Origin of the sequence: Streptomyces sp. NPDC050549 (genome assembly GCF_040655035.1) — a bacterium.
In the GTDB taxonomy this organism is placed as follows: domain Bacteria; phylum Actinomycetota; class Actinomycetes; order Streptomycetales; family Streptomycetaceae; genus Streptomyces.
In genome coordinates this window covers 457,920-513,263 of the sequence record NZ_JBFAJD010000001.1, presented here as the reverse complement: position 1 = coordinate 513,263, position 55,344 = coordinate 457,920, and the positions used below count along the sequence as shown (strand labels likewise).

Annotated in this window: 56 protein-coding genes and 1 pseudogene (2 of these 57 running past the window's edge); 29 read left to right on the top strand and 28 right to left on the bottom strand. The window is 69.5% G+C overall.

Annotated elements, in window-relative coordinates; translation table 11 throughout:
• From dnaG to AB0I51_RS02330, 4 genes are all read right to left on the bottom strand, one after another.
• Positions 1-837: the 5' end (the start) of a DNA primase gene (dnaG, locus tag AB0I51_RS02345; protein WP_362970528.1), read on the bottom strand. 1,068 nt of this gene lie to the left of the window's left edge; the window shows 837 of its 1,905 coding nt (coding positions 1-837); the start codon lies at positions 835-837; the stop codon falls past the left edge of the window.
• A 47-nt stretch (positions 838-884) separates the two neighbouring features.
• On the bottom strand, positions 885-2,150 hold the full coding sequence (locus AB0I51_RS02340) for an FAD-dependent oxidoreductase (protein ID WP_362970526.1): 1,266 nt from the start codon (positions 2,148-2,150) through the stop codon (positions 885-887).
• Positions 2,151-2,243: 93 nt separating this feature from the next.
• On the bottom strand, positions 2,244-3,563 hold the full coding sequence (locus tag AB0I51_RS02335) for a deoxyguanosinetriphosphate triphosphohydrolase (RefSeq protein WP_362970524.1): 1,320 nt from the start codon (positions 3,561-3,563) through the stop codon (positions 2,244-2,246).
• A gap of 147 nt (positions 3,564-3,710) precedes the next feature.
• Positions 3,711-4,577: a sirohydrochlorin chelatase gene (locus AB0I51_RS02330; protein WP_362970522.1), complete on the bottom strand. Its 867-nt coding sequence runs from the start codon at positions 4,575-4,577 to the stop codon at positions 3,711-3,713.
• Positions 4,578-4,788: 211 nt separating this feature from the next.
• Between AB0I51_RS02330 and AB0I51_RS02325 the strand changes: the two genes are divergently transcribed.
• On the top strand, positions 4,789-5,478 hold the full coding sequence (locus AB0I51_RS02325) for an ElyC/SanA/YdcF family protein (RefSeq protein WP_362970520.1): 690 nt from the start codon (positions 4,789-4,791) through the stop codon (positions 5,476-5,478).
• Between the two features lie 18 nt (positions 5,479-5,496).
• On the opposite strand, the gene AB0I51_RS02320 is transcribed toward AB0I51_RS02325, so the two are convergent.
• Positions 5,497-5,916 (bottom strand): gamma-glutamylcyclotransferase family protein, encoded by a 420-nt coding sequence (locus AB0I51_RS02320; protein WP_362970518.1) that lies wholly within the window; start codon positions 5,914-5,916, stop codon positions 5,497-5,499.
• Positions 5,917-6,027: 111 nt separating this feature from the next.
• On the opposite strand from AB0I51_RS02320, the gene AB0I51_RS02315 reads away from it, so the two are divergent.
• From AB0I51_RS02315 to AB0I51_RS02305, 3 genes are all read left to right on the top strand, one after another.
• Positions 6,028-7,671 (top strand): M4 family metallopeptidase, encoded by a 1,644-nt coding sequence (locus AB0I51_RS02315; RefSeq protein ID WP_362970516.1) that lies wholly within the window; start codon positions 6,028-6,030, stop codon positions 7,669-7,671.
• A gap of 91 nt (positions 7,672-7,762) precedes the next feature.
• Positions 7,763-8,239 carry a carboxymuconolactone decarboxylase family protein gene (locus AB0I51_RS02310; RefSeq protein ID WP_362970514.1) on the top strand — a complete coding sequence of 159 codons (477 nt, stop codon included), beginning with the start codon at positions 7,763-7,765 and terminating at the stop codon, positions 8,237-8,239.
• 47 nt (positions 8,240-8,286) lie between these two features.
• Entirely contained in the window at positions 8,287-9,222 is a 936-nt protein-coding gene (locus tag AB0I51_RS02305) for an RNA polymerase sigma-70 factor (protein WP_362970512.1), read from the top strand.
• Positions 9,223-9,291: 69 nt separating this feature from the next.
• Here AB0I51_RS02305 and AB0I51_RS02300 read toward each other — a convergent pair.
• Positions 9,292-9,926: pseudogene (locus AB0I51_RS02300) on the bottom strand (NAD(P)H-dependent oxidoreductase).
• Positions 9,927-10,190: 264 nt separating this feature from the next.
• Between AB0I51_RS02300 and AB0I51_RS02295 the strand changes: the two are divergent.
• Positions 10,191-10,709, top strand: a complete 519-nt coding sequence (locus AB0I51_RS02295) for a hypothetical protein (RefSeq protein WP_362970510.1) — start codon at positions 10,191-10,193, stop codon at positions 10,707-10,709.
• Between the two features lie 118 nt (positions 10,710-10,827).
• Positions 10,828-11,454: a class F sortase gene (locus AB0I51_RS02290; RefSeq protein ID WP_362970508.1), complete on the top strand. Its 627-nt coding sequence runs from the start codon at positions 10,828-10,830 to the stop codon at positions 11,452-11,454.
• A gap of 13 nt (positions 11,455-11,467) precedes the next feature.
• On the opposite strand, the gene AB0I51_RS02285 is transcribed toward AB0I51_RS02290, so the two are convergent.
• The 6 genes from AB0I51_RS02285 to AB0I51_RS02260 form a co-directional block, all read right to left on the bottom strand.
• Entirely contained in the window at positions 11,468-12,001 is a 534-nt protein-coding gene (locus tag AB0I51_RS02285) for a hypothetical protein (protein WP_362970506.1), read from the bottom strand.
• On the bottom strand, positions 11,959-12,519 hold the full coding sequence (locus AB0I51_RS02280; protein ID WP_362971123.1) for a SigE family RNA polymerase sigma factor: 561 nt from the start codon (positions 12,517-12,519) through the stop codon (positions 11,959-11,961). Before AB0I51_RS02280 ends, AB0I51_RS02285 begins: the two co-directional genes overlap by 43 nt.
• Before the next feature lie 131 nt (positions 12,520-12,650).
• Positions 12,651-13,427, bottom strand: a complete 777-nt coding sequence (locus AB0I51_RS02275) for a TSUP family transporter (protein WP_362970504.1) — start codon at positions 13,425-13,427, stop codon at positions 12,651-12,653.
• A 60-nt stretch (positions 13,428-13,487) separates the two neighbouring features.
• On the bottom strand, positions 13,488-14,135 hold the full coding sequence (locus tag AB0I51_RS02270) for a response regulator transcription factor (protein WP_362970502.1): 648 nt from the start codon (positions 14,133-14,135) through the stop codon (positions 13,488-13,490).
• A 10-nt stretch (positions 14,136-14,145) separates the two neighbouring features.
• A complete protein-coding gene (locus tag AB0I51_RS02265) occupies positions 14,146-15,441 on the bottom strand; it encodes a sensor domain-containing protein (RefSeq protein ID WP_362970500.1) in 1,296 nt (431 codons plus the stop codon).
• 9 nt (positions 15,442-15,450) lie between these two features.
• Positions 15,451-15,954, bottom strand: coding sequence for a hypothetical protein (locus AB0I51_RS02260; protein ID WP_362970498.1), 504 nt, complete (start codon positions 15,952-15,954; stop codon positions 15,451-15,453).
• Between the two features lie 258 nt (positions 15,955-16,212).
• On the opposite strand from AB0I51_RS02260, the gene nirB reads away from it, so the two are divergent.
• A complete protein-coding gene (gene nirB, locus AB0I51_RS02255) occupies positions 16,213-18,828 on the top strand; it encodes a nitrite reductase large subunit NirB (RefSeq protein ID WP_362970496.1) in 2,616 nt (871 codons plus the stop codon).
• Complete coding sequence (gene nirD / locus AB0I51_RS02250) at positions 18,825-19,175, top strand: nitrite reductase small subunit NirD (protein WP_362970494.1); 351 nt, start codon at positions 18,825-18,827, stop codon at positions 19,173-19,175. Before nirB ends, nirD begins: the two co-directional genes overlap by 4 nt.
• Before the next feature lie 25 nt (positions 19,176-19,200).
• Here the strand turns inward: nirD and AB0I51_RS02245 are convergent, their stop codons facing one another.
• Positions 19,201-19,419, bottom strand: coding sequence for a hypothetical protein (locus tag AB0I51_RS02245; protein ID WP_362970492.1), 219 nt, complete (start codon positions 19,417-19,419; stop codon positions 19,201-19,203).
• A 108-nt stretch (positions 19,420-19,527) separates the two neighbouring features.
• On the opposite strand from AB0I51_RS02245, the gene AB0I51_RS02240 reads away from it, so the two are divergent.
• Both AB0I51_RS02240 and AB0I51_RS02235 read left to right on the top strand, forming a co-directional pair.
• Positions 19,528-20,112, top strand: coding sequence for a TetR/AcrR family transcriptional regulator (locus AB0I51_RS02240; protein ID WP_362970490.1), 585 nt, complete (start codon positions 19,528-19,530; stop codon positions 20,110-20,112).
• Between the two features lie 89 nt (positions 20,113-20,201).
• Positions 20,202-21,020, top strand: a complete 819-nt coding sequence (locus AB0I51_RS02235) for a glucose 1-dehydrogenase (protein ID WP_362970488.1) — start codon at positions 20,202-20,204, stop codon at positions 21,018-21,020.
• A gap of 10 nt (positions 21,021-21,030) precedes the next feature.
• Here AB0I51_RS02235 and AB0I51_RS02230 read toward each other — a convergent pair whose 3' ends face one another.
• Positions 21,031-21,957 carry an oxidoreductase gene (locus tag AB0I51_RS02230; protein WP_362970486.1) on the bottom strand — a complete coding sequence of 309 codons (927 nt, stop codon included), beginning with the start codon at positions 21,955-21,957 and terminating at the stop codon, positions 21,031-21,033.
• Positions 21,958-22,140: 183 nt separating this feature from the next.
• Between AB0I51_RS02230 and AB0I51_RS02225 the strand changes: the two genes are divergently transcribed.
• Genes AB0I51_RS02225 through AB0I51_RS02215 form a run of 3 tightly spaced genes read left to right on the top strand, consistent with a single transcriptional unit; the run spans position 22,141 to position 23,512 of the window.
• Complete coding sequence (locus tag AB0I51_RS02225) at positions 22,141-22,623, top strand: excalibur calcium-binding domain-containing protein (protein WP_362970484.1); 483 nt, start codon at positions 22,141-22,143, stop codon at positions 22,621-22,623.
• Between the two features lie 50 nt (positions 22,624-22,673).
• Positions 22,674-22,883, top strand: a complete 210-nt coding sequence (locus AB0I51_RS02220) for a hypothetical protein (protein ID WP_362970482.1) — start codon at positions 22,674-22,676, stop codon at positions 22,881-22,883.
• 59 nt (positions 22,884-22,942) lie between these two features.
• On the top strand, positions 22,943-23,512 hold the full coding sequence (locus AB0I51_RS02215; RefSeq protein ID WP_362970480.1) for an NUDIX hydrolase: 570 nt from the start codon (positions 22,943-22,945) through the stop codon (positions 23,510-23,512).
• Between the two features lie 16 nt (positions 23,513-23,528).
• Here the strand turns inward: AB0I51_RS02215 and AB0I51_RS02210 are convergent, their stop codons facing one another.
• From AB0I51_RS02210 to AB0I51_RS02200, 3 genes are read right to left on the bottom strand one after another with little or no spacing between them, the layout of a single operon-like run.
• Positions 23,529-23,729 (bottom strand): hypothetical protein, encoded by a 201-nt coding sequence (locus AB0I51_RS02210; protein WP_362970478.1) that lies wholly within the window; start codon positions 23,727-23,729, stop codon positions 23,529-23,531.
• The gene (locus AB0I51_RS02205) at positions 23,726-23,914 is read right to left on the bottom strand and encodes a hypothetical protein (protein WP_362970476.1); all 189 of its coding nucleotides are present in this window, start codon (positions 23,912-23,914) and stop codon (positions 23,726-23,728) included. Before AB0I51_RS02205 ends, AB0I51_RS02210 begins: the two co-directional genes overlap by 4 nt.
• A complete protein-coding gene (locus tag AB0I51_RS02200; RefSeq protein ID WP_362970474.1) occupies positions 23,911-24,300 on the bottom strand; it encodes a DUF6415 family natural product biosynthesis protein in 390 nt (129 codons plus the stop codon). Before AB0I51_RS02200 ends, AB0I51_RS02205 begins: the two co-directional genes overlap by 4 nt.
• A gap of 226 nt (positions 24,301-24,526) precedes the next feature.
• Here AB0I51_RS02200 and AB0I51_RS02195 point away from each other — a divergent pair, with 226 nt between their 5' ends.
• The 3 genes from AB0I51_RS02195 to AB0I51_RS02185 are packed head-to-tail and all read left to right on the top strand — an operon-like array spanning position 24,527 to position 26,162.
• Positions 24,527-24,787, top strand: a complete 261-nt coding sequence (locus AB0I51_RS02195; RefSeq protein ID WP_362970472.1) for a hypothetical protein — start codon at positions 24,527-24,529, stop codon at positions 24,785-24,787.
• Positions 24,759-25,286, top strand: coding sequence for a DUF6879 family protein (locus tag AB0I51_RS02190; RefSeq protein WP_362970470.1), 528 nt, complete (start codon positions 24,759-24,761; stop codon positions 25,284-25,286). Before AB0I51_RS02195 ends, AB0I51_RS02190 begins: the two co-directional genes overlap by 29 nt.
• Before the next feature lie 24 nt (positions 25,287-25,310).
• The gene (locus tag AB0I51_RS02185; protein WP_362970468.1) at positions 25,311-26,162 is read left to right on the top strand and encodes a helix-turn-helix transcriptional regulator; all 852 of its coding nucleotides are present in this window, start codon (positions 25,311-25,313) and stop codon (positions 26,160-26,162) included.
• A 365-nt stretch (positions 26,163-26,527) separates the two neighbouring features.
• On the opposite strand, the gene def is transcribed toward AB0I51_RS02185, so the two are convergent.
• The 4 genes from def to AB0I51_RS02165 form a co-directional block, all read right to left on the bottom strand.
• On the bottom strand, positions 26,528-27,049 hold the full coding sequence (gene def, locus AB0I51_RS02180) for a peptide deformylase (protein WP_362970466.1): 522 nt from the start codon (positions 27,047-27,049) through the stop codon (positions 26,528-26,530).
• A complete protein-coding gene (locus AB0I51_RS02175; protein WP_362970464.1) occupies positions 27,039-27,902 on the bottom strand; it encodes a hypothetical protein in 864 nt (287 codons plus the stop codon). Before AB0I51_RS02175 ends, def begins: the two co-directional genes overlap by 11 nt.
• Positions 27,903-28,762: 860 nt before the next feature.
• On the bottom strand, positions 28,763-31,483 hold the full coding sequence (gene ppdK, locus AB0I51_RS02170; protein ID WP_362970462.1) for a pyruvate, phosphate dikinase: 2,721 nt from the start codon (positions 31,481-31,483) through the stop codon (positions 28,763-28,765).
• A 405-nt stretch (positions 31,484-31,888) separates the two neighbouring features.
• Positions 31,889-33,091: an ROK family protein gene (locus AB0I51_RS02165; RefSeq protein WP_362970460.1), complete on the bottom strand. Its 1,203-nt coding sequence runs from the start codon at positions 33,089-33,091 to the stop codon at positions 31,889-31,891.
• Between the two features lie 120 nt (positions 33,092-33,211).
• On the opposite strand from AB0I51_RS02165, the gene AB0I51_RS02160 reads away from it, so the two are divergent.
• From AB0I51_RS02160 to AB0I51_RS02150, 3 genes are all read left to right on the top strand, one after another.
• Complete coding sequence (locus AB0I51_RS02160; protein ID WP_362970458.1) at positions 33,212-34,684, top strand: hypothetical protein; 1,473 nt, start codon at positions 33,212-33,214, stop codon at positions 34,682-34,684.
• Positions 34,681-36,618 (top strand): glycogen debranching N-terminal domain-containing protein, encoded by a 1,938-nt coding sequence (locus AB0I51_RS02155; RefSeq protein WP_362970456.1) that lies wholly within the window; start codon positions 34,681-34,683, stop codon positions 36,616-36,618. Before AB0I51_RS02160 ends, AB0I51_RS02155 begins: the two co-directional genes overlap by 4 nt.
• Positions 36,619-37,630: 1,012 nt before the next feature.
• Positions 37,631-39,199, top strand: coding sequence for a sulfatase-like hydrolase/transferase (locus AB0I51_RS02150; protein ID WP_362971121.1), 1,569 nt, complete (start codon positions 37,631-37,633; stop codon positions 39,197-39,199).
• On the opposite strand, the gene dusB is transcribed toward AB0I51_RS02150, so the two are convergent.
• Positions 39,196-40,350, bottom strand: coding sequence for a tRNA dihydrouridine synthase DusB (gene dusB, locus AB0I51_RS02145; RefSeq protein WP_362970454.1), 1,155 nt, complete (start codon positions 40,348-40,350; stop codon positions 39,196-39,198). The two genes, AB0I51_RS02150 and dusB, sit on opposite strands and share 4 nt — an antisense overlap.
• Positions 40,351-40,432: 82 nt before the next feature.
• Between dusB and AB0I51_RS02140 the strand changes: the two genes are divergently transcribed.
• Both AB0I51_RS02140 and AB0I51_RS02135 read left to right on the top strand, forming a co-directional pair.
• Positions 40,433-41,878: an MFS transporter gene (locus AB0I51_RS02140; RefSeq protein ID WP_362970452.1), complete on the top strand. Its 1,446-nt coding sequence runs from the start codon at positions 40,433-40,435 to the stop codon at positions 41,876-41,878.
• A 174-nt stretch (positions 41,879-42,052) separates the two neighbouring features.
• Positions 42,053-42,634 carry a hypothetical protein gene (locus AB0I51_RS02135; RefSeq protein ID WP_362970450.1) on the top strand — a complete coding sequence of 194 codons (582 nt, stop codon included), beginning with the start codon at positions 42,053-42,055 and terminating at the stop codon, positions 42,632-42,634.
• A gap of 21 nt (positions 42,635-42,655) precedes the next feature.
• Here the strand turns inward: AB0I51_RS02135 and AB0I51_RS02130 are convergent, their stop codons facing one another.
• Positions 42,656-43,552 (bottom strand): helix-turn-helix transcriptional regulator, encoded by an 897-nt coding sequence (locus AB0I51_RS02130; RefSeq protein WP_362970448.1) that lies wholly within the window; start codon positions 43,550-43,552, stop codon positions 42,656-42,658.
• Positions 43,553-43,653: 101 nt separating this feature from the next.
• Between AB0I51_RS02130 and AB0I51_RS02125 the strand changes: the two genes are divergently transcribed.
• From AB0I51_RS02125 to AB0I51_RS02115, 3 genes are all read left to right on the top strand, one after another.
• Complete coding sequence (locus AB0I51_RS02125) at positions 43,654-45,081, top strand: MFS transporter (RefSeq protein ID WP_362970446.1); 1,428 nt, start codon at positions 43,654-43,656, stop codon at positions 45,079-45,081.
• A gap of 122 nt (positions 45,082-45,203) precedes the next feature.
• Complete coding sequence (locus AB0I51_RS02120; protein WP_362970444.1) at positions 45,204-45,410, top strand: hypothetical protein; 207 nt, start codon at positions 45,204-45,206, stop codon at positions 45,408-45,410.
• Between the two features lie 99 nt (positions 45,411-45,509).
• Positions 45,510-46,643: a serine hydrolase domain-containing protein gene (locus AB0I51_RS02115; protein WP_362970442.1), complete on the top strand. Its 1,134-nt coding sequence runs from the start codon at positions 45,510-45,512 to the stop codon at positions 46,641-46,643.
• Between the two features lie 21 nt (positions 46,644-46,664).
• Here AB0I51_RS02115 and AB0I51_RS02110 read toward each other — a convergent pair whose 3' ends face one another.
• Complete coding sequence (locus AB0I51_RS02110) at positions 46,665-47,249, bottom strand: TetR family transcriptional regulator (protein ID WP_362970440.1); 585 nt, start codon at positions 47,247-47,249, stop codon at positions 46,665-46,667.
• A gap of 26 nt (positions 47,250-47,275) precedes the next feature.
• Positions 47,276-48,286, bottom strand: a complete 1,011-nt coding sequence (locus AB0I51_RS02105; protein ID WP_362970438.1) for an aldo/keto reductase — start codon at positions 48,284-48,286, stop codon at positions 47,276-47,278.
• A 152-nt stretch (positions 48,287-48,438) separates the two neighbouring features.
• Between AB0I51_RS02105 and AB0I51_RS02100 the strand changes: the two genes are divergently transcribed.
• A complete protein-coding gene (locus AB0I51_RS02100) occupies positions 48,439-49,485 on the top strand; it encodes a chitinase (protein ID WP_362970436.1) in 1,047 nt (348 codons plus the stop codon).
• Between the two features lie 3 nt (positions 49,486-49,488).
• Here the strand turns inward: AB0I51_RS02100 and AB0I51_RS02095 are convergent, their stop codons facing one another.
• Positions 49,489-50,100 (bottom strand): LysE family translocator, encoded by a 612-nt coding sequence (locus AB0I51_RS02095; RefSeq protein WP_362970434.1) that lies wholly within the window; start codon positions 50,098-50,100, stop codon positions 49,489-49,491.
• A 180-nt stretch (positions 50,101-50,280) separates the two neighbouring features.
• Complete coding sequence (locus AB0I51_RS02090; protein ID WP_362970432.1) at positions 50,281-51,663, bottom strand: glycine--tRNA ligase; 1,383 nt, start codon at positions 51,661-51,663, stop codon at positions 50,281-50,283.
• Between the two features lie 185 nt (positions 51,664-51,848).
• Here AB0I51_RS02090 and AB0I51_RS02085 point away from each other — a divergent pair, with 185 nt between their 5' ends.
• From AB0I51_RS02085 to AB0I51_RS02070, 4 genes are read left to right on the top strand one after another with little or no spacing between them, the layout of a single operon-like run.
• Positions 51,849-52,805 carry a metal ABC transporter substrate-binding protein gene (locus tag AB0I51_RS02085; RefSeq protein ID WP_362970430.1) on the top strand — a complete coding sequence of 319 codons (957 nt, stop codon included), beginning with the start codon at positions 51,849-51,851 and terminating at the stop codon, positions 52,803-52,805.
• Between the two features lie 32 nt (positions 52,806-52,837).
• Complete coding sequence (locus AB0I51_RS02080) at positions 52,838-53,605, top strand: metal ABC transporter ATP-binding protein (RefSeq protein WP_362970428.1); 768 nt, start codon at positions 52,838-52,840, stop codon at positions 53,603-53,605.
• Positions 53,606-53,621: 16 nt separating this feature from the next.
• A complete protein-coding gene (locus AB0I51_RS02075; RefSeq protein ID WP_362970426.1) occupies positions 53,622-54,524 on the top strand; it encodes a metal ABC transporter permease in 903 nt (300 codons plus the stop codon).
• A gap of 59 nt (positions 54,525-54,583) precedes the next feature.
• Positions 54,584-55,006: a transcriptional repressor gene (locus AB0I51_RS02070; RefSeq protein WP_362970424.1), complete on the top strand. Its 423-nt coding sequence runs from the start codon at positions 54,584-54,586 to the stop codon at positions 55,004-55,006.
• Here AB0I51_RS02070 and AB0I51_RS02065 read toward each other — a convergent pair.
• On the bottom strand, positions 55,003-55,344 hold the 3' portion of the coding sequence (locus AB0I51_RS02065; protein WP_362970422.1) for a YcxB family protein. 192 nt of this gene lie beyond the right edge of the window; the window shows 342 of its 534 coding nt (coding positions 193-534); the start codon falls outside the window, past its right edge; the stop codon is at positions 55,003-55,005. The two genes, AB0I51_RS02070 and AB0I51_RS02065, sit on opposite strands and share 4 nt — an antisense overlap.

Sequence of the window (55,344 nt, the reverse complement as noted above, 5' to 3'; positions counted from 1 at the left end):
GGCGAGATGGCAGGCCATGACGTCCGTGTAGCCCTCGACGACGACCGCGCGGCTGGACTTGGCGATGTCCTTCTTCGCGAGGTCGATGCCGTAGAGGACCTGGGACTTCCGGTAGATCGCGGTGTCGGGCGTGTTGAGGTACTTCGGGCCGTTGTCCGACTCGTAGAGCTTGCGGGCGCCGAAGCCGACGACCTCGCCGCCGATGTCGCGGATCGGCCACATCAGGCGGCCCCGGAAGCGGTCGATGGGGCCGCGGCGGCCCTCCTGGGAGAGGCCGGAGAGGAGGAGCTCCTTGTCGGTGAAGCCCTTGCCGCGGAGGTAGCGGGTGAGGTGGTCCCAGCCCTGGGGGCTGTAGCCGACGGAGAAGTGCTCGGCGGCGGACTGGTCGAAGCCGCGCTCCGCGAGGAACTTGCGGCCGGTGTCCGCCTCGGGGCCGACGGCCAGCTGCTCGACGTAGAAGTCGGCGGCGGCCTTGTGGGCCTCGACCAGGCGGATGCGCTCGCCGCGCTGGTGGGAGGGGTTGTACCCGCCCTCCTCGTACCGCAGCGTGATGCCGGCCTGGGCGGCCAGGCGCTCGACCGACTCCGAGAAGGTGAGGTGGTCGACCTTCATCACGAACGTGATGGTGTCGCCGCCCTCCTGGCAGCCGAAGCAGTGGAAGAGACCCTTGCTCGGGCTGACCTGGAAGGACGGCGACTTCTCGTCGTGGAACGGGCAGAGACCCTTGAGGTTGCCGCCGCCCGCGTTCCGCAGCTGGAGGTACTCGGACACCACGGCGTCGATCGGGACCGCGTCCCGAACCGCCTTCACGTCCTCGTCGTTGATCCGTCCTGCCACGCGTGAATTCTACGGGGCCGGACTGACACCAGTGACGACGAGGACGTCTAGGACCCCAGGCTGTCCAGCGGAACGTGTGGGTCCGCCAGTGCCTCGGTGTTCACCTGTGTCCTGGAGCGGATGAGCTGCTGGATGGGCTCTGTGACGTCCCACACATTCACGTTCATCCCGGCCAGCACGCGTCCCTCCTTCAGCCAGAAGGCGATGAACTCGCGCTTGCCCGCGTCTCCCCGGATCACCACTTCGTCGTAGGAGCCCGGGGGCGCCCAGCCGGAGTACTCCATACCCAAGTCGTACTGGTCGGAGAAGAAATAGGGCACGCGGTCGTAGGTGACGTCCTTGCCGAGCATCGCGCGGGCCGCCGCCGGGCCGCCGTTGAGGGCGTTGGCCCAGTGCTCCACCCGCAGCCGGGTGTCGAAGAGGGCGTGGTGGAAGGCGGCCACGTCACCGGCGGCGTAGATGTCGGGGTCGGAGGTGCGCAGCCGTTCGTCCACCGCGATGCCGCCGCCGTGCGCTCGGTCGGCCAGCTCCAGGCCGGCCGCCTCGGCGAGCGCGGTGCGGGGGGCGGCGCCGATGGCCGCGAGGACGTCGTGCGCGGGGTGCTCCTCGCCGTCGTCGGTGCGGGCCGCGAGGACCATGCCGTCCTGGCCGACGATCTCGGTGAGCCGGGCGCCGAAGTGGAAACGCACGCCGTGGTCGGCGTGCAGATCGGCGAAGAGCTGGCCGAGTTCGGGGCCGAGGACTCCGTGCAGCGGGGTCTGCGAGGGTTCTACGACGGTCACCTCGGCGCCGTACTCGCGGGCCGCCGCCGCGACCTCCAGGCCGATCCAGCCGCCGCCTGCGATCACCAGATGGCCGTTGTCCCGGCCCAGGGTGGCGAGGACGCCCTTGAGGCGCTCGGCGTGCGAGAGGCGGCGCAGATGGTGGACGCCCGCGAGGTCCGTGCCCGGGATGTCGAGGCGGCGGGGCTCGGCCCCGGTGGCGATGAGCAGTTTGTCGTAGCGGACAAGGGTGCCGTCGTCTCCGAAGTGGACCGTCTTCGCGCTGCGGTCGATGTTGTCGACGGTCTGGCCGAGGTGCAGCTCGATGTCGTTGCGCGCGTACCAGGCGGGTTCGTGGACGAAGACGCTGTCGCGCTCCTCCTTGCCGAGGAGGTAGCCCTTGGACAGCGGCGGGCGCTCGTACGGGTGGTCGCGTTCGTCGCAGATCAGTATCACGCGGCCGGTGAAGCCCTCCGCTCGGAGCGCCTCGGCCGCCTTGGCGCCGGCCAGGCCTCCTCCGACGATGACGAATGTCTGATCCGCGTCGACCACTTGATGCCTCCTCGTAAGGGTGCCGCCATATGCGAGCGTCCCGCACGCAGCGTGATGCGGGAAGGGGGTGTGGCCCGATCAGGCCACGGAGGGTCACATTCGGGCTTGTTTCGCGTCACTGTGCCCCAGCGATGTGAGGTGCGCGTGAAGAGACCGCGCCGAGGCGTCGGTCAATGACGCGATCTGATCGACGATCACCCGCTTGCGGGCGCGGTCGTCGGGCGCCTCGTCGAACTGGGCGCGGAACTGCGGCTCCAGACCGTCCGGGGCGCGGGCCGTGAGCACGTGGGCCAGTTCGGCGACCACGATGCGCTCGTCGGCGCGGATGCGTTCCTGCTCGGCGCGCTGCATGACGTACCGGTCGGCGACCGCCTTGAGGACCGCGCACTCCAGCCGTGCCTCGTGCGGTACGACGAGTTCGGCGTCGTAGCGGGTGAGGCGGCCGGTGCCGTACCTCGCGCGCGTGGCGGCCTCGGCGGCCAGGCAGAAGCGGCCGATGAGCTGGCTGGTGGCGTCCTTGAGGCGGGCCTGCGCGACCGCCGAGCCGTCGTAGCCGTGCGGCCACCACGGCTGGTTCTGCAGTCGGTCCAGCGCCTCGGCGAGTTCGTCGGGGGCCGTGTCCTCGGGGACGTAGCGGCCGATGGCCACCTTGAAGATCTCCTGGCGTTCCGGTTCGGCGTGCAGGCAGTTGGGGTCGATGTGGCCCGCGTGCAGACCGTCCTCGACGTCGTGCACGGAGTACGCCACGTCGTCCGACCAGTCCATGACCTGTGCCTCGAAGCAGGTGCGGGTGCCGGGGGCGCCCTTGCGGACCCAGTCGAAGACCGGTCTGTCGTCCTCGTAGACGCCGAACTTGGGGGACTTGGGGTCGGTGGGGTGCGCGCCGCGCGGCCAGGGGTATTTGGTGGCCGCGTCGAGGGTGGCCCGGGTGAGGTTGAGGCCGACGCTCACCAACTCGCCGGTCGTGTCGCTTTTTACGAAGCGCTTCGGTTCGATGCGCGTGAGGAGTCTCAGGGACTGGGCGTTGCCCTCGAAGCCGCCGCAGTCGTCCGCGAATTCGTTCAGTGCCTGTTCGCCGTTGTGGCCGAAGGGAGGGTGGCCGAGGTCGTGGGAGAGGCAGGCGGCTTCGACGAGGTCGGGGTCGCAGCCGAGGGCTGCGCCCAGCTCTCGGCCCACCTGGGCGCATTCCAGGGAATGGGTGAGGCGGGTGCGGGGGCTGGCGTCCCAGGCCTGGCTGCGGGTTCCCGGTGTGACGACCTGGGTCTTGCCGGCCAGGCGACGGAGGGCGGCGGAGTGCAGTACGCGGGCGCGGTCGCGTTGGAAGGCGGTGCGGCCGGGGCGTTTGTCGGGCTCTGTTGCCCAGCGGTCGACTGACGTCGGGTCGTATGCGGGGGTTGGTGCTGTGCCGTCCATGCTTCGACAGTAAGCCGCAGCAGTGACAATTCGGGAGTTGCGGGGCGCCTGTGCGTCTGCCGGGTGCGGTTCGGCTGCGGGTGCGGGTGCGTTGTGGCCGGTCGCGCAGTTCTCCGCGCCCCTAGGTCGGCTGCTCCTGCCCGCGTATCAAGCTGACGCCAGTTCCGGTTCCGTGCTGGCCGTCGTCGCCATCGCCTGGTCGTAGCGGTGGAGGACCAGCCTCGCCATCGCGGGGTGGGCTCCCAGGGGCGCCGACGCGATCCACGGGGCCGCCTCCGCGCACTGTGTCGCGAAGCGGCCGGGGGCCGTGAAGCAGGACGCCACCGCCACCCGGTGGCGGCCTCGGGCGGCCAGGGCGCGGACGGCTGTCTGGACCGTGGGGGTCGACGCCGAGGCATAGGCGGGGATCACGGGGACTCCCAGGCGGTCGGCGAGGAGTTGGGCCGTGTGGTTGGTGTCCAGTTTGGAGTCCGGGTCGCGGGAGCCCGCTGCGGCCAGGACCACGGCGCTCCCCCGGCGGGACTGCTCGTCGGTCCTCGTGCGCCAACCGGCCTCCACCAGGCGGTCGTAGAGGGTCTCCACGAGGAGGGGGTGCGGGCCCAGAGGGGGTGCCACGCGCGTGCGTGCCGGTGTCTCGGCGGCCAGTTCGGGGATGTCGCGCTTGACGTGGTAGCCGCGGGCCAGGAGGAGGGGGACGAGGACGGCGTCCGTGGGACCGAGTGCGGTGAGGGTGTCCGTCAGGCGGGGCTCGTTGAGTTCGATGTGGCCCAGGTGGACGGGGAGGCCCGGGCGCAGTTCACGGACGCGGTCCATGAGGGCTCGTACGGTGCTCAGGGCGCGCGGGTCGCGGCTGCCGTGCGCGACCAGGACGAGCGCGGGCGGACCGGGGCGGCGGCTGCCGTTCAGGGAGACGAGGCTGAGCTGGCTGGCGAGCTGACTGCTGATCCGGTTCATGAGATGCGCCGTACTGTCGAGGGTCGTGGACTCGTCGTGGGGATGATGCGACGCCGTCATGAAGAGATGGTGGCGGCAGGACGTTGCCGTGCCGTTGCACCGGAATGACGGGGGTTTTCCGGTCGTTCACGATGGGGTGCGGGGGGTGTGTGAGGTGAGGTGACCTGCGGATTCCGCGTCCGCAGTGAAGCCGGTCACACTGCCGGCGGCGAACCGGAGCGGGTTACGGCGCGTCTGTGACTGTCGAAACCGAACGGTGAGGGGCCCTTGCATGCGTCGCCTGAAACTCCGCAGACCTCGGCTGCCACGCACCCGTGCCGGGTGGCGGCGGCTCGTGCAGGGGGTGGCTCTCGGGTGTGTCCTCGCGCTGCTTCCGGCGACCTGGCTGTGGGTGGCGACGGCGGACCGGCTGCGGACCCTTCAGGACGCGCCGCACACCGATGTGGCCGTGGTCTTCGGGGCCGGGCTGTGGGACGGCGAGCCGTCGCCGTATCTCGCGCACCGGCTGGACGCGGCGGCCACGTTGTACCGGGAGGGCCGGGTGAAGGTCGTCCTGGTGACCGGTGACAACAGCCGCAAGGACTACGACGAGCCGGACGCGATGCGCGTCTACCTGGCGAAGCACGGGGTGCCACGCGCGCGCGTGGTGACCGATTACGCCGGCTTCGACACCTGGGACTCCTGTGTCCGCGCCAAGAAGATCTTCGGCGTCGGCAGGGCCGTGCTCATCAGCCAGAAGTTCCACATCCGGCGGGCGGTCGCGCTGTGCGAGGCGGCGGGGGTCGACTCGTACGGCGTCGGGGTCGACGAGGCGCACAACGCGACCTGGTACTACGGCGGTACCCGCGAGGTGTTCGCGGCGGCCAAGGCCGCGCTGGACGTGGCGATCCGTCCCGATCCGCAGTTCCTCGGCCCGAAGGAGACGGGGGTAGCGCGGGCGCTGGCCTCCGGCGGCAACTGAGGCTCGTTCGACAATCGTTCAGCGGCGGCAGCGCCAGTCGCCGTCCTCGATCGGTTTGCCGTGGGTGCGCAGGGCCGCGGTGACGGCGGGAGCCGCGAGGTACACCCAGGCGCGTACCGCCGTGCCGTCGGCGTCGCGGGTCACCGGGCGTTCGACGCGCTCGTAGAGGTTGCGCGGGTCGCCGGGGGCGTAGTCCTCAAGCCGGTCGAGGGCGAGGAGGAGTCGGGGGTAGGACGCGGGGCGCGCGGTGACGAGTTCGCCGACGACCACCGAGCCGGGGTCCTCGACGGCATACGGGTAGCCGGGGCCTTCGTAGAGGGCGGCACCGTGCAGGCGTCCCGGTTCCTCCGACTCCGTGTGGCCGCGCAGGAACAGGTCGTGGTTGGGCTCGCCGGGGCGGAGGGTGCCGTAGACGAAGAAGGGGAGGGGCGTCGCCATCGCTCTCCGGTTCTTTGCACGCGCTATGGACATGACATGTCATGACCCTTTAAATCTCATTCAACATCAACGCAGCCCCCACACCCCCCACTTGCGTTCTTGAGGAGACCGATGCGTCGGACACGGCACGTTCATGGTTCCCGTCTCGCCACGGCCGGTATCGCGGCCGGCGCCGCGACCCTGCTGGCCGCCACCCTCTCCCCCACCGCCCACGCCGTCGACCGGCCGACCCGGTCCACCGCGATCGCGAACGCCGCGTCCGCGCTGGTGGCCCATGCCGCGAGTCTGGGGCTGACCGCCTCGGAGGGCACGTCGGTCCGGGACGTCATCGTCGACCCGGACGGCACGCAGCACGTCCGCTACGACCGGACGTACCGTCAGCTCCCGGTGCTCGGCGGTGACTTCGTGGTCCATCTGGCTCCGAACGGGAGTTATCGGAGCGCCGACCGTGCGACCCGCACCTCCATATCCCTGGCGACCGTCACACCGAAGGTGGCCGCTCCGAAGGCGGCGGACCTGGCGGTGAACGCATTGCGGGCGGCCCATCTCGGCGAGGCGCTCAAGAACGTGACCGCCAAGCCCCAGCTGATGGTCGACGCCCTTCACGGCGCCCCGAAGCTCGCCTGGCGGACCGACGTCGTCGCCAAGGACTCGCTCGGCAACCCGGTCGCCCGCACGGTGCTGACCGACGCCCGCACCGGCGCCCGGATCGACGCCTGGGACAGTGTGGAGACGGCGACCGGCGACGGGCAGTCGCTGTACAGCGGGACGGTGCCGCTGGAGACGACGCTGTCGGGATCCACGTACCAGCTCAAGGACGCGACGCGCGGCGGGACCTACACCGGTGACGCGGCGAACAAGACCGACCTGTGCATCCTCGGCATCTGCATCAGCCGGGCGCCGTCCACGGTCTTCACGGACGCCGACAACCACTGGGGCACGGGCGCGACTTCGGACCGTTCCTCGGCCGCGGTGGACGCGCAGTACGGCACGAACGAGACCTGGGACTACTACAAGAACATCCACGGCCGCAACGGCATCGCGGGCGACGGAAAGGGCTCCTACAACCGGGTCCACTACGGCAACAGCTACAACAACGCCTTCTGGGACGACAGTTGCTTCTGCATGACGTACGGCGACGGTGACGGGACGCAGCTCGGTCCGCTGGTGGCGCTGGATGTCGCCGGGCACGAGATGACGCACGGCGTGACGTCGAAGACGGCGGCGCTGACGTACTCGGGCGAGTCCGGCGGGCTCAACGAGGCGACCTCCGACATCATGGGCACGCTGGTGGAGTGGTACGCCAACAACGCGTCCGACCAAGGGGATTACCTCATCGGCGAGAAGATCGTGCGGTCCGGCTTCGGGCGGTCGGCGCTGCGGTACATGGACAAGCCGTCCAAGGACGGCAACTCCGCGGACTGCTGGAGTTCGACGGTCGGAAATCTGGACGTCCACTACTCGTCGGGCGTCGCGAACCACTTCGCGTATCTCCTCGCGGAGGGCAGTGGCGCGAAGACGATCAACGGGGTCGACTACAACTCCCCCACCTGCAACGGCTCTTCGGTCGGCGGGATCGGCCGGGACAAGCTGGGGGCCATCTGGTACCGGGCACTGACGGTCTACATGACGTCCTCGACGAACTACGCCGGGGCCCGCACGGCGACGCTCAACGCGGCCAAGGACCTCTACGGCATGGGCAGTTCGGAGTACAACGCGGTGGCCGCGGCCTGGAGCGCGGTCAACGTGGGGTGAGACCCGGGTCACATGCGTCCATGTCACAGGGGAACGGGCCGTCTCGTCCCGTGGGTGTAGCCACTGACGACGACGGCCCACGGAGGGCATCATGGACGCACGACTCGACTACCTCGCCAGCGCGACCGCGAGCAGGGCCGCCAAGCAGTTCATGGCGGTCGGCAGGTCGCTCAAGAACTCCGAACTTCCCCCTCTGACCCAGGAGTTGGTGGCGCTGCGGGTCAGCCAGATCAACGGCTGCGCCGTCTGCGTCGACATGCACACCAAGGAGGCCGTCGCGGCCGGCGAGACCTCGGTGCGGCTGAACCTGGTCGCGGTGTGGCGCGAGGCCACGGTCTTCACCGAGGCCGAACGGGCCGCGCTGGAACTGGCGGAGGAGGGGACCCGGGTCGCGGACGCGGCCGACGGGGTGAGCGACGAGGTGTGGGCGCACGCCGCCAAGCACTACGACGACGAGCAGCTCACCGCGCTGGTCATCCTGGTCTCCTTCATGAACTCGGTGAACCGGCTGAACATCATCACCCGCCAGCCGTGCGCGGGCGACTACCAGCCCGGCATGTTCGGCTGAACCCGGCCGCACCCCCACCCGCACCGGCCAGGACGAGGAGATCCCGCGTGAGCGAAACCGACCGGAAGGCCCAGGAGTTCGAGGAGCTGCGACCGCTGCTGTTCTCGATCGCCTATCGGATCCTGGGCAGTGTGGGCGAGGCCGAGGACGCCGTGCAGGAGACCTGGCTGCGCTACGACGGCTCGGCGACCCGGCCCACCTCGGTCAAGTCGTTCCTGTCGGCCACGGTCACGCGGATCTCCATCGACGTCCTGCGTTCGGCGCGGGTACGGCGGGAGGAGTACGTCGGGCCGTGGTTCCCGGAGCCGCTGCTGAGTGACCCCTACCAGGATCCGGCGCGGTCGGTGGAGCTCGCCGACTCGGTGTCGATGGCGGCGCTCCTGCTGCTGGAGCAACTCAGCCCGCTGGAGCGGGCGGTGTTCGTACTGCGCGAGGTGTTCGCCTTCGGCTTCGACGAGATCGCCACGACCGTGGGGCGTTCGGAGTCGGCGTGCCGGCAACTGCTGGTGCGGGCCCGGCGGCACATGGCGGACAAGCGGCCCCGGTTCGCCGCGGACCGGCAGGAGCGGCAGGAGCTGGCGACCCGGTTCTTCGACGCGCTGAAGGACGGTGACGTGGGCGGGCTGCGTGAACTGCTCGCCGCCGACGTGCAGTTCGTCGGGGACGGCGGCGGAAAGGCCCCGCAGCTGGCCAAGGCCGTCATGGGCGCGGAGAACGTGGCGCGGGTGCTCGGCACGGTCTTCCCCTGGCTGATCCGGATCGATGTGTCGTTCGAGCCGCACGAGGTCAACGGCCAGCCCGGCGCGCTCTTCCGGGACCGCGACGGCAGGGTGCTCCACACCCTGGCCCTCGACGTGCTCGACGGTCGGATCCAGACCATCCGCGCGGTGATCAACCCCGACAAGCTCACCCACCTCGGCCCGGTCGCCGACGCCTGGGCCGTCGACCGCGAGCTGAGGCAGGCCAGGCGGCGGACGGGCTGACGGGCAGACCGACCGACTGGCTGACTGGCTGGCTGACTGACGTGACGAGCGTCAGCAGCGTCAGCAGCGTCAGGAAGAGAACGGCCTTCGCTCTCTCGCCTCCTTCAACGCCCGCCCCCACCAAACCAGTTGGTCGAGCTTCGCCTTCGCCGCCGCGTCCGGGGCGGCCGGGTCCTTGAGAAGGCCCCGGTCGTCGAAGGACGCGCCCGCGTTGTGGAAGGAGACGGTGTCGCGGACCGTGACGGCGTGGAGTTCGGCGAAGACCTGGCGGAGGTGTTCCACGGCACGCGGGCCGCCCGCGAGGCCGCCGTAGGAGACGAGGGCGACGGGCTTGGCGCGCCACTCGCCGTAGTGCCAGTCGATGAGGTTCTTGAGTCCTGCCGGGAAGGAGTGGTTGTACTCGGGGGTGAGGACGACGAAGGCGTCGGCCGAGGACAGTCTCGGGGTGATGCCGGCGAGGGCGGCGGTCGCCTCCGGGGTCGGGGCGAGGGTCGTGGGCAGATGACCGGTGTCGGCGACGTCGACGACCTGGAGCGTGAGGTCGGCGCGGTCGTTGACGTGGGTGAGAAGCCAGTCGGCGACGACCGGGCCGAAGCGGCCGATGGGGTCCCCCCGCTCGGGCGAAGTCGAGAGTGGGGGAGGTTGCTGCCGATGACGACGGTGACGGAGAGCGGAGCGGTGTCGGTGTCGGTGTCGGTGTCCATGCGGGCAGCCTGGTACCTCAACCATTCTTGAGGTCAAGCCCGGCCGGTCGTCACCCGTTCACACGCTCGGCGTGCGCCCTTCGGGTACTCCTTCGGGACGGGGTCCCCGTACCCCCATGACCTGCTGAAACAGCGGCGGAACGGGCCGCCGCGACCGCTCCCTGACACCCATTCACCACACTTCTGACGCGCGCTCAGGAAGCGGGCCCGGCCCGGTGCCACTTACCTCGGAAGGGCAGCCAACCACAGCTCGGAGGAGCACCGATGCGTCGTACGGCCCGTCTGTTGACCGGTACCGTGCTCGCCGTCGCCGCCGCGGGTCTCGCGACCGCACCGGCGTACGGCGGCGAAACCGGCAGCCTGGAGGTGTTCCCGTCGAACGCCGTGCCGGGCGGCGACGTCACGGTCAACACGGCCGCGTGCGGCGACGGCGGTACGGCCGCCGGGGACGCCAGCGCGGTGGGCGCCGGCACGTTCACGCTGGCGCCGAGCACGCACGAGGGCGACGCGATCGGACAGTTCAAGGTGCCGCCGAGCGCGCAGCCGGGGACGTACGAGATCGTCGCGAAGTGCACGGACGGCCGGCAGGTCTCCGGCGATCTGATGGTGACGCTGGCCTCGATGCGGCAGCAGGTGCAGCCGCGCGGAAGTGTGAAGACGGGGGTCGGTGGCGCCCTTGGCCCCGACCCCGTGCAGACCGCGGCCGGTGTGGCGGCTCTCGCCGTCGCCGCCGCGGGCGGTACCTGGCTCCTGCATCGCCGGGCGAGAGGCGACGGGATCTGACGGACACCCTCCGCTGTCCGTCCGCCGGTACCGCAAGCCCCTCCCCCTCCGGGTCCGACGCCCCTCGTGGCCCGGAGGGGGCGCGGGGCAGGCCCTGGTCACTGGAGAGGGGTGTGTGATGCGTCGTCGTAGATTCGGCAATACCGCGATAGGGGCCGTCACCGTGGGCGCCCTGTGCACGGGCGCCTGGCTGCTGACCGACGGCGGCGGGACGAACACGCCGCCGCAGCCGTCCGCTGCCGAGGCCCGCCCCGACCCGGCCGCCGAACGCGCTGCGGCCCGTGCGCTGCCGCCGTCGCCGCCGGACCGCATCCGTATCCCGGCCATCCATGTGGACGCCCCGCTGATGGGCCTCAGACTGACGAGCACCGGGAGCCTGGACGTGCCCCCGGCCGCGAAGAAGAACCTCGCCGGCTGGTACGAGTCCGGCACGACTCCCGGCGAGACCGGCACGGCGATCGTCGCGGGCCATGTCGACAACGCCGACGGACCCGCCGTCTTCTACGACCTCGGCGCCCTGAAGAAGGGCAACACCATCGAACTGGACCGGCTGGACGGCACCGTCGCGCTGTTCACGGTGGACGCGGTCGAGCTGTACCAGGCCAGCCACTTCCCCGACCAGAAGGTCTACGGCGCCGCCGAGCGGCCGGAGTTGCGAGTGATCACGTGCGGGGGCGGTTACTCGCGGTCGACGGGCTATCAGGGGAACGTCGTCGTGTTCGCGCACCTGACGGGCAGTCGCTAGCCGTCGAATCCGGTTACGGGACGCCGAGTTCGAAGAGGGCGTAGCCCGCGTACGACTGGCTCAGGTTCTCCGCGGTCGCCGTGTCCGAAGGCGTGGAGGAGGTCGCGGGCGGTGTCGTAACACCCGTGTTCCGACCGGTGGTTGCCGTGGCCGTGGCCGAACTCCCGGTCGTGGCGGGTGCCGTGGGAGTGTCCGAGGTCGTGGCGCCGGGGTCGGCCAGGGATGTCGTGGCGGACGAGGTGGGCGGAGCGGTCGGGGTCTCCCCCGGTGTCGGGGCCGATCCGGTGGACGTCGGGCTCGTCGCCGGCCTCGGGTGGGGCTCGGCGGGCTGGACCCGGGTCGGACCGGCGGGCAGCAGGAGCAGCCCGACGCCGACGACGGCGACGGCGAGGGCGCAGCCGACGGTCCTGCGCACCATCCTGGCGCGGCGACGGGCACGTACTCCCTCGTGGAGACGCTCGCGGTGGCGCGGCTCGAAGGGGACGGGCTCGTGTGTGTCGTGCATCAGCCGCGCCAACTGCCGCTCGAACGGATCCGTTTGATCCATGGGGTCCTCCTTCGCCGCGTCGGCTCGATGGCGTCGGTCAGGATCTGTCGCAGCCGCGCCACGCCCCGGGAGGCATGGGAGCGCGCGGTGCCCACCGGACACCCGCGCGCCTCCGCCACCTGGCCCTCGGGCAGGTCCTGGTAGTAGCGCAGCACCACGGCCGCGCGCTGGTTCGGCGACAGTTGGGCGAGCGCGGCCTCCAGCCGGGACCGCTCCGCCACGTCGGCGGACACGTCCACGGTCATCGCCCCCTCGGGCAGCCGGTCGACCGGTCGTTCACCCCACCAGCGCCGCCGGCCCGAGCGCGCCGCCGCGCGGACCATCACCTTGCGGACGTATGCCTCCGGCGCGTCCTGGGAGACCTTCGGCCAGACGAACCAGAGCTTGACCAAGGACTCCTGCGCCAGATCCTCGGCCCGATGCCGGTCGCCGCCGACGAGCAGGCGCGCGAGATGGAGGAGTACCGACCAGCGGGCCGCCACGAACTCCTCGAACTCACCCGCCTGCCCCTGCTCGATGCGCACTGTCTCTGCTCCCACTGGTTGCCTACACCGGGTAAAAGGCAGTGGGGCAGCGGCTGCGATGCACTTGGGTGCCGTGATCTGGATCACGGGGTGCGCGGCAGCGGGTTCGGCCGGGCTACGGCCTCTCAGGCGAGCCACTGCTGGTAGGCCAGGTTCGCCACGAGGGCGAAGACCACCGTCAGCAGGACGACCCGCACGAAACCGCTGCCCTGCTTCAGTGCCGTGTGTGCGCCGAGCATTCCGCCCGCGAGGTTGAACACGGCCATCAGCGCGGCGAGTTGCCACAGCACCGTGCCCTGCCGGGCGAACATCGCGAGGGCGCCCGCGGTGGTGCAGCAGTTGACGATCTTGGCGGTGGCCGAGGCGGTCACCAGGTCGAGGTGGAGCACGGCGGTGAGGGCGAGGACCAGCAACGTCCCGGTGCCGGGGCCGACGAGCCCGTCGTAGAAGCCGATGCCCAGGCCGGCGAGGCCGATCGCCGCGAGGACCTGACGGCGGGTGGCCGGGGCGGGGGCGGTGCCGAAGGCCGGGCACAGGATGACGAACGTGGCGACCGCGAGCAGGACGACCATGATCACCGGTTTGAGTACGTCGGTGCTCATGCCGGCCGCGAAGAAGGCGCCGGCCGAACTGCCTGCCAGCGCCGCGAGGCCGATGCGCACGGCGAGGGCGACGTTCACGGGTGCCTTGCGGGCGTAGGTCACTGCGGCGCCGGTCGTGCCGACGACGGCGACGGCCTTGTTGGTGCCGAGCGCGGCGGCGGCCGGGGTGCCGGCGGGCAGGCCGAGCAGCAGAACCGGGAGCAGAAGGAGTCCACCGCCGCCGACCACGGCGTCGATCCAGCCTGCCGCGAGGGCGGTGAGGCACAGGACGGCGACCGTGGTCAGCGATATGTCTCGCATGATCGCGACCCTGGGGACGGGATGCGTGTGCCGTCCGACCACTCGGGGGCGTTCAGAGCTTCAGCCCCCGTTCTCCAGATACCGCAGCACGGCCAGCACCCGCCGGTTTCCCGTCTCCGAGGGCGGCAGGTCGAGCTTCGAGAAGATGTTGGCGACGTGCTTCTCGACCGCGCGCTCGGAGACGGTGAACGCGGTGGCGATCGCGTGGTTGGTGCGGCCCTCCGCCATCAGGGCGAGGACCTCGCGTTCGCGCGGGGTGAGGGTGTCGAGGGCGGTGGACCGGCGGGCGGCGCCGAAGAGCTGGGCGACGACCTCGGGGTCGAGCGCGGTGCCGCCGGCGGCGACACGTTCCAGCGCGCCGACGAACTCGCCGATGTCGACGACCCGTTCCTTGAGGAGATACCCGAACCCGGCCGGGTTGCCGAGGAGTTGGGCCGCGTGGGTCGTCTCGACGTACTGCGAGAACAACAGCACGCCCATCGCGGGGTGTTGCTGCCGCAGTCGTACGGCCGCCCGTACGCCCTCGTCGGTCTGGGTGGGCGGGAGGCGGATGTCGACGACGGCGACGTCCGGGGCGTGGGCCGCGACGGCGGTCAGCAGGGACTCCGCGTCACCGACCGCCGCGACCACCTCGACGTCCCGCAGCTGGAGCAGCTGTACCAGGCCGTCGCGCAGGAGGGCCGAGTCCTCGGCGATGACGACGCGCATGCCACTCCGTTCACATCTGGGGGAGTTCGACGGTGACCACCGTAGGGCCTCCGCGCGGGCTGTCGCAGGTCAGTGTGCCGTCGACGGTACGGACCCGGGCCAGCAGGCCGGTGAGTCCGGACCCGGCGCCGAGGGTGGCGCCGCCCTGTCCGTCGTCGGTGACGCGCAGGCGCAGGACTCCGTCGCGGGCGGTGACGTCGACGGCGGCGGCCGTGGCCCGGGCGTGTTTCGTCGCGTTGGCGAGTAGCTCGGCGGCGCAGAAGTAGGCGATGGTCTCGACGGCCGGGGTGGGGCGGGTGCCGATGTCGGTGGTGAGGGTGACGGGGAGCGCGCTGTCGGCGGCGAGGGTGGTGAGCGCGGCGTGCAGGCCTTCGTCGAGTACGGGCGGATGGATGCCCTTGACCAGGTGGCGCAGGTCGGTGATGGCCTGGGTGGCGCTGCCCCGCGCGGTGTCGACCACGGCGAGCACGCGGTCGGGTCCGGCGTCGGCGGCGACCAGTTCGCGGATCATGGTGAGCTGCATGGCGAGGGAGACCAGCCGGGCCTGGGTGCCGTCGTGCAGATCGCGTTCGATACGGCGGAGGGTGGCCGCGGCGTCGTCGACGGCCCGGGCGCGGGTCTCCTCCAGGGTGCGGATACGGCGGGTCGCGGCGTCGGGGCCGAGCAGCACCGTCAGCAGGGCGCGGTGCGGGCCGAGGGCGTAACGGAGGAGGACGGGCGCGACGGCCAGCAACAGCAGTCCGGCCGCGAACGGGATCAACCACCTTGGCCAGGAGTCGAGTTGGAAGCCGAAGAACTCCAGTGACACATGGTGCACCGAGCCGTCGGTGCCGCTGTGCACCGTGTTGTAGTTCCAGCGCTTGAGCAGCGGGTGCAGGGTGAGCAGGACGCCGTATACGTATCCGATGACGACGGCCGCGTACGCGAAGACGGCCGTGAACGGTGTCAGCAGCGCGCAGCCGGCGGCCCGCCAGCCCGTCCGGTCCAGCAGTACGCCCCGCCGCCAGCCGAGGAGCCCGCTGCCACCGGGTACTCCCGGCGGTTCGATCTCCAGTCCGAGCAGCCGCCGCGCGAGCCCCCGCTGCAGCGTGCCGAGCGTCAGCGCGCCCCGCACGGTGACGGCCAGCAGCCACAGCCCGAGCGTGGTCACCGACAGCGCCCCGCCGAACACCAGCCCGACGAGGGTGAGGAAGAAGCCGGCCAGGGCGAGTGGGAGGGCGATCACGCCGTAGAGGACGGCGGCCAGCGCGCGGCGGCCGAAGGTGGCGACGGCGAGCGTTCGGAGGCGGGAGCGGGGGCTCGGCATGGGATCAACCTAGGAGAGGAGCGACCTGGCGACACGGAGCTGTACGGCGGTGAGACCCCGCACCACCCACGGCATCAGCAGCAGGAAGCCGATGCCGCCCAGGATCGCGTGGAAGGCCCAGGCCCCGGCGAAGGTGGGGCCGCCCCAGGCGCCGGCGTAGTCGTCGCCCGCGCGCAGCGGCCAGCCGAGGTTCAGGGGGACGATCGCCCAGCCGTAGACCGTGATGAGCGTGGTGAGGAGGTTGAGCGGGGCGGCGAGGAGTGCGTGCGTCAGGCCTCCCCCGCGTGCGGTGCCGGGAAGGTCCGTGCCCAGGAAGCGGTGGACGAGCCCCCGCTGCCAGCGGGCCGTGGGGGCGCCGAGGAGGGCCAGTGGGACGCACGCCACACCGACCGGGAGCGCGAGCACCGCGTACGCGGACCTGGCCCATGTCCTCGCGGTGAAGGGCTCCCGTACGGCCCGCCAGATCCGTACGGCCACGGTGTCGCGAACCTGTACGTGTCGGACACTGTCCATGGTGCTTCCCCCTGCGTGTGAGCTGCTGAAAACCGATGTCTCCAGCGTTCCGCCGCCGCCCGCCGTACACGATGGTGCCTGCACGGAAGTGCGGGGTTCGGTTAACCGAACCGGCACGGACCGGCCCGTCCTCACACTCCGCCCCCGGCGCACACCCGGAACCCTCACACCCCCCACGCGCTCCCGCTGAGGGCAGCGTTCCTCACGGGAAACAGATGTGATGCGGTCGGGTAACACCGAAGTCGCAGGCTCCTGGACATGACCTCGAATCCGCGTGTGGTGCCCACCATCGTGCTCGTCGGCCACGGCATGGTCGGTCAGCGCTTCCTCGAAGCGCTCGCCGAGCGCGGCCTGACCGCCACGCACCGTGTGGTCGTACTGTGCGAGGAGCCGCGCCCGGCCTACGACCGCGTCCGGCTCACCTCGTACTTCTCGGGCCGCACCCCCGAGGAACTGTCGCTCACGGACGCGGAGTTCATCAAGGACCACGGCATCGAGCTGTACGTCGGCGACCCGGCCGAGACGATCGACCGGGCGGCGCGGACGGTAACGGCCCGCTCCGGGCTGACAGTTGACTACGACACACTGGTCCTCGCCACCGGCTCGTACCCGTTCGTGCCGCCGGTGCCGGGCAAGGACTCCGACGGCTGCTTCGTCTACCGCACGATCGAGGACCTCCTCGCGATCGAGGAGTACGCGAAGTCGCGGGCCACGACGGGTGCGGTGGTCGGCGGCGGGCTGCTCGGCCTGGAGGCCGCCGGTGCGCTCAAGGGGCTCGGACTCTCCACGCACATCGTGGAGTTCGCGCCCCGGCTGATGCCGGTGCAGGTCGACGAGGGCGGTGGCGCGGCCCTGCTGCGCACCATCGAGGACATGGGCCTCACGGTCCACACGGGGACCGGTACGCAGGAGATCGTCGCCGGCGCGGACGGAGCCGTCGTCGGCATGAAGCTGTCGGACGGCTCCGAACTCGCCACGGACATGGTGGTGTTCAGCGCCGGTGTCCGCCCCCGCGACCAGCTCGCCCGGGAATCCGGGCTGTCGGTCGGCGAGCGCGGCGGCATCACGGTCGACGAGCAGTGCCGTACGGTCACCGACCCGCACGTCTTCGCGATCGGCGAGTGCGCACTGGCGGCGGACGGCCGGGTGTACGGCCTGGTGGCACCCGGATACGAGCAGGCGGAGACGGTCGCGGCGACCATCGCGCAGGACGAATCGGCGTTCACCGGCGCCGACCTGTCCACCAAGCTGAAGCTGCTCGGCGTCGACGTGGCGTCCTTCGGCGACGCGCACGGCGCCACCGCGGACTGCCTCGACGTCGTCTACTCCGACGCGCGGGCCGGGACGTACAAGAAGCTGGTGATCGGCCGGGGCGGCGAGCTGCTGGGCGGCATCCTGGTCGGCGACGCGGAGGCCTACGGCACGCTGCGCGCGTTCACGGGGTCCGTACCGCCGGTCTCCCCCGAGCAGTTGGTGCTGCCGGCCGGTTCCGGGGGAGCCGTCCAGCTCGGCCCGTCCGCGCTGCCCGACGAGGCGGTGATCTGTTCCTGCCACAACGTCACCAAGGGCACGATCCGCGGGGCGGTCACCGAGCACTCGTGCACCAGCGTGCCCGAGGTGAAGAAGTGCACCAAGGCCGGTACCGGCTGCGGAAGTTGCGTCAAGGTCCTCGGCCAGCTGGTCACCGCCGAGCTGGAGGCGAACGGCGTCGAGGTCGACAAGGGCCTGTGCGGCTGCTTCGCGCAGACCCGCGAGGAGCTGTACGAGATCGCCCTCGCGCTGCGCATCAACTCCTACCAGGACCTGCTGGACCGCTACGGCCGTGAGAACGGCCGGGGCGGCGACGGCTGCGAGATCTGCAAGCCGACGGTCGCCTCGATCATCGCGTCCCTCGCCCCGACGATCGGCGCGAGCGGTTATGTCCTGGACGGCGAGCAGGCGGCGTTGCAGGACAGCAACGACCACTTCCTCGCCAACCTCCAGAAGAACGGCTCCTATTCGATCGTGCCGCGCATCCCCGGTGGCGAGATCACCCCGGAGAAGCTCATCGTGATCGGTGAGGTGGCCCGCGACTTCGGCCTCTACACGAAGATCACCGGCGGTCAGCGCATCGACCTCTTCGGCGCGCGGGTCGAGCAACTCCCGCTGATCTGGGCCCGGTTGGTGGACGCCGGCTTCGAGTCCGGTCACGCCTACGGAAAGGCCCTGCGCACGGTGAAGTCCTGCGTGGGCCAGACCTGGTGCCGCTACGGCGTCCAGGACTCGGTCCGGATGGCGATCGACCTGGAGCTGCGCTACCGGGGACTGCGCTCCCCGCACAAGCTCAAGTCGGCGGTCTCCGGCTGCGCCCGCGAGTGCGCCGAGGCCCAGTCGAAGGACTTCGGCGTCATCGCCACCGCCAACGGCTGGAACCTGTACGTCGGCGGCAACGGCGGCGCGACCCCGCGCCACGCGGACCTGCTGGCACAGGACCTGTCCGATGCCGAACTGGTGCGTCTGATCGACCGGTTCCTGATGTTCTACATCCGTACGGCCGACCGCCTTGAGCGCACGAGCGTGTGGCTGGAGCGGATCCCGGGCGGCCTGGACCACATCCGCGAGGTGGTCGTGGAGGACTCGCTCGGCATCTGCGAGGAGCTGGAGTCGCTGATGGCCGCGCATGTCGCCGGGTACCGCGACGAGTGGGCCGAGACCATCAACGACCCCGAGAAGCTGGGCCGGTTCGTGTCCTTCGTGAACGCGCCGGACACCCCGGACCCGGTCGTCGGCTTCGTCCCCGAGCGCGACCAGATCAAGCCCGACCTGCCGCTGCTGACCATCGGCATGCGGCCCCAGCAGACCGCCGACGTCCTGGAAGGAAGCGCCCAGCGATGACCCTGGCTCCCGAGACGACCGACCTGAAGGTCCGACTCCGGCTCGAAGAGGGCTGGTTCGCGGTCTGCGACCTCAACCGGCTCATCCCCGGCCGGGGGGTGGCGGCCCTGCTGCCGGACGGCCGCCAGGTCGCCCTGTTCCGCGACCGCGCCGGCACCCTCTACGGCATCGACAACCGCGACCCCTTCAACGGCGCGGCCGTCCTCTCCCGCGGCCTCACCGGCACCCATCAGGGCCGCCCGTTCGTCGCCTCCCCGCTGCTCAAGCAGCGGTTCGACCTGATCTCCGGGGAGTGCCTGGACGACGCGTCGGTGCGGGTGGAGACGTACGAGGTGCGGGCGGGGTGACGCGCCGGCCGCCCGGCTCCCCCGCTCACCGGATCCGGCCGGTGCGCAGCGCGACCGTCAGCGCGGCGGTGCTCAACACGGCCGTGGCCGGCAGGTAGTAGCCCGGTGACACCGGAGAACCGGTCGCCTCGATGAGGGCCGCGGCGATCGTCGGTGTGAAGCCGCCGAAGAGCGCGACCGTCATGTTGAAGCTGAAGGACAGGCCCGTCGCGCGGGCCCGGGCCGGGAAGACGTCGGCCATCACCGACGGCAGCGTCAGTTCACCGAACTGCTGGTGGGGGCGCTGCGCGGAACCGGTCTCCCCGACCCCATTTCTTGACCGATCATTCCAGTCGGTTCTAGGCTGCGCCGCATGGCCAGGACCAAGGAGTTCGACCCCGAGGCCGCGCTGCGGGCAGCCTTGGAGCTGTTCTGGCGGCGCGGCTACGAGGCGACGTCGATGTCCGATCTCGTCGAGCACCTCGGCATCGGCCGGGCCAGCATCTACGCGACCTTCGGCAGCAAGCACGAGCTGTATCTGAAGGCGCTGGAGAGCTACGACCGGGCCGGACTCACGCCGATGGTGCGGGAGTTGTCCCAGCCGGGCCCCGCGCTGCCACCCGTGCGGGCGGTCGTACGACGCTACGCGGCCGAGGCGGCGGACGAGCAACTACGGCCGCTGGGCTGCCTGGTGACCAACACGGCGGCCGAACTGGCCCCGCACGACAGGGCCGCGACCCGGCTGGTCGAGCGCAACTGGGACCAGCTGGAGGCCCTACTGCGCTCGGCGTTGGTGCGGGCCCAGGCGCAGGGCGAGCTGCCCGCCGACCGCGATCCGCTCGCCCTCGCACGGATGCTGCTGGTGCTGATGCAGGGGCTGCGGGTGGTCGGCCGGGCGTCCGGGGACCCGGCGCGGGTGCGGGACGCGGCGGAGCAGGCACTGGCGCTGCTCGACTGAAGCCCCTGAAGCCCCTGAAGCCCCGGGCAACGCAAGGCGCCTTTTCACGTCCCCATACTGAACCGATCGTTCTTGAAAGAGGCCCGTTCATGAGCAACCGCTCCGGCAATCGTTCCGGCAATCGTTCCGGCAACCGCTTCTCCGGCAGGACCGCCCTCGTCACCGGGGCCGGGTCCGGCATCGGGCGGGCGATCGCCCTGGCGTTCGCTGCGGAGGGGGCGAACGTCGTAGTGGCCGGGCGGCGACGGGAACCGCTGGACGAGACCGTCGCCCTGATCGAGGCCGGGGGCGCCGGCGGGGCGGGGGCCGGGAAGGCCTTCGCGGTGGGCGCCGATGTGTCGAAGGCCGCCGACGCGGACGCGCTGGTGCGGGCGGCCGTAGACCGATACGGCTCGCTCGACGTGGCCGTCAACAACGCGGGCGTCTTCCGGGGCGGGCGGCCCCTCGCCGACCTCACCGAGGAGGACTGGCGCACACAGCTCGACATCAACGTGACCGGCGTGTTCCTGGCCCTGCGCGCCGAGATCGCGCGGATGCGGGCCCAGCCGTCCGGCGGTGCGATCGTCAACGTGGCGTCCACCTTCGGCATGCACACCAGCAGCCCCGGGGCCGCCGCCTACGCAGCGTCCAAGGCCGCCGTCGCGGTGCTCAGCAAGGGTGCCGCCGTGGACCACATCCGCGAGGGCGTCCGTATCAACGTGGTCAGCCCCGGCGCCACCGACACCCCCATGTCCCTGCGCCCCGGCGAGACGGAGACCGACCGCGCCGAACGTGTACGGGCCACGCTCCCCCTCGGCCGCATCTCCGCCACGGCCGAAATCGCTGCCGCGGTCCTCTACCTGGCCTCGGACGACGCGGCGTCGGTGGTGGGCACGGACCTGGTGGTGGACAGCGGAGCGACAGCCTGAACACCCGCCCCTACGGCTTGAGTTGGTCGTACACGACTCCCGTCAGCTCCTCCGATGCCGCCCAAAGCCGTTGCCCCATCGCGTCGTTGAGGGTCCACGGCGCCCGCCAGGAGCGGGCCGGCGCCCCGCGCCACATCGCGAGTCGCGGACCGTAGAAGGAATCGGGGCGTACGTCGGGCGCGGTCGCCGCGTAGAGGGAGGGCAGCGCACCGGCCTCCGCCGACTGGGCGAAGACCCGGTTGCCGAGTTCCATGGCCCGTTCCGCGGCCCTGCGCCCCTCCACCCTCGGCCCGGCGGTCTGGAGGTTGGTTGCGGCGTACCCGGGGTGGGCGGCGGTCGCGACCACCCCCGAACCGGCCGCCGCGAGCCGCCGCGCCAGTTCGTGGGTGAAGAGCAGGTTGGCGGTCTTGGACCGGGAGTAGGCAGTCCAACGCCTGTACCGGCGCTCGCTGTTGAGGTCGTCGATGTCGATGTTGGCGAGCGTGTGCATGAAGCTGGAGACCGTGACGATCCGGGCGTCCGGCGCGTCGAGCAGCGCCGGCAGCAGCAGCCCGGTCAGCGCGAAGTGCCCGAGGTGGTTGACACCGAACTGCGTCTCGAAGCCGTCCACCGTCGTGCCGTACGGCATCGCCATGACCCCGGCGTTGTTGACGAGCAGATCGAGCCGCTCGTACGGGAACGTGGCCGCGAACTCCCGTACGGAGCCCAGGTCCCCGAGGTCCAGCCGTCCGAACTGCGCCTCGGCGCCCGGCACTTCGGCGACGATCCGGTCGGCGGCCTCGCTCCCCCGCGCCTCACTCCGACACGCGAGCACCACCCGGGCACCCTTGCGGGCCAGCTCCCGTGCGGTGACGTAGCCGAGCCCGCTGTTGGCCCCGGTGACGACGGCGACCCGGCCGCGCTGATCGGGCACGGCCTTCTCGTTCCAACCGGACATGGGCGGCTCCTTCCGTCGACGTGTGAATCCCGGTGCACGAAGAGCGTACGAGAGCCGGACCGGCCCCGCCGTCCCCACGCCGAATGCCCCGACCATGACGGACCATCACAGCTTGGTCACTCACCCTTCACCTGCCCCGTCCCGGCGCTACGTTCCAGGCCACATCAGACACAGGGGGACGAGATGACCCATCCGTACGCGATGCCACCCGTACCACCGGCTCCCCAGCCGGACCGCCCCGCACCCCGCTGGGCCCGCAAGCGGTATGTGCTCCCGGCCCTCGCTCTGGCCCTCTTCGTCGGCGCCGGCATAGGCGCCTCCGGCCAGGACACGAAGAAGGACACGACGGCCGACGCGAAGCCGGCGGCGGCCAAGCCGCAGCCGACGACGACGGTCACGGCGACCGCGACGGAGACGGCGGCTCCGTCGCCCGCGCCCACGGTGACCGCGACGAAGACCGTCAAGGTCACCAAGACGGTCACGGCCGAGGCGGCAGCGGGCAGCGGCTCCGGGTCCGACAGCGGCTCCGATTCCGGCAGCGGCGGCAGCACCTACTACACGAACTGCACCGCGGCCCGCGCCGCCGGTGTCACGCCCCTCTACCTGGGCGACCCCGGCTACGACTCCCACCTCGACCGGGACGGGGACGGGGTCGCCTGCGAGTGACGGACGGCGGGGCAGCGGCGGGGGTCCGGGCAGTCGTACGCCCGGACCGGATGTTCCTGCCGTTCCGGGGTGCAGGCGCGGCGGCCGTGGGCTCGGTGTTCGCCTCGAAGAAGGGGGCCGCCCGGATGCGCGCGTTCATCGCGTCCAGGCTGGAGGGGCGACCCGAGTATCAGGCCCGTGCGAATCGCTTCGGCGGCGTGCGGCCGATGTCCGCGGCGATGGCCGGGTCCGGCCTGACCGGAAATGTCAACGCGAACTGACACCACCCCGGGTGATCTCTTGGAGTCGCTCAGCGGCTGAGATGGTCTAACGTCGCGGCATGATCTCCGATGCGTCGTTACCCGAGCATGAGTTCACAGTCACCAGCTCGACCGTGGTCTACCAGAACCGCTGGATGACCGTTCGCGAGGACAAGACGGTCCGCCACGACGGCACAGAGGGCTTGTATGGCGTGGTGCACAAACCCGACTTTTCGTTGATCATTCCGCATGAAGATGGGGGCTTCCACCTCGTTGAGCAGTATCGGTATCCAGTGAAGGCCCGCTATTGGGAGTTCCCTCAGGGCGCGTGGGAGGACAGACCGGACGCAGACCCGCTGGACTTGGCGCGCGGCGAGCTTGCGGAGGAGACGGGCCTGGCCGCTCGGACGATGACGCCCCTGGGGCACCTCTTCGAGGCCTACGGATACTGCGACCAGGGGTTTCACGTCATTCTTGCCACGGATCTCACCCGTGGCGAACCCCACCTGGACGACGAAGAAGCTGGCTTGATCAGCCGTTGGTTTTCTGAGGCGGAAGTGTGGCAGTTGGTCGCCGAGGGCCGGTTCAAGGACGCTCCGTCGGTAGCGGCCCTGGCACTATTCCAGCATTCCCGCAAGGACGGAGGCTGAGACCGAGCGGTAGACCTCAGGACCTCCTCCACTCCGCGATGAGCACGCGCGCCAGGACGCGCACCAGCGCGGTGTCCGGCTCGACGAGGTCGGCGTGCTCGCGGTGTGCCCACACGTCTCGCCCCGGTCCGCTCATGCTCTCCTCGTGCCAGAGGTGAACTGCGTCGTCGGGATCGGCGATCGGCTCGTCGTAGTAGCGGCAGAAGCGCAGGGTCATGACGCACCCGCGATCTTCGTGTGGCAGGAACAGGTGCAGCGCCGTACGAGGACCAGGCCGCCCCCGTGGGGTAGTGGGATGTCCTTGGTCTGACGGCAGTCGTGGTGCAGTTCCTGATATCCGTCCAGCGCGGCCACCGCGCACTCGGCGGAGCGCGTCGAAGGGTCGTCGATGGGCGCGGTCACGGCCGCGCGCCGAGGTTCTCGTAGTGGTCGCACAGAGCGCTCAAGGTGCGTGCCAGGCGTCGTGCGTAGCCGACTTCTTCGCCGAATCTGCGGATCGGCTCGGCCCGGAGTTTTCCCCGCGCCTCGCCCACGCAGGCGAGCGCGCAGTACCGGGGGATGCTGTCCTTCTTCAACCGCCTGACGGACTGCTCGACCTCGGGGATAAGCAGTTCCAGGTGGCCTCGAATCATCTGGGTCAGCGTCTCCAGTTCATCAGCCGTTGGGGGCAGAGCCACGGCGTCGGGGTCCAGCAGAATCTGCGCGGTCTCGCGCATGACTGTGATGTCAGGGCGATCGGCCTGCCTGCGCTCAGTGCGTTCGGATGCTGCGGTGGTGCGGTTCGCCATGTCGACCCCTGCCCAGTCGGCCACGCCCGGGGCCGTTCGCGTGGTCGCCGGGTCTCGTCGTGCCCCTTGAAGTTAGGAGTGCGATGGACGCCGATGCCAGCAATGTGCAGATCTTTGCATGCACGTCAACCTGCCCTGGTTCTTGACGAGTTCGACCTCTTGACCAGCTACACAATCTGTCGGAGCGTGTCGCAAAGAACTGCACATCTCATGGATGGAGACAGTCATGGCGCTACGGTTCATCGGAATCGACCCCGAGACCAAAACCGCGGACTCACCGACCGTGTGGGTCGACCAGGAGAAGGGCGAACTCGTCTTCCAGGGATGGAAGCCCGACCCTCAACTCGAAGCAGAGTGCGGTGCGTTCGAAGTACCAGGTCATGCCGTCGGCATTCCGGTGGACGAGGCCATCGTCCGCATCCCTGCCAGGATGGTGCACATGATCAGGGAGGCGTGCGATGCCCTCGATCGTGCCGACGATCGCTGACCTCATGAACGAGTGCACACGCTCCGCTGTGCACCTTGAGATGCGAGATCACTACGGGGTGGCCGCAGAGGCTGATGACTTCCGGACATGGCTGGAGACCGGCCGGCTCGACACAGACCCCAGATCGCCGGACTGGGCACCCTGGGTGGACCTGGTCTCCCGCGCCGTGGCACGCGGCGTCGCGGTACGGCGCGCCCGGATCGTGTCCGAGCCCGTCACGGACTACATCCGCTACGAACACGCCTCCACCGGCGTCAACCTGCACGCCGGGGAACAGGTGCGCTGGTTGCCCCGCCGCCGCGCCTCGGACATCGCCCTGCCGGGCAACGACTTCTGGCTCTTCGACGACCAGGTGATCCGGTGGGGCTACTTCTCCGGCGACGGAGCCATGATCGGCCACGAGGTCTCCGAGAACCCAGCTGCCGCGAAGCTGTGCGCTGAGTCCTTCGAGGCCGTATGGGCACGCGCGATCCCGCACGACCAGTACCAGATCCACTGACCAGAAAGCACCGGCAGCCAACCCATGCCCGCCTCGCCCTCCTCGTCTGCCCAGGCCGCACGTGAAGCCGTCGCCCGCCGGCTGCGCGACCTCCGCAAGGAAGCCGGCCTGACGGTCGTGCAGTTGGCTGCCGCGTGCGACTGGCACTACTCGAAAACCTCACGCATCGAGAACGCCCTCACCGGGCCGTCCGCGAACGACATCCGACGATGGTGCACCGCCACTGGGTCGGACGGACAAGCGCAGGACCTCGTCGTACAGTCCATCAACGCCGAATCGATGTACCGGCAATGGCGCGACCAGGTCCGCGCCGGACTACGCCACATCCAGGAAAGCAGGATGCAGGCCTCCCGCGAGACCCAGAACTTTCGGATCTACTCCTCCAGCATCGTCCCCGGGCTCTTGCAGACAGAGGGCTACGTCCTCGCTGTCCTCGGCCTGGCTGCAGGCATCCATGACCTGGACATCGACGACAGCGCGGAGGCCGCGCGCGCCCGGCTCGAACGCTCTCGCATCATTCACGAGCAGGGACACCGTTTCGTCGTGGTCGTCGAAGAGGCCGTCCTACACTCCCAGGTAGCCGACGCCGACGCGATGGCAGCCCAACTCGGCTACCTCCTCACCGCCGGCGCCCTTCCAGCCGTCTCCCTCGGCATCATCCCCATGACCATCCGCCGGACGCACTGGCCCGAAGAGACCTTCCACATCTACGACGACAAACACGTCTCCGTCGAACTGGTCTCCGCCGAGGTGAACGTCACCCAACCCTCCGAGATCGCCCTGTACGTGAAGGCGTTCGAGCGGTTGCGCAGCATGGCCGTGTACGGCGCGAACGCTCGCGCTCTGATCGTGAAGGCCATCGAAGCCCTGCGCTGAGCCCATGCTTTGGCCTAATTGATGGTCGATCCATAAGCGGCTCTTCGGTTGCTCCTTGTCGTCGTCACCGCGCCTGTAGACCTTGCCACAGGAAGACATGACCATGTCGCGCCACAATGTGGAGTAGGCCGCAGAGCAGGGTACGGCACGCCGAGTTAACTGATCCCTAACTTGCGATTCGTCCGACCAGTTCCACGAAGCGAGCGAAGGGTCCGGCCAGCGAAACTGGCCGGACCCTTCACCTAGACTCTTCGACAGTTCGGCAACGCTGGGGTTAGCCGTCCATTTTTTCACCCTCTTATTTTGCGTGCGCCTCAGTTGACACACAAGGCGAAGTCGAACAGTTCACCCCAAGGATATACCATCTAGACATCACGTTCAAACAGATCAGTTCGTTCGAGAATCGCACCAGAAGCTAGCGATTGCGCATAAATAATTCCCTTCAGATGGTCCAATTCATGCTGAATAGCGCGGGCAAGAAATCCCTCTGCGTGAATCTCAAGTTCATTACCATCGAGATCCGAGTACGCTACGTGAATCTTCCGTCGCCGCTCAACACTGCCACGCCATCCCGGCAGAGACATGCAGGATTCAAACTTGACATCTTTCTTTCCCGTAGCAGAAAGAAGGACAGGATTAACCAGAACGAGGTCAGGTTCACTCTTAAGTTCAGAGACATTAACGACAGCGACAGCTTGCTGTACACCGATTTGAGGAGCCGCCAATCCGACGCAAATCGAGTGGGCGTGCATCGTGTCGATCAGGTCGCGAACAAGTTCAGCGGTCTGATCACCCCCCGAGGGCGCGCGCGGCGACTCTTGGAAAAGCGGAGAATTCATCTCACTCAAAGCGACAAGGTCGAGTTGAACTAGTCCTTTAATCGGCATTCTGTGCTCCATTCGCTTGGCCGCCCGATCGCGCGCGATTAGCAGTTCTCCTGGGTGCAGCTTGTGGCCATGTCCAGAAGATACGGTAATGATGATATAGGCGAGGCTTTTTGATCACCCATTGATAATAACCATTCCGAACAGACTGCCTCTCAGTGTAGAAGCTAAAATATGATTCGATACCTCGCGCCATCTCTCGGTGGCACTGGTTAACAGTCAAGGCTTCAGGCAATTTAAGCGTTAGCACCAAGCGCCGAGTGGGCTCATCGATAGACGTAGAGAAGAACGGACGTGATTTCATATCAGCGTCATTGACCACCTGTATCAATTCAAACTCGACTTCTTCCCCTTTCTTCAGCGCTTGATGAAAATCGACACTAAAATAAACCCAGATACCGGGACGATCCAGCTTCCTTACATTTCGAACAATGTCATTATTGACACTTTGCGGCAGTGGAGCTTCAACCGCGCCAGTCCAGAGGAACTTGTCCATGAAACCTTCAAGATCTGACGTGAGAGCCTTTACTTTGTATCTCCTCCGATAGGTCAGCACACCCCGCTCATTCCGTTCATACGTGATCTCTTTCTCGATCATTTCAAACTTGAAATCAACCTTGTCGTATCGGCAGCGAAAATGGCTATTCAGGTTCAACATGTGGTTAATCAAGATAGATCCACCGGATGCCACAAAAATCCCCAGAGGCGCCCCGAGATCCTTCACTGCTGGCCACACTTGACCCGAAATAATCCAAACAATCAAAATACCGGACGCCCCAAAAGCGAATCGAACAAGGGCCCCAACGAGTTGCCCAAGAAGGGCCCGGGTAATCGCATCTTTCCAGTCGATCTTCACGTTCCCCCGCTCACCCATCCATGAAAATCTTCGATTGCTTGAAGCTCAGCCAATATGCCAAACGAACTTGACTATCTCGGCAGCATACAGGTTGACATCAAAAGGTTCTATACCCTTCAGATCTTTGAATGTTTTCGGTTTGCCATTTTTATACGCTCGATAAATTCACTTACCTGCATCATCTCGACTAGGCCAACTACGTCAATTAGCGTGGCCGAGGTCGGCGGGATGCAGCAAGGCGCACGCATGCGCTCGGTCAGCGCGCCCGCGATCGTGACCGACTGTCGTCGATTGAGGCATGACCAACGAAGACCAGACTCCCTGCCTGATCGGTGGCAGGATCGTTCCATTTGCTTCCAAGGTCATACGGGGAACAAGGGAACAGGTGTCCGCGAAGGGGTGCGGCCCAAGATCCAGCCGGGCCGTCCGGGGGCGGCCCGCAACAACCGGCGACGACCAATGACGACCACCACCGCGCAGCTCATCGGTGAGGTAGAAGGTGCCCCCTCCCCACCCGTGAGCCGGATCAATACATGCGCTACTGACTGTGCGTTCGTCATGTCCTCTTCCCCGCACGAGCCAACAGGGTCAACCAACCCGAGGGCACAACGAGGGCACAACGGCCTCGCACAAGCCCAATGGCAACCAACGCCAGCAAACGCCATTTCGCCTGTTCAGCGACTCAGCTTGACAGCCCCCTCTGATCACGAAGGAGGGACGGCACCCCCGCACAGGGTGCCGCCCCTCCTTAGTGATCCGGAACCGCCGCCCATCGGTGAGGGTCGGGGACGGGCGACGGTTCCGGCGTTCAGTGGTCGGTCGTATGGCCTACCAGCGGTCGGCCATACGGCCCCTACGACCTACCGGTGGTCGCTCCCCTGCGCCACCGAAGCCGCCCGTCCCGCCTCAAGCCGCGCCACCGGGATCCGGAACGGTGAGCAGGAGACGTAGTCCAGTCCCACCTCGTGGAAGAAGTGGACCGACTCGGGGTCGCCGCCGTGTTCGCCGCAGACGCCGAGCTTCAGGTCGGGGCGGGTTTCGCGGCCCGCCTTCGCCGCGAGCTTCACCAGCGAGCCCACACCGTCCCTGTCGATCGTCTCGAAGGGGCTGACTCCGAAGATGCCCTTCTCCAGGTAGGCGGTGAAGAACGATGCCTCCACGTCGTCGCGGCTGAAGCCCCACACCGTCTGGGTGAGGTCGTTCGTGCCGAACGAGAAGAACTCCGCCGCCTCCGCGATCTGGCCCGCCGTCAGTGCGGCGCGCGGGAGTTCGATCATTGTGCCGATGGACAGTTTCAGTGACGTGCCCGTCGCGGCCTCCACCTCGGCGATGACCTGGTCGGCCTCCTCGCGGACGATCTCCAGCTCCTGGACCGTGCCGACGAGCGGAATCATGATCTCGGCGCGCGGGTCGCCCTTCGCCGCCTTGCGTTCGGCCGCGGCCTCGGCGATCGCCCTCACCTGCATCGTGAACAGGCCGGGGATCACCAGGCCCAGGCGCACTCCCCGCAGGCCCAGCATGGGGTTCTGTTCGTGCAGGCGGTGGACCGCCTGGAGGAGGCGGAGGTCGTTCTCGTGGGACTCCTGGCGGGACTCCGCAAGCGCGACGCGGACCGACAACTCCGTGATGTCCGGGAGGAATTCGTGCAGCGGGGGGTCCAACAGGCGGACCGTCACCGGGAGTCCGTCCATCGCCTTGAACAGCTCGACGAAGTCCGCCTTCTGGAGCGGGAGAAGCGCCTTGAGGGACTCCTCGCGTTCGGTGTCCGTGTCGGCCAGGATCAGTCGTTCCACCAACTCGCGGCGGTCGCCGAGGAACATGTGCTCCGTACGGCAGAGGCCGATGCCCTGGGCACCGAAACGGCGGGCACGCAGCGCGTCCTCGGCGTTGTCGGCGTTGGCGCGTACCCGCAGGCGGCGTACCCGGTCGGCGTACCCGATGATGCGGTGGACCGCCTCGACCAGTTCGTCGGCGTCGTCGGCGCCCGCGTGCATCCGGCCCTCGAAGTACTCGACGACGGGGGACGGGACGACCGGGACCTCGCCCAGGTACACCTTGCCGCTGGAGCCGTCGATGGAGATGACGTCGCCCTCCTCCACGACGTGTCCGCCCGGCACGACCATCCGGCGCCGCTTGGTGTCGACCTCAAGCTCCTCAGCGCCGCAGACACACGTCTTGCCCATGCCGCGCGCGACGACGGCCGCGTGGGACGTCTTGCCGCCGCGGGACGTCAGGATGCCCTCCGCCGCGATCATGCCGTCGAGGTCGTCGGGGTTGGTCTCACGGCGGACCAGGATGACCTTCTCGCCCGAACGCGACCACTTCACCGCCGTGTACGAGTCGAAGACCGCCTTGCCGACCGCCGCGCCCGGCGAGGCCGCGATGCCCCGGCCGACCTGCTGGACCTTCGCGTCCTCGTCGAAGCGCGGGAACATCAGCTGCGCCAACTGGGCGCCGGTGACGCGCTGGAGGGCCTCCGCCTCGTCGATCAGACCCTGGTCGACGAGCTGGGTCGCGATACGGAAGGCCGCGCCCGCCGTCCGCTTCCCCACCCGTGTCTGCAGCATCCACAACTGGCCGCGCTCGATGGTGAATTCGATGTCGCAGAGATCCTTGTAGTGGTTCTCCAGGGTCTCCATGATCTGCATGAGCTGGTCGTACGACTTCTTGTCGATCTGCTCAAGTTCCGCGAGGGGCACGGTGTTCCGGATGCCGGCGACGACGTCCTCGCCCTGCGCGTTCTGCAAGTAGTCGCCGTAGACGCCCTGGTGGCCGCTGGCGGGGTCGCGGGTGAAGGCGACGCCCGTGCCGGAGTCGGGGCCGAGGTTGCCGAAGACCATCGAGCAGACGTTGACTGCGGTGCCGAGGTCGTGCGGGATGCGTTCCTGGCGGCGGTAGAGCTTGGCGCGGTCGGTGTTCCAGGAGTCGAAGACCGCGTGGATGGCGAGGTCCATCTGCTCGCGCGGGTCCTGCGGGAAGTCGCGTCCCGCCTCGGTCTTGACGATCCGCTTGAAGCGGGTGACCAGCTTCTTCAGGTCGGCCGCGTCCAGTTCGGTGTCGACCGTGACCTTCTTGGCCTCCTTGGCCTTGTCGAGGGCCTCCTCGAAGAGGTCGCCGTCGACGCCGAGGACGGTCTTGCCGAACATCTGGATGAGCCGGCGGTAGGAGTCCCACGCGAAGCGCTCGTCGCCGGCCTGCTTCGCCAGGCCCTGCACGGACTTGTCGGAGAGGCCGATGTTCAGGACGGTGTCCATCATGCCGGGCATGGAGAACTTCGCCCCGGAACGGACCGATACGAGGAGGGGGTTGTCGGCCTGCCCCAGCTTCTTGTCCATCGTCGACTCGAGTGCGTCGAGGTGTGCGCTCACCTCGTCACGCAGTGCCGCCGGCTCCTCGCCACTGTCGAGGTAGGTCTTGCACGCCTCGGTGGTGATGGTGAAGCCGGGGGGCACGGGAAGGCCCAGGTTCGTCATCTCGGCGAGGTTGGCACCCTTGCCGCCGAGAAGGTCCTTGAGGTCCTTGTTTCCCTCGGTGAAGTCATAGACGAACTTCGCTACGTGGGGTTCTTTGTTTTCCGACACGGGTCTCGACTCCTCGGGACGCGGGTGGCTGCCCTGACGGCCAGGAACATACCCAGATCGAAGGCGTCTGGGTACGTCCACTTGCATGTCATGCGTCCGTAACCAGTCGTCCGCCAGCGGATCGAAAGTCAAAGCTCGGCAAGCGATGACCGCCGGATGTTTTCACTTCTTGAACGCAATGGCGTCCAGAAGCGCGGATTCCCGCTCGCATGAGCGGATCACGGCACGTCTGATTTCGATCGATGAACGATCAAGGCGTGGCACGGAGTGCCACTCCTTGGAGAAGTGCAGCCGCCCAAGATCCGCTCACCTGAGCGCTACCCCTATCAAAGGTGGTAAGAATCACGCTTCCACACCCGGTCGGATTTCACCATGCGGACGAGTCTCGGGACTGAAACGGGGACGTCACATGCCCAGCGCGAGCAGCCGCTCCTCGACCCGCTCCGGCGCGTACAGGTACTCCACGACCAGCGCACCCGCCCCCACCAGCCCGGCCCGCTCCCCGAGCCGCGAGGTCAGTACGTGCAGATGAGCGGTGGAGCGCGGCAGTGCCCGCTGGTACAGCAGCTCGCGTACGCCCGTGAGGAAGGAGGTTCCGGCCAGGTCTCCCGCGATCATCAGCACCCCGGGGTTGAGCAGCGTCACCACGGTCGCCAGGACGTCCCCGACCTGCCGTCCCGCCTCGCGGGCGAACGCGGCTGCTCCCGGGTGCCCCGACGCCAGCAGGTCCCGTACGTCCGAGCCGGACGCCGCCGGCACCCCGGTCTCGGCCAGCCGTCGCGCGACGGCGCCACCGCTGGCGACGGCGGCGAGACAGCCGTAGGACCCGCAACGGCACAGCGCCTGCGCGCCCGCCGGGATCCGGATGTGGCCGATGTCGCCCGCGCCGCCGTCGATCCCCCGGAAGATGGAACCGCCGACGACGACCCCGGCGCCGATGCCCGTCGAGACCTTGACCAGGACGAAGGCCTGGCAGTCGGGGTGGCCCGTGCGCTGTTCGCCGTAGGCCATCAGGTTGGCGTCGTTGTCGACGAGGACCGGCACCCGGGGGGCGCCGGTGTGTTCCGTGAAGGCGCGGGCCAGGCGGCCTCTTATGTCGTAGCCGTCCCAGCCGGGCATCATCGGCGGCTGGACGACCCGGCCGGTGTCGGTGTCGACCGGGCCGGGGACCGCGAGACCGATCCCGCAGACCTCGGACGCCCGGTGCCCGGCCTTCTCCAGCAACTCGGCGAACCAGCGGCCCAGTTCACCCAGCACGACGTCGGGGCCGTCCTCGATGACGAGCGTGCCGCCGTGCTCCGCGAGGATCTCGCCGGTGAGCGAGAGGACGCACGCACGCGCGTGGCGGGTGTCCAGGTCCGCCGCGAGGACCACGGCGTGGGCGTCGTCGAATTCGAGGGTGATCGAGGGTCTGCCGCCCAGCGGGGAGTCGACCGGGCCGCCCGCGCCCTCGCGCAGCCAGCCCGCGCGGAAGAGCCGGTCCAGGCGCTGGCCGACGGTCGCGCGGGAGAGTCCGGTCACCTGTTGGAGGGCGCCGCGGGTCGTGGCGCGTCCGGTGCGCACCAGTTCGAGCAGATCTCCGGCGCTCCCTTGACCTCTTCCCGTCATGCGCACCCCCTTGTGTTTCTCAACCCTGCATTACATATTGAGTTTTGCGTGTTAAATAGACGTAACCCTACGGTAGCCATGACCGAACCGGTCGGCACGACGTGTTTCGTGGAGTCCCGAGTGGATCGCACTGCCCAGCTCACAGCCCTCCCCGTGGAGCACCACCTCGTATACGATCCGCCGTCCTTGTCAGGTTCGCTGCACCTCAGGGCGGCTGCCGTACTCGAAGGGAACTGGACGGGAACCTCAACGGTCCCCTCCCGCGGTCTGTATCCGCACCAGTGGTCCTGGGACTCCGCGTTCATCGCGATCGGACTGCGGCACCTCTCGCCCCTGCGGGCACAGACGGAGCTGGAGACGCTGCTCGCCGCCCAGTGGGGCGACGGCCGTATCCCGCACATCGTCTTCAACCCCTCCGTACCGCTCGACGCGTACTTCCCGAGCCCCGACTTCTGGCGCTCCTCGACCGCGGGGCACACCGCGGGCGCCCCGCGCACCGTACAGACCTCGGGCATCGTGCAGCCACCGGTGCACGCGCTCGCCGCCTGGCTGGTGCACTGCGCGGACCCGGGCCTCTCCCGCGCCCGCGGCTTCCTGGCCGGCGTCTACCCCAAGCTGGCCGCCTGGCACCGCTATCTGCTGCACCGGCGCGACCTGGGCGGGGGCGGACTCGCGTCCGTCGTGCACCCCTGGGAACAGGGTATGGACAACAGCCCCTGCTGGGACGCCCCCCTCTCACGCGTGACCCCCGCCCCGGCCCGCTCCTTCCGCCGCGCCGACCTCGACCACGGGGCCGCCGAGGACCGTCCGACGGACCTCGACTACGGCCGTTACGTGCGGCTCGCGACGGACTACCGGGACGGCCGATACGCCGACGGGACAAGCGAGTTCGCGGTGGAGGACCCGTCCTTCAACGCCCTGCTCATCGCCTCCGAGCACGCACTGGCCCGTATCGCACGGGAGTTGGGCGCCACCGGCACCGCCCGGCACGCACGCGCGGAACGCCTCACCGGCGTCCTGATCGAGCGGCTGTGGGACCCGGCGGAGGGCATGTTCTTCTGCCGTGACGTCCGGGGCGAGGGTTTGATCCCCGGGCGCAGCGTCTCCGGCCTGATCCCGCTGCTCCTCCCCGACCTGCCCCGGGACATCGCCGCGGCCCTCGTCCGTACCGCGTCCGGACCGCACTTCGGGCTCGGCGACAGCACGCAACTCCCGCCCAGTTACGACCTGTTGGGCGAGGCCTTCGATCCGCACCGGTACTGGCGCGGGCCGGCCTGGTTCAACACGAGCTGGCTGCTGGAGCGCGGCCTGCGACTGCACGGTGAGCGGCCGAGGGCGGACGCGCTGCGCGACGCCGTCCTGGAGACGGCCGCCGCCACCGACTTCGCCGAGTACGTCGACCCGTACGACGGCGAGGCGTGCGGCGCGACCGGCTTCAGCTGGACCGCCGCACTGACCCTCGATCTGCTTCACGAGCCCCCCGGGCACGGCGTGTCCGGCACGGGTCTCGGCACGTTCGACATGCGTGGCACAGAAGTGAACGGCAAGGCAGTCAAGGTCGCCAAGAGTGTCAAGGGAGGGGACCGGGGATGACGGACCGGCATCATCTGCTCGTGCACGGCGGGACGTTCGCAGCCGTGGGCGACGGCGGGGACATCAGCGGCGTACGGGGCGGCAGTTCCCCGGACGGGTTATTCGTACGGGACGCCCGGCACCTGAGCCGTTGGCAGTTGACGGTCGACGGCGCGGTGCCGGAGGCACTGACACCGGTGGCCGACGGAGACATGGCGCGCTGTGTCCTGGTCCCGCGCGGTGGCCGCCAGGAGCCGCCCGCGCACACGCTCTTCCGTGAACAGGCCGTAGGCGACGGCTCGTTCGTCGAGTCGCTGAAGGTGACCAGCAACCGGCCGGTGCCGACCACGGTCCGGCTCGCGGTCACCGCGGACGCCGACTTCACCGACCAGTTCGAACTCCGCTCCGACTACCGCACCTACGCGAAGACCGGCGCCACCCGCTCCCGCCAAGTCCTGGACGACGGCGTCGAGTTCGCCTACCAGCGCGGCGAATGGCGATCCTGTACGACGGTCACGGCCGAGCCCGCCCCCGACGGCGTCGAGGAGACCGGCACCGGCGCCCGCCGCATGGTGTGGACCCTGGACCTCGAACCGCACGGCACCGCCGAGCTGGCCCTGCGGGTGATGGCCCGCCCGCACGGCGACAAGCGGGCCCTGCGGGTACCGCGCTCCCCGTCCGCCCTGAACGAGCAACTCCTCGCGCTGGAGGGCGAGTACGTCCAGGGCGTCTCCTTCCCCACCGGCTGGCCGGAGCTGGCCGCCGCCTGCGCCCGGGGCCTGTCGGACCTGGCCTCGCTCCAGGTCCCGGCGACGGGCCCAGACGGCGAGGAACTGCGCGTACCGGCGGCGGGGGCTCCGTGGTTCCTGACCCTCCTCGGCAGGGATGCGCTACTGACGTCGCTGTTCGCGCTCCCGTACCGCCCCCAACTCGCCGCCGCCACACTGCCGGCGCTCGCCGCGACCCAGGCGACGGCGGTGGGTCCGGAGTCGGTGTCCCAGCCCGGCAAGATCGTGCACGAGGTGCGGCACGGCGAGCTGGCGCACTTCGGGCAGGTGCCGTACGGGCGTTACTACGGCTCGGTCGACGCGACCCCGCTGTTCCTGGTGCTGCTCGGCGCGTATGTCGAGCAGACCGGCGACACGGCGCTCGCCCGGCGCCTGGAGTCCAACGCCCGTGCGGCGGTGGGCTGGATGCTCGACCACGGCGGCCTGACCTCGCGCGGCTATCTGGTCTACCGCGCCGACCAGGGCGGTCTGGCCAACCAGAACTGGAAGGACTCCCCCGGCGCCATCTGCGGAGCCGACGGCACCCGCGCAAGCGGTCCCGTGATGGCGGCGGGGGCCCAGGGGTACGCGTACGACGCGCTGCGCCGCACCGCGTGGGTGGCCCGGACGGTGTGGGAGGACGAGACGTACGCGGCCCTCCTGGAGCAGGCGGCCGGCGACCTGCGGGACCGTTTCCAGCAGGACTTCTGGATGCGGGACCATTCCTTCCCGGCGCTGGCGCTGGACGGGGAGGGCCGCCAGGTCGACGCGCTGGCCTCGGACGCGGGGCATCTGCTCTGGTCCGGGCTCCTGGACAAGGAGTACGGCGAACTGGTCGGCCGCAGGCTTCTGGAGCCGGACTTCTTCTCCGGCTGGGGCGTCCGCACGCTCGCCTCCGGGCAGGCGGCGTACCACCCGCTGTCGTACCACCGGGGCTCGGTGTGGCCGCACGACAACGCGCTGATCACGCTGGGCCTGTCGCGCTACGGCCTGCACGACGAGGCCCGTACGGTCGCGCATGCACTGGTCGACGCGGCGACCGCGGCCGGCCACCGCCTCCCGGAGGTTCTCGCGGGCTACGGCCGCGACACCCACCCGGAGCCGGTCCCGTATCCGCACGCGTGTGTGCGGGAGTCCAGGTCGGCGGCGGCTCCGCTGGCGCTGCTCACGGCGGTGGGGGGCGCGTGACGCAACGGTGATAAGCCGTTTGCCGGGTGTTTGCCCAGTTCCGTGAACGGGCGCATGAGGCAACTCGTACGGAATGACGGCGGTCCTGCCTCCCCAGCGAGGGTCTGGCCGGCCAGGCCCTGAAGGGCCGCCACTCCGACTACGGGCTCCTCATGGAAGGACCTTCGGGTTGCCTCAGCACACGAGCACACGCCAGACACCGAACACGGCCGGGGCAGCCGATGGCAAGGTTCCGCCGACTGACGTGGACAGCGAGATCAGCGATGGCGTCGACCTCGGCATCGGCGTGGACACGGAGCCGACTCCGGGCGACGCGACAGCGATACCGGGCGAGGCCGGGACCGGGCGAGTCGTAGAAACTCCGGCCGAGACCGGGAAGGTCGTAGAAACTCCGGCCGAGGCGTCGGCGAAGGCGGCGACCGAAACCGGGGCCGAGGCGGTGGGGCCCCCAGCGGCCGAGGCCACGGACACCGACACGAATACCGAAGCCGACGACTCCGAGGTCCCGGGCTCCGGGGTTGCCGAGCAGGCGACCGGCCCGGCCACGACCGCCGACGTCGACGCCCCGGCCACCGCCCCGGATCTGGAACCCGCAGGCGCCGCCGCGGCCGGCTCCGACGCCGAAGGCGGCGTCAAGGTCACCGCGCAGGGAGGCGACGCCGGCCCCGAGACCGCCGCCCCTGACGCCGAAGTCACCGACTCACCCGAGGCCGAAGCCGACCCCAGGGCCCCCGAAGCCGACGCCGGTCCCGAAGCCTCCGCCCCCGAAGTCACCCCCGCCTCGGACACCACCCCCGAAGCCGCCACGGACATCGCCCCCGGCGCCCCCGCCTCGGCCACCCCCGCCGACCGGTCCCCCGCCACCCCCCGCCCCGGCCCCCGCGCCTGGAGCAGTCGGCTGGGCCTGCGGCGGCGGATACGGAGTTGGCGGGAGAAGCACCCCGTCGCCACTCGTGTCGTCTCCTGGACCCTCACCGTTCTCGCCGCCGTCGTCGTCTACGTCTGCCTGTTGATGCCGACCACGCTGAACAGCCTGAAGCCCACCGAGTTCGTACGGCTGCCGGCCGAGGCGATCATGGGGGCCGTCGTCCTGATGACCCTCCCGCGCCGGCCCCGGATCGTGCTGGCGGCGTTCTCCGGCGCGCTGACCGCCGTCGTGGCGATCCTGAACATGCTCGACATGGGCTTCAACGAATACCTGGGCCGGGGCTTCAACGTCGTCCTGGACTGGAGCCTGTTCGGCGACGCCCGCGGCTATCTCACGGACACGCTCGGCGGAACGGTCACGTCCGCCGTCACGGTCGGTGTCATCCTGTTCGTCCTGCTGCTGATCGTCCTGGTCGCGCTGGCCACGGTCCGGCTCAGCAACCTGCTGGCCGGCCACAAGGCCCAGGCGTCCCGGGGCGCGTTGATCGCCGGCACGGTCTGGATCACCTGCACGGCCTTCGGCTTCCAGGTGTCCGGCGTGCCGCTCGCCGCCGACCACACCGCCGCGATCCTCAAGCTCCGCACCGTGGCGATCCGCAACACCCTGCGCGACGAGGCGGAGTTCGAGAAGGTCGCCAAGGTCGACGCCTTCGGCAACACCCCGGGCAGCCAGCTCGTCCCGGACCTGCGCGGCAAGGACATGATCTTCACCTTCATCGAGAGCTACGGCCGCAGCGCGATCGAGGACCCGATCATGGCGCCCGGTGTCGACGAGACCCTCGCCGCCGACACCGAGGCCCTGTCGAAGGCGGGCTTCGCCGCGAAGAGCGGCTGGCTGACCTCGGCGACCTACGGCGGCAGCAGCTGGCTCGGTCACTCCACCACCATGTCGGGGCTGTGGGTCAACAACCAGCAGCGTTACCGCACGGTGATGGCGAGCGACCACCTGAGCCTGACCGACGCCTTCAAGAAGACCGGCGACTTCGACACCGTCGGCGTGATGCCGGGCGTGCAGAAGGGCTGGCCGGAGCAGAGCTTCTACGGCCTCGACAAGGTCTACAACGCCTTCCAACTGGGTTACAAGGGACCGAAGTTCAGCTGGTCGACGATGCCCGACCAGTACGCGCTGGAGCAGTTCCAGAAGCGGGTGCACAGCAAGCCGCGCACCGACGGCAAGTCGCTGATGTCGATGATCATCCTGACCTCCAGCCACCAGCCCTGGGCGCCGATCCCGAAGCTCGTCCCGTGGGACCAGCTGGGCAACGGTTCGATCTTCGACGCGATCCAGAAGGCCGGCAACAAGGCCTCCGACGTCATCGCCGACTCCACCAAGTCCCGCCAGGAGTACGGCAAGTCGATCCAGTACTCGGTGAACTCCCTCACCCAGTGGCTGGAGCGCTACGGCAACGACAACACCGTGCTGGTCTTCCTCGGCGACCACCAGCCGATCGCCCGGGTCAGCGGCAACCACGCCAGCCGTGACGTGCCGATCTCGATCGTCGCCAAGGATCCCAAGGTCCTTGCGAAGATCGACAGTTGGAACTGGACGGACGGCCTGCGTCCCGCGCACGACGCCCCGGTGTGGAAGATGAGCGCCTTCCGCGACAAGTTCCTGACGGCGTACGGCTCGACACCCCACCCGAAGACGAACTAGCCGCCCGAGGTGTCGAGTTCGGCGTCCTCGCCGATCCCCGCGCAGTCGTACGGGTCCTTCAGCCAACCGTCGGGCAGCACCACCCTGTTGTTGCCCGACGTACGGCCGCGGGGCCCGTCCGCACCGACCGGCCAGGGCTGGTCGAGGTCCAACTCGTCCAGGCCGGAGCGGAGTTCGGTGAGGGACGAGGTGATGGCGAGGCGCTTGCGCATCTCGCTGCCTACCGCGAAGCCCTTCAGGTACCAGGCGACGTGCTTGCGGAAGTCGATGACCCCGCGCGCCTCGTCGCCGATCCACTCGCCGAGCAGGGTCGCGTGCCGCACCATGATGTCGGCGACCTCGCGCAACGACGGCTTCAGGACGTCCTGTTCACGTCCCTCGAACGCGGCCACGAGATCGGCGAACAGCCACGGCCGCCCCAGACAGCCGCGCCCGACCACGACCCCGTCGCACCCGGTCTCCCGCACCATCCGCACCGCGTCCTGCGCCGACCAGATGTCGCCGTTGCCGAGCACGGGGATCTCCGGCACATGCTCCTTCAGCCGGGCGACGGCGTCCCAGTCGGCGGTGCCGCCGTAGTGCTGCGCGGCGGTGCGGCCGTGCAGGGCGATGGACGTGACGCCCTCCTCGACGGCGATACGGCCGGCGTCGAGGAAGGTGATGTGGTCGTCGTCGATGCCCTTGCGCATCTTCATGGTGACGGGCAGGTCCCCGGCCCCGCTGACGGCTTCCCGCAGGATGGCCCGCAGCAGGTTCCGCTTGTACGGCAGCGCCGAGCCGCCGCCCTTGCGGGTGACCTTCGGCACGGGGCAGCCGAAGTTGAGGTCGATGTGGTCGGCGAGGTCCTCCTCCGCGATCATGCGGACGGCCTTGCCGACGGTCGCCGGGTCCACGCCGTACAGCTGGATCGAGCGCGGCTTCTCGGTCGCGTCGAAGTGGACCAGCTGCATGGTCTTCTCGTTGCGCTCGACCAGCGCCCGGGTCGTGATCATCTCGCTGACGAACAGGCCCTTGCCCCCGCTGAACTCCCGGCACAGGGTGCGGAAGGGCGCGTTGGTGATCCCGGCCATGGGGGCCAGGACGACGGGCGGCGAGACGGTGTGCGGGCCGATCTGCAGGGGCGACACGGGTGAGGCGACGGGCGTGGACATTGCTCCATTGTGGCGTACCGCCAGAGATCATGTATCGGTAATTAGTTAGACGCACTATCGAGTTTCGCGTACGATGGTTCGCATGCCCGAGCTGAGCCCCCGCCGCCGCATGCTGGTGCTCGCGATCTGCTGCATGAGTCTGCTGATCGTGAGCCTGGACGTCACCATCCTGAACGTCGCCCTGCCCGCGATGCAGACCGATCTGCACGCGAGCACCTCGGGACTGCAGTGGACGATCGACGCCTACACCCTGGTCCTCGCCTCCCTGCTGATGCTGGCGGGCTCCACGGCCGACCGGATCGGCCGCAAACGGGTCTTCGTCGTCGGCCTGGTGGTCTTCGGCCTGGGCTCGCTGCTCTGCTCGCTCGCGCCCGACCTGAACGCGCTGATCTGGTTCCGCATGATCCAGGCGGTCGGCGGCTCGATGCTCAACCCGGTCGCCATGTCGATCATCACCAACACCTTCACCGAGCCGCGCGAGCGAGCCCGGGCGATCGGTGTGTGGGGTGCGGTCGTCGGCATATCGATGGCCGCCGGACCGCTGATCGGCGGCCTGTTGGTGGACTCGGTCGGCTGGCGCTCGATCTTCTGGATCAACCTGCCGGTGGGTGTGGCCGCGCTGCTGCTCACCCTGAAGTTCATCCCCGAGTCACGCGCACCCAAGGCCAGGCGTGCCGACCCGGTCGGCCAGCTCCTGGTGATCGCCCTGTTCGGCTCCCTGACGTACGCGATCATCGAGGCGCCGGACTCCGGGTTCACCGCGATCCTGCCGTTCGCGGTCCTCGCGCTGGTCGCCCTCGCGGGTCTGCTCTGGTACGAGCCGCGGCGCGACGAACCCCTCATCGACCTGCGCTTCTTCCGTTCGGCGCCGTTCAGTGGGGCCACGGTGATCGCCATCAGCGCGTTCTCGGCGCTGGGCGGCTTCCTGTTCCTGTCCACGCTGTATCTGCAGAACGTGGTCGGTCTGGACGCGCTGCACGCGGGCCTGTGGATGCTGCCGATGGCGGTGCCGACGTTCCTGTGCGCGCCGATCTCCGGCCGGCTGGTGGGCGGTCGGGGCCCCCGGATACCCCTCCTGATCGCGGGCTCCGCGATGACCGTGAGCGCGCTGCTGTTCGCCGGGTTCGAGGCGGAGACGTCGAACGTCTCGCGCTTCATCGGGTACTTGCTGTTCGGCATCGGCTTCGGATTCGTGAACGCGCCGATCACCAACACGGCGGTGTCCGGAATGCCGCGGGCACAGGCGGGAGTCGCGGCGGCCGTCGCCTCCACGAGCAGGCAGCTGGGGCAGACCCTCGGGGTCGCGGTGGTCGGCGCGGTGCTGGCTTCCGGGGTCGGATCGTCGTCGTACAAGGACACGTTCGTGTCGGCGGCGCGGCCCGGGTGGTGGATTCTCGTGGTGTGCGGTCTGGCCGTGCTGGTGCTTGGGGCGGTGACCAGCGGTGCCTGGGCGCGGCGGACCGCCGAGCGGACGGCGGAGAAGCTGTCGTCCGTCGAGGTGCGCGAGGCGGCCGGGATCACCGCGTAGGGGCTGCCCGGCCGCGTGATCCTTCCGTTGTCAGCCGCCGGTGATTTCAGCAAATTGAACAGATGTCCGACGCGATGGTCATGCGGCGCTCGGGGTGGACGTTCTCATTCGCCGGTCGGTCGTTGACCATCACCCGACGGGGGACGCCCCGGCGCCGCAAACGGGTCGAGCGGTTTGCCGCTCGGCCGGCTCCGCGCCTGCCACCTCCGCCATTCGGAGAGCCACGGCCTCGAAGGCCACGGCTTCTGGCTGGTGTACGACACCGACGCGGTGCTGCTCGGCGTCGGCCGGCAGTACTTCGAAAGCGACGCCCTCTGGTTCACCAAGTTCCTCTGCGAGGCGATCTGCGAGCGGCTGCGCCGGATCTTCGAGCACACCATCGGGCTCGGTCCGCATCCCGGGGCGGAGCTCCTCCGCGTCGTCCGGCCGGCGCTGAGCCTCCATCCGCACAGCTTCGGCTCGGGCGACATACCGTACCGGCTGGCCGCGCTGCGCAAGGACGACGGCCTGGAGTGGGGCAGCCGGATGCCCGGTCCGACCCGGCCCTCCGACCTCCAGACCAACCACGCCGACGCGTTGCGCCACGCGGCACCGAACTTCGAGAACTGGTGGACCTTCGCCGAGCACGTCCGTGACGGCTACGAGCCGCTGGACGACCCGGGCTGGGAAGAGGTCGTACAGGACCTGAGCCGGGGCCGGGAGTGCATGACCCTGAGCAACCCGAGGTACAACCGGTCGGGACACCCGAGGCCGTGACGCGGCGGAGGCGGCCCGGCCTCACTTCTCCAGTGCGAGCGCGTGCAGCCTCTCCAGCCGCTCCCTCGACTCCTCGTCCACCGGTGCGTACGTCACCATCCGCGGGCCCCTCGATGGGCCCAGCCACAGGTCGGTGTGGTCGACCGTGAGGCGGCCGACGTGGGCGTTGCGGAACTCCTTGCGGCGCGGGCTGGCGCCCATCACCTCGTGGCGGTCCCAGACCTCGCGGAACTCGGGGGACGTGTGCAGCCGCTTGAGCAGGGTCTTCCAGGTGGGGTCGGCGAGATGGTTGGCCATCGAGCCCCGGAAGCGGGCGGCCATGAGCCGCTGGGTCTTCTCCAGGTGCACGATCGAGGACCGCCACTCCTCGTGCGTGTAGGAGAGGATCATGCAGTTGCGGTCCTCGGGCGGCACCGCGTCCAGGTCGCACAGCAGCAGCCCGTAGGTGCGGTTGTAGGCGAGGATGTCGTACCGGGCGTTCTGCAGACAGGCCGGGATCGGGTCCAGCTGGTCCAGCATCGCCTGCAGCGCGGGCGTGACGACCGGGCAGACGGTGGCCGGCTGCGGATCGGTCGCGTCGGCCAGCTGGAACAGGTGGCTGCGCTCGCTGCGGTCGAGCAGCAGGGTGCGGGCCAGCGCGTCGAGGACCTGTACGGAGACCTGGATGTCCCGGGCCTGTTCGAGCCACGTGTACCAGGTGACACCGACCGCGGCGAGCTGCGCGACCTCCTCGCGGCGCAGGCCCGGCGTACGGCGCCGGGTGCCGCGCGGCAGGCCGACCTGCTCGGGGGCGATGTGCTCGCGGCGGTGGCGCAGGAACGCGGCGAGTTCATGGCGCCGGATCGTCGACGCGGTCTGCGGAGCCGTCGTTCGCGCCGCCCCTGTCGTTGCCGCCGTCTCCTGTGCCATGGTCGTCATGACTCCAGTCTGCCGTCGTACGGACCCTGTTTCCAGGTAGTCCTGCTACCAGGACAAGGACACTCTGGTACCAGTCTGACGAGAGGCGCAGGCTCGTCGGCGTGACCGAAACCATCGCTTCCCGCACCGTCCGGTCCCCGGCGGCGCCACCCGTGCTCGGCGGCCTCGGACTGTTCACGGTGCTGCTGGCCGCGGCGCTGCCCCTCATCGACTTCTTCATCGTCAACGTGGCCCTGCCGACCATCGGCAAAGACCTCTCGGCGAGCGAGGCCGTCCTCGAACTCGTCGTCGCCGGCTACGGAGTCTCGTACGCCGTGCTGCTCGTCCTCGGCGGCCGGCTCGGCGACCTGTTCGGGCGCCGCCGGCTCTTCCTGGGCGGGATGGCCGCCTTCGGTGTGACCTCGCTGGCCTGCGGCCTCGCACCCACCGCGTGGACACTGGTCGCCGCGCGGATCACGCAGGGCGCGGCCTCCGCCGCGATGCTCCCGCAGGTCCTCGCCACCATCCAGGCCGCGACCCAGGGCCCGCGCCGCGCCAAGGCGATGGGGCTGTACGGCGCGACGGCCGGCCTCGCCATGGTGGCGGGCCAGATCCTCGGCGGGGTCCTGGTCGCCGCCGACATAGCCGGTACCGGCTGGCGCGCGGTGTTCCTGGTGAACGTGCCGGTCGTCATCGTCGGTCTGGTGCTGGCCGCCAAGGTCGTACCGGAGACGCGTTCGCAGCACCCGGAGCCGGTGGACGTGCCCGGCACCTTCCTGCTGGCCGCGTCGCTGCTGGCGCTGCTGGTGCCGCTGACCGAGGGCCGGGCGGCGGGCTGGCCGCTGTGGACGTGGCTGTCGCTGGCCGCGTTCCCGGGGATCGTGTCCGCGTTCTACGCGGTGGAGCGCAGGGCGGACCGGCAGGGCCGTACGCCGCTGGTGCCGCCGAGTCTGCTGGCGCTGACCTCGCTGCGGCGCGGGTTGATGATCGTCCTGCCGCTGTCGATCGGCTTCAGCGGATTCATGTTCGTGATCGCGGTGGCGCTGCAGCGCGGCGCCGACCTGGGCCCGGTCGCGGCGGGCCTGGCGCTCGCCCCGATGGCGGTGGCGTTCTTCCTGGTCTCGCTCGCCGGGCCGCGCCTGGTGACCCGGTACGGCACGCGGGTCGTGGCGGCGGGATCGGTCGTGCAGGGGGTGGGCGTGGGGCTGATCGCGCTGGCCGCGTGGCGCTCCTGGCCGGACCTGGGCTTCGTCGAACTGCTGCCGGGGATGGCGGTCGCGGGCGTCGGTCAGGCGCTCCAACTGCCCATCATCTTCCGCATCATCCTGTCCGAGGTGCCGCCGGCCCGGGCCGGCGTGGGCGCGGGCGTGATGGTGACCACCCAGCAGTCGGCGCTGGCGCTGGGCGTGGCCACGCTGGGCACGCTGTTCCTGTCGCTGATTCCGGGCATGGGCATGCGGGACGCCCTGGTGACAACGCTGTTGGTGCAGCTGGCCGGGGTGGTGCTGACCGGGCTGCTCAGCCTGCGGCTGCCGCGCACGATCGGCTGAAAGCCGGACGAACCGCCGGATGGCATGTTCACAGCTTGGACAACTCGCCGTGAATTGCGCCCCGTTGATGTTGGTCTTGCTGCACACTCCTTGCCGGAGACTCCTGAGCGGAGGCGAGGCGCATGTTGCAGATCAACACCAGCAAGGTGAGCCGCTGGGACCAGCACGGGCGGGAACATGTCGTCCGCGTGCAGCGCAAGGGCGCGCAGCGCACGATCGTGTGCGACACCTGCGGCTGGAAGAAGAGCGCGCAGTTCCTGCCCTGGCTGAAGGCGGAGGAGCATCTGGCCGAGGAGCACCAGGCGACGGTGGACCCGTCGGCGGCGTAGGCGCGGACCGCCGATGAGTTTCGGTGGCCGCGCCGGTCGTATCCCTCGTAGGCACCACGTCTATGTCCACGACCGCGACCGGCACCGGAAGGCCCACCGATGAGCGACCTGCGCGAGACGCTGATCCGACACGTCCAGGACGGGGCCGTCCCCGGCGCCGTGGGTCTGGTGGCCCGGGGTGGTGATGTGGAGGTGGTGGCGGTCGGCTCGGTGGATGCCGGGGGCGGCGCGCCGATGGCCCGGGACTCGATCTTCCGGATCGCGTCGATCACCAAGCCGATCACGGCGGCGGCGCTGCTGATGCTGGTGGACGAGGGCCGGATCGGGCTCGACGACCCGGTGACCGAGTGGCTCCCGGAGCTGGCGAAGCCGATGGTGGTCCGCACCCCCGCGAGTCCCGTCGACGAGGTCGTGCCGGCCGAGCGCCCGGTCACCGTGGAGGACCTGCTCAGTTCCCGCACCGGCTGGGGTCTGCCCGCCGACTTCGCGCTGCCCGCCGCGCAGGCTCTGTTCGCGGTGCAGGACCACAGCCGCCCCTTCCAGGACTGGCCGGACCCGGACACCTGGCTGGGCCTGCTCGCCCAGGTGCCGATGCTGCACCAGCCGGGCGAGGCCTGGCTGTACGGCACCTCGTCCGCCCTTCAGGGCATCCTGGTCGCCCGGGTGTCGGGCCGGGCTCTCCCCGACTTCCTGGCGGAGCGGATCTTCGAACCGCTGGGCATGCGGGACACCGGGTTCGAGGTGCCGGCGTCGAAGCGGCACCGTTTCACCTCGTCCTACGCCCCGGCCGAGGACGGCACCCTGCGCCTGACGGACACCCCGGACGGCGACTTCAGCCGCCTGCCGCGTTTCCCCTCGGGCGGCGGGGGCCTGGTCTCCACGGCCGACGACTGGCTGGCGTTCGCCCGCATGCTGCTGGCCGGCGGGCAGGGACTCCTCACCCCCACCTCGGTGAGCCGCATGACCACGAACCACCTCACGGCCGCCCAGCGCGAGGCCGCGACCCTCTTCCTGGAAGGCCAGGGCTGGGGCTACGGCGGCCAGGCCGACGTCACCCCGATCGACCCGTGGAACGTCCCCGGCCGCTACGGCTGGATCGGCGGCACCGGCACCACGGCCCACATCGTCCCGCCGACCGGCACCGTGACGATCCTGCTGACCCAGGTCGCCATGACGGGCCCGAGCCCGATGAAGGTGATGAGGGACTTCTGGCGGTGCACGGCGGGGCGCTGACGCTCTCCACTCGGGCCCGGTTCAGCCCCGCAGCCCCCGCAGCAACAGCTCCACCATCGCCTCGAACTCCGCCTCCACGCCCGGCTTCCGCCACTCCCGCGCGTACGACGGGTCGTGGAAGCGGCCGGTGGCCTGGAAGACCGCGCGGGCGGCCACGGCCGGGTCGGGGACCGTGAAGACGCCGGTGCCGATGCCCGCCCGGACTATCTCGGTGAGCTGGCCGGTCAGCTCGTCGATGTGCCCGCGGACCGTCTCGCCCGCCTCCTCGGCGAGGACGGAGTACGTGGCGAAGAGTTCGGGATCGCCGCCCGCCTTCTGCCGCTTGGCCTCGAACAGCCCTGCCAGCCAGTCCCGCACCCGCTCCTCCGGGTCGCGGTCCTCCGTCACGAAACGGGACAGCGCCTGCGACGTACGGTCCAGCCAGCGCTGGGTGACCGCCTCCCGCAGCGCCGCCTTCGTGCGGAAGTGCCGGTAGACGGTGCCATGGCTGACGCCGAGCGCGCGGGCCACGTCCACCACGGTCGCCTTCGCCGGGCCGTGGCGGCGCAGCACCTCCTCGGTCGCTTCGAGGATGCGCTCGGCGGTCAGGGTCTCGCTCGCTGCCATGGAGAAGACCGTACCCGCAGGCGGGATCAGTGCTCGCTGTCGAGATGCGCCATCGCCTCGGCGGGGTAGCGCTCACCGAGCGCCGAGTCCGCCGGTACGGCCGCCTCGATCGCGGCCAGGTCCGCCGCGTCCAGTACGACGTCCAGCGCGTCCAGCGACTCCGTCAGCCGCTCCCGGGTGCGTGCGCCGATCACCGGCACGATGTCCTCGCCCCGGGACAGCACCCAGGCGATGGCGAGCTGCGCGACGGAGACGCCCTTCTGCTCGGCGATCTTCCGCAACTGCTCGACCAGGCTGAGGTTGTGCTGCAGGTTCTCGCCCTGGAAGCGCGGCGAGTGCGCCCGGAAGTCGCTCGCGCCGAGCTGCCGGTCGGGCGTGAAGTGCCCGGAGATCAGGCCTCGGGACAGCACGCCGTACGCGGTGACGGAGATACCCAGTTCACGGGTGGTCGGCAGGATGCGGTCCTCGATGCCCCGGGTGATCAGCGCGTACTCCAGCTGAACGTCCGCGATGGGCGCGACGGCGGCGGCCCGGCGGATGGTGTCGGCACCGACCTCGCTGAGGCCGATGTGCCGGACGTAGCCCTGTTCGACCAGTTCGGCGATCGCGCCGACCGTCTCCTCGATCGGTACGTCCGGGTCGACCCGGGCGATCCGGTACACGTCGATGTGGTCGACGCCGAGGCGCTGGAGGGAGTAGGCGGCGAAGTTCCTGACGGCGCCGGGCCGGCCGTCGTAGCCGTACCAGCCGTTGTCCGGACCGCGCAGGGCCCCGAACTTCACGCTGGTGAGGGCCTGTTCGCGAAGGGCGGCGGGGGCGGCGCGCAGGGCCTCGCCGATCAGCATCTCGTTGTGGCCCATGGCGTAGAAGTCGCCGGTGTCGAGGAGTGTCACGCCTGCTTCGAGGGCGGCGTGGATGGTCGCGACGGATTCGCTCCGGTCCGCTTCGCCGTACAGCGCGGACATGCCCATGCAGCCGAGGCCGAGGGCGGAGACCTGGGGACCGGTGGTACCGAGTGAGCGCGTGGGGATCGTCATGCGGACCACCTTCGCATGACAGATGACAGATTTCAATATCTGTCATTCCATACTTGCCGACGAGGCTGGTACAGACCTCTTGACGAAAGGTCTGGACCACGAGCAGTGTCATGCATACGACACCTCACCGCACCCCCACCGGGAGGCCCCGTATGCTCCGCCGCCTGCTCACCGCCGCCCTCACCGCGGCCACCCTCGTCATCCCCCTCGGAATCGCCACCGCCCCCACCGCCGCGGCCGCCGACACCTGCGCGGTCAAGTCGCGCCCGGCCGGGAAGGTCCTCCAGGGCTACTGGGAGAACTGGGACGGCTCCGCCAACGGCGTCCACCCGCCCTTCGGCTGGACCCCGATCACCAACTCCGCGATCGCCGCCCACGGTTACAACGTGATCAACGCGGCCTTCCCGGTCATCCGCTCCGACGGCACCGCGCTGTGGGAGGACGGCATGGACACGGGCGTGAAGGTGGCAACGCCCGCCGAGATGTGCGCGGCGAAGGCGTCGGGCCAGACGATCCTGATGTCGATCGGCGGCGCGGCGGCGGGCATCGACCTCAGCTCGTCCACCGTGGCCGACAAGTTCGTCTCGACGATCGTCCCGATCCTGAAGAAGTACAACTTCGACGGCATCGACATAGACATCGAGACGGGCCTGGTCGGCAGCGGAAACATCAGCCAACTCTCCACGTCCCAGGCCAACTTGATCCGCATCATCGACGGCATCCTCGCCCAGATGCCGTCCAACTTCGGCCTGACGACGGCCCCGGAGACCGCCTACGTCACCGGCGGCAGCATCACGTACGGCTCGATCTGGGGCGCATACCTCCCGATCGTCAAGAAGTACGCGGACAACGGCCGCCTGTGGTGGCTCAACATGCAGTACTACAACGGCAGCATGTACGGCTGCTCCGGCGACTCCTACTCCGCCGGCACCGTCGCGGGCTTCACGGCCCAGACCGACTGCCTCAACAAGGGCCTGGTCGTCCAGGGAACGACGATCAAGGTCCCCTACGACAAGCAGGTCCCGGGCCTGCCCGCCCAATCGGGCGCGGGCGGCGGCTACATGACCCCGTCACTGGTCTCCCAGGCCTGGACGCACTACGGCACGTCCCTCAAGGGCCTGATGACCTGGTCGATCAACTGGGACGGCTCGAAGAACTGGACGTTCGGCGACAACGTGAAGGCGCTGCAAGGGCGTTGAGGTTCATCTGGCCGTGAGGGCGAGCTTCGCCCCGAGCGCCACGAACGACCCCGCGAAGCTCCGCCGCAGCCATGTCATCACCCCCGGTCGTGAGGTGACGTGGCTGCGGACCGAGGCGGCGAGGACGCCGTACGCCGCGAAGACGACGAACGTCGCCAGCATGAAGACTCCGCTGAGCGCCAACATCCTTACGGCGGAGTGGGGTTCGTGGGGACTCACGAACTGCGGCAGGAAGGCGAAGAAGAAGATCGTCAGCTTCGGGTTGAGGATGTTGATCAGCACTCCCCGGACGATCACACGGCCGGCGGAAATCGGCGCGCTGTCCTGGTCGACGTCGATCGCCGCCTTGTCCTTCACGGTCGCCCATGCCATGTAGAGGAGATAGGCGACACCGGCGTACTTGAGGACCTGGAAGGCGGCGGCACTGGCGTTGAGCAGCGCGGCCAGCCCGACGACGGTGGCCAGCACGTGCGGCACGATCCCGAGCGTGCAGGCGAAGGCCGCGAGGACGCTCGCGCGGCGCCCCCGGGAGAGACCGGCGGCGAGGGTGTAGACGACGCCGGTGCCGGGGGTGACGACCACGACGAGGGTGGTGAGGAGAAAGGCGAGGCTCATGGGGCCAGCCTGGCGGAGCCGCGGACCTCGTGGCAGGGCCAATGGGCCGCCGGTATCGGGGACCAATCACCAACGCCGGACGGGCATTTCCAGCCCGTCCGGCGTTTGCGGACGAGGCCCCTTCAGGGCCGAAGCGGGGGTCCCGAGGCGCAGCCCCCGGAGACGGCGCCTCCGACAGACCTACGCGCCGACGAGACGCCCGGCGAGGTAGCCCTCGATCTGGTCCAGCGACACCCGCTCCTGCTTCATCGAGTCGCGCTCGCGGACCGTCACCGCGTTGTCCTCAAGGGTGTCGAAGTCGACCGTCACGCAGTACGGCGTGCCGATCTCGTCCTGGCGGCGGTAGCGGCGGCCGATGGCGCCGGCGTCGTCGAACTCGATGTTCCAGTTCTGCCGCAGCGCCTGGGCGAGGCCCTTGGCCTTCGGGGACAGCTCGGGGTTGCGGGACAGCGGGAGCACCGCGACCTTCACCGGGGCCAGGCGGTGGTCGAGGCGCAGCACCGTGCGCTTCTCCAACTTGCCCTTGGCGTTGGGCGCTTCGTCCTCGACGTACGCGTCGAGCAGGAACGCGAGCATCGCGCGGCCGACACCGGCGGCCGGCTCGATGACGTACGGCGTCCAGCGCTCCTGGGCCTCCTGGTCGAAGAAGTGGAGGTCCTGGCCGGAGGCCTTGGAGTGCGCGGTGAGGTCGTAGTCGGTGCGGTTGGCGACGCCCTCCAGCTCACCCCACTCGTTGCCGCCGAACTGGAAGCGGTACTCGATGTCGGCGGTGCGCTTGGAGTAGTGGGAGAGCTTCTCCTGGGGGTGGTCGTACCACCGCATGTTCTCCTCGCGCAGGCCCAGGCCGGTGTACCAGTTCCAGCGCTCCTGCATCCAGTACTCCTGCCACTTCTCGTCCTCGCCCGGCTTGACGAAGAACTCCATCTCCATCTGCTCGAACTCGCGCGTGCGGAAGATGAAGTTGCCGGGCGTGATCTCGTTGCGGAAGGACTTGCCCATCTGCGCGATGCCGAACGGCGGCTTCTTGCGCGAAGTGGTCAGCACCTGGCCGAAGTTGGTGAAGATGCCCTGGGCCGTCTCGGGGCGCAGGTAGGCGATGGAGCCGGTGTCCTGCGTCGGGCCGAGGTGGGTGGAGAGCAGGCCGGAGAACTGCTTGGGCTCGGTGAACTGGCCCTTGTTGCCGCAGTTGGGGCAGTTGACGTCGGCGAGGCCGTTCTCGGGGGCGCGGCCGTGCTTGGCCTCGTACGCCTCTTCCAGGTGGTCCGCACGGAACCGCTTGTGACACGCGGTGCACTCGGTCAGCGGGTCGGAGAAGGTGGCGACATGGCCGGAGGCGACCCACACCTCGGGGGCCAGGATCACGGACGAGTCGATACCGACCACGTCCTCGCGCGACGTCACCATGTAGCGCCACCACTGGCGCTTCAGGTTCTCCTTGAGCTCGACACCCAGGGGTCCGTAGTCCCAGGCGGCCTTCTGGCCGCCGTAGATCTCACTGCACGGGTAAACGAAGCCACGGCGCTTGCTCAGGCTGACGATGGTGTCGATCTTGTCGGCGGCCACGATGCTCTCTTCATGACGAATGGACGGTAAGGAGGGGCGGCGCGAAGCGCCTCGATGAGGGGTGGCGATCGGGAGACGGGCGGGCGAATGACTTAGGTTACCGGCGTCTCCTGCCCTCGTATCAAATCGGTTCCCCGACCGCAGCTTGTTGACAACGGTTTCCATCTCAGTTGAAAATGACTGTCATGAACGTACGACGACGCCACATATCCGGGATCGCGATAGCAGCGGCCACCGCCCTCGGCCTCGGGACCCTCTCCGCCTGCTCCGACAGCGCGGCTGCCGCCAACACGGACAAGTTCGACGTCGTCGCGTCGTTCTACCCGCTGCAGTACCTGGCCGAGCAGATCGGCGGCAGTCACGTCCACGTCACCAGCCTCACCAAGCCCGGCCAGGAGCCGCACGACCTGGAGATCAGTGCGCAGCAGATCGTCGCGCTCCAGGAGTCCGACGCGGTGCTCTACCTCAAGAACCTCCAGCCCGCCGTCGACAAGGCGGTCGACCAGTCCGAGATCAAGACGAAGATCGACGCCGCCGACCTGACCACGCTGGAGAAGCACGGCAACGAGGTCGGCGGCCACGCGGCCTCCCACGACACCTCGAAGAACGAGGAGCTGGCCGGCCTCGACCCGCACATCTGGCTCGACCCGGTGCGCTACGCCCAGGTCGCCGAGGGCGTCGGCAAGTCCTTCGAGAAGGCCGACCCGAAGAACGCGGCCGACTACAGGACGCGCACCGCGGCCCTGGTCAAGAAACTGGACGCGCTCAACACCGAGTTCAGGACCGGCCTCGCGAACACCAGGACGAAGGTGTTCATCACCACCCACGCCGCCTTCGGCTACCTCGCCGAGCGCTACGGCCTCACCGAGGAGGCCATCAACGGCCTCGACCCCGAGTCGGAGCCCAGTGCCGAGCGGGTGAAGGACCTTGAGAAGATGGCCAAGGCCGACGGCGTCACCACCGTGTTCTACGAGACGCTCGTCAGCGACAAGACCGCGAAGACCATCGCCGCCGACGCGCATCTGAAGACCGACGTCCTCGACCCCATCGAGGGCATCACCAAGAAGTCCCGCGGCACGGACTACTTCGCGGTCCAGCGAGCCAACCTCAAGGCGCTGCAGACCGCCCTGGGAAGTAAGTGATCGACACGATGAACAGCGCGGAGGACGACGTCATGAGCGAGCCCGTCATATCGCTGCGCGGAGTCCGCGCCGAGCTGGGTTCGCGCCCCGTCCTGCGCGGCATCGACCTCACCGTGCACCGCGGTGAGGTCGTCGCGCTGCTCGGCGCCAACGGCTCCGGCAAGTCGACCGCGATCCGCACGGTCATCGGCCAAGTCCCGCTGAGCGAGGGCGAGATCGAACTCTTCGGCACGGACCGGGCCCGCTTCCGGGACTGGCGGCGCGTGGGTTACGTACCGCAGCGCACCACGGCCGCGGGCGGAGTGCCCGCCACGGTCACCGAGATCGTCACCTCCGGCCGCCTCTCCCGCACCCGCTTCGGCCTGCTGCGCAAGGCGGACCACGAGGCCGTACGGCACGCCCTGGAGCTGGTCGGCATGGCCGACCGCGCCAAGGACTCGGTCAACGCCCTGTCCGGCGGCCAGCACCAGCGGGTGCTGATCGCCCGCGCGCTCGCCGCCGAACCCGAACTGCTGATCATGGACGAGCCGATGGCGGGCGTCGACCTGGCCAGCCAGCAGGTGCTTGCGGACACCCTGTCCCGCCAAGTCACCGAGGGCACAACGGTGTTGCTCGTCCTGCACGAACTCGGCCCGCTGGAGCCCCTGATCGACCGGGCGGTCGTCCTGCGCGACGGCTGTGTCCAGCACGACGGCCCGCCCCCGCGCGCCCTCGGCCAGCACGCCCTGCCCGGCCACGACCACGTACACCCGCACTCGGCGGCGGACGCCGAACCGATCCGCACCGGACTGCTGAGCTGACGGGACCGACGATCTCATGGACTTCCTGAACTACGCCTTCATGCAGCGGGCCCTGCTCGCCGCCGTCCTGGTCGGCATCACCGCCCCCGCCGTCGGCATCTACCTCGTCATGCGGCGCCAGGCCCTCATGGGCGACGGCATAGGCCATGTCGCCATGACGGGCGTGGGCCTCGGCTTCCTGCTGAACACCTCCCCGGTCTGGATGGCCACCGCGGTCTCCGTCCTCGGCGCGATCCTCATGGAACTGATCCGCTGGTACGGCAAGACCCGCGGCGACATCGCCCTCGCGATGCTCTTCTACGGCGGTATGGCCGGCGGCGTGATGTTCATCAACCTCGCGCCCACGGGCTCCAACGCGAACCTCACGTCGTACCTCTTCGGATCCCTGTCGACGGTCTCGCAGTCCGACGTGACCGCGATCTGCCTGCTCGCGGCCTTCGTGGTGGTGGTCACGCTGGGGCTGCGCAGGCAGCTGTTCGCGGTGAGCCAGGACGAGGAGTTCGCCCGGGTCACCGGCCTGCCGGTGCGCGCGCTGAACCTGCTGACCGCGGTCACGGCGGCCGTCACGGTGACGGTCGCGATGCGCGTGGTCGGGCTACTGCTGGTCAGCGCGCTGATGGTGGTCCCGGTGGCCGCCGCCCAGCAGCTGAGCCGGAGCTTCGCCGCGACTTTCGTGATCGCGGTGGCGATCGGCGTGAGCGTGACCATCGGCGGCACGGTCACCTCGTACTACCAGAACGTCCCGCCCGGCGCGACGATCGTGCTCCTGACCATCGGAGCGTTCATCGCGCTCACCGCCCTCGCGACCCCGCTCGGCCGCCGCCGGGCCCGGGCGGCAGCCGCCGCGCGACCCGCCGGGGACCCGGTGGAATGCGTGATTCCAGCCACCCGGGGGGCCGCCGACGAGGTCGGCGTCTGACCGAGCACAGTCCGGGCTGGCACAATGGCCCGGCAAAGTGCAGACGTGAGGAGGCAACGGTGACGACGGCCGGCCCGCCCGTGAAGGGACGATCCACCCGCCAGCGTGCCGCCGTGTCGGCGGCGCTCAACGAGGTCGACGAGTTCCGCAGCGCCCAGGAACTGCACGACATGCTCAAGCACAAAGGCGACTCGGTCGGCCTGACCACGGTCTACCGCACCCTCCAGTCCCTCGCCGACGCCGGCGAGGTGGACGTCCTGCGCACCGACGAAGGCGAGTCCGTCTACCGCCGCTGCTCCAGCGGCGATCACCACCACCACCTGGTCTGCCGCGTCTGCGGCAAGGCGGTCGAGGTCGAGGGCCCGGCCGTCGAGAAGTGGGCGGAGGCGATCGCGGCGGAACACGGCTATGTGAACGTGGCACACACGGTGGAGATCTTCGGCACCTGCGCGGAGTGCGCGGCGGCGGCCGGTCAGGCCTAGACCCGGCTCAGGTGGGCGTCGAGGATCGCCCGCAGCCGGTCCGCGTCGGCGGGGTCCCGCAGGGCGCGCTTGGGCAGCAGCGTGAAGTGGGCGGCGTTCTTCTCGGGGCTGAACATGTAGAAGCCGTCCGCCGTCTCCCGGTAGCGGGGCTGCACGGTCCAGTTGAGCGAGGTGAACAAGTCGTCGCCGGCCACGGTGACCCCGGCGTCCGTCACGGTCACCCGGATCACGCCCCGCCGCTCCGCGAGGCGCTGGAACTGGCGGGCCTGGATCCGCGGCACGAACACCAGGAACACCACCACGGCGCCCACACCGGCGATCAGCGGGATCGGCAACGA

Bases quoted from the DNA above. Each gene is read 5' to 3' on its own strand.
- AB0I51_RS02335 (WP_362970524.1), bottom strand. From the start codon at position 3,563: ATGGACGGCACAGCACCAACCCCCGCATACGACCCGACGTCAGTCGAC.
- AB0I51_RS02330 (WP_362970522.1), bottom strand. From the start codon at position 4,577: ATGACGGCGTCGCATCATCCCCACGACGAGTCCACGACCCTCGACAGT.
- AB0I51_RS02325 (WP_362970520.1), top strand. From the start codon at position 4,789: ATGCGTCGCCTGAAACTCCGCAGACCTCGGCTGCCACGCACCCGTGCC.
- AB0I51_RS02320 (WP_362970518.1), bottom strand. From the start codon at position 5,916: ATGGCGACGCCCCTCCCCTTCTTCGTCTACGGCACCCTCCGCCCCGGC.
- AB0I51_RS02315 (WP_362970516.1), top strand. From the start codon at position 6,028: ATGCGTCGGACACGGCACGTTCATGGTTCCCGTCTCGCCACGGCCGGT.
- AB0I51_RS02310 (WP_362970514.1), top strand. From the start codon at position 7,763: ATGGACGCACGACTCGACTACCTCGCCAGCGCGACCGCGAGCAGGGCC.
- AB0I51_RS02295 (WP_362970510.1), top strand. From the start codon at position 10,191: ATGCGTCGTACGGCCCGTCTGTTGACCGGTACCGTGCTCGCCGTCGCC.
- AB0I51_RS02290 (WP_362970508.1), top strand. From the start codon at position 10,828: ATGCGTCGTCGTAGATTCGGCAATACCGCGATAGGGGCCGTCACCGTG.
- AB0I51_RS02285 (WP_362970506.1), bottom strand. From the start codon at position 12,001: ATGGATCAAACGGATCCGTTCGAGCGGCAGTTGGCGCGGCTGATGCAC.
- AB0I51_RS02275 (WP_362970504.1), bottom strand. From the start codon at position 13,427: ATGCGAGACATATCGCTGACCACGGTCGCCGTCCTGTGCCTCACCGCC.
- AB0I51_RS02270 (WP_362970502.1), bottom strand. From the start codon at position 14,135: ATGCGCGTCGTCATCGCCGAGGACTCGGCCCTCCTGCGCGACGGCCTG.
- AB0I51_RS02265 (WP_362970500.1), bottom strand. From the start codon at position 15,441: ATGCCGAGCCCCCGCTCCCGCCTCCGAACGCTCGCCGTCGCCACCTTC.
- AB0I51_RS02260 (WP_362970498.1), bottom strand. From the start codon at position 15,954: ATGGACAGTGTCCGACACGTACAGGTTCGCGACACCGTGGCCGTACGG.
- nirB (WP_362970496.1), top strand. From the start codon at position 16,213: ATGACCTCGAATCCGCGTGTGGTGCCCACCATCGTGCTCGTCGGCCAC.
- nirD (WP_362970494.1), top strand. From the start codon at position 18,825: ATGACCCTGGCTCCCGAGACGACCGACCTGAAGGTCCGACTCCGGCTC.
- AB0I51_RS02240 (WP_362970490.1), top strand. From the start codon at position 19,528: ATGGCCAGGACCAAGGAGTTCGACCCCGAGGCCGCGCTGCGGGCAGCC.
- AB0I51_RS02235 (WP_362970488.1), top strand. From the start codon at position 20,202: ATGAGCAACCGCTCCGGCAATCGTTCCGGCAATCGTTCCGGCAACCGC.
- AB0I51_RS02230 (WP_362970486.1), bottom strand. From the start codon at position 21,957: ATGTCCGGTTGGAACGAGAAGGCCGTGCCCGATCAGCGCGGCCGGGTC.
- AB0I51_RS02225 (WP_362970484.1), top strand. From the start codon at position 22,141: ATGACCCATCCGTACGCGATGCCACCCGTACCACCGGCTCCCCAGCCG.
- AB0I51_RS02220 (WP_362970482.1), top strand. From the start codon at position 22,674: ATGTTCCTGCCGTTCCGGGGTGCAGGCGCGGCGGCCGTGGGCTCGGTG.
- AB0I51_RS02215 (WP_362970480.1), top strand. From the start codon at position 22,943: ATGATCTCCGATGCGTCGTTACCCGAGCATGAGTTCACAGTCACCAGC.
- AB0I51_RS02210 (WP_362970478.1), bottom strand. From the start codon at position 23,729: ATGACCCTGCGCTTCTGCCGCTACTACGACGAGCCGATCGCCGATCCC.
- AB0I51_RS02200 (WP_362970474.1), bottom strand. From the start codon at position 24,300: ATGGCGAACCGCACCACCGCAGCATCCGAACGCACTGAGCGCAGGCAG.
- AB0I51_RS02195 (WP_362970472.1), top strand. From the start codon at position 24,527: ATGGCGCTACGGTTCATCGGAATCGACCCCGAGACCAAAACCGCGGAC.
- AB0I51_RS02190 (WP_362970470.1), top strand. From the start codon at position 24,759: ATGCCCTCGATCGTGCCGACGATCGCTGACCTCATGAACGAGTGCACA.
- AB0I51_RS02185 (WP_362970468.1), top strand. From the start codon at position 25,311: ATGCCCGCCTCGCCCTCCTCGTCTGCCCAGGCCGCACGTGAAGCCGTC.
- def (WP_362970466.1), bottom strand. From the start codon at position 27,049: ATGCCGATTAAAGGACTAGTTCAACTCGACCTTGTCGCTTTGAGTGAG.
- AB0I51_RS02165 (WP_362970460.1), bottom strand. From the start codon at position 33,091: ATGACGGGAAGAGGTCAAGGGAGCGCCGGAGATCTGCTCGAACTGGTG.
- AB0I51_RS02155 (WP_362970456.1), top strand. From the start codon at position 34,681: ATGACGGACCGGCATCATCTGCTCGTGCACGGCGGGACGTTCGCAGCC.
- AB0I51_RS02150 (WP_362971121.1), top strand. From the start codon at position 37,631: ATGCCGACCACGCTGAACAGCCTGAAGCCCACCGAGTTCGTACGGCTG.
- dusB (WP_362970454.1), bottom strand. From the start codon at position 40,350: ATGTCCACGCCCGTCGCCTCACCCGTGTCGCCCCTGCAGATCGGCCCG.
- AB0I51_RS02140 (WP_362970452.1), top strand. From the start codon at position 40,433: ATGCCCGAGCTGAGCCCCCGCCGCCGCATGCTGGTGCTCGCGATCTGC.
- AB0I51_RS02130 (WP_362970448.1), bottom strand. From the start codon at position 43,552: ATGACGACCATGGCACAGGAGACGGCGGCAACGACAGGGGCGGCGCGA.
- AB0I51_RS02120 (WP_362970444.1), top strand. From the start codon at position 45,204: ATGTTGCAGATCAACACCAGCAAGGTGAGCCGCTGGGACCAGCACGGG.
- AB0I51_RS02115 (WP_362970442.1), top strand. From the start codon at position 45,510: ATGAGCGACCTGCGCGAGACGCTGATCCGACACGTCCAGGACGGGGCC.
- AB0I51_RS02110 (WP_362970440.1), bottom strand. From the start codon at position 47,249: ATGGCAGCGAGCGAGACCCTGACCGCCGAGCGCATCCTCGAAGCGACC.
- AB0I51_RS02105 (WP_362970438.1), bottom strand. From the start codon at position 48,286: ATGACGATCCCCACGCGCTCACTCGGTACCACCGGTCCCCAGGTCTCC.
- AB0I51_RS02100 (WP_362970436.1), top strand. From the start codon at position 48,439: ATGCTCCGCCGCCTGCTCACCGCCGCCCTCACCGCGGCCACCCTCGTC.
- AB0I51_RS02095 (WP_362970434.1), bottom strand. From the start codon at position 50,100: ATGAGCCTCGCCTTTCTCCTCACCACCCTCGTCGTGGTCGTCACCCCC.
- AB0I51_RS02085 (WP_362970430.1), top strand. From the start codon at position 51,849: ATGAACGTACGACGACGCCACATATCCGGGATCGCGATAGCAGCGGCC.
- AB0I51_RS02080 (WP_362970428.1), top strand. From the start codon at position 52,838: ATGAGCGAGCCCGTCATATCGCTGCGCGGAGTCCGCGCCGAGCTGGGT.
- AB0I51_RS02075 (WP_362970426.1), top strand. From the start codon at position 53,622: ATGGACTTCCTGAACTACGCCTTCATGCAGCGGGCCCTGCTCGCCGCC.